The 57671-nt window shown below is 35.6% G+C and carries 51 protein-coding genes and 4 tRNA genes (1 of these 55 running past the window's edge); 33 read left to right on the plus strand and 22 right to left on the minus strand.

Translation table 11 applies throughout. The features are described from left to right. Positions 1–210 precede the first annotated feature (210 nt). Positions 211–954 carry a hypothetical protein gene (locus DRF57_RS19095; protein ID WP_115920281.1) on the minus strand — a complete coding sequence of 248 codons (744 nt, stop codon included), beginning with the start codon at positions 952–954 and terminating at the stop codon, positions 211–213. A gap of 55 nt (positions 955–1009) precedes the next feature. Here DRF57_RS19095 and DRF57_RS19100 point away from each other — a divergent pair, with 55 nt between their 5' ends. Further along, on the plus strand, positions 1010–1447 hold the full coding sequence (locus tag DRF57_RS19100; RefSeq protein ID WP_115920283.1) for an RNA-binding S4 domain-containing protein: 438 nt from the start codon (positions 1010–1012) through the stop codon (positions 1445–1447). A gap of 14 nt (positions 1448–1461) precedes the next feature. Here the strand turns inward: DRF57_RS19100 and DRF57_RS19105 are convergent, their stop codons facing one another. Further along, entirely contained in the window at positions 1462–1977 is a 516-nt protein-coding gene (locus DRF57_RS19105; protein ID WP_047489542.1) for a shikimate kinase, read from the minus strand. 114 nt (positions 1978–2091) lie between these two features. Between DRF57_RS19105 and DRF57_RS19110 the strand changes: the two genes are divergently transcribed. From DRF57_RS19110 to DRF57_RS19125, 4 genes are all read left to right on the plus strand, one after another. Next, positions 2092–2164, plus strand: a tRNA-Lys gene (locus DRF57_RS19110). Positions 2165–2202: 38 nt separating this feature from the next. Continuing rightward, positions 2203–2285: transfer RNA gene (locus tag DRF57_RS19115), tRNA-Leu, on the plus strand. Positions 2286–2338: 53 nt separating this feature from the next. Then, positions 2339–2411: transfer RNA gene (locus tag DRF57_RS19120), tRNA-Lys, on the plus strand. Between the two features lie 115 nt (positions 2412–2526). After that, complete coding sequence (locus tag DRF57_RS19125) at positions 2527–2865, plus strand: hypothetical protein (protein ID WP_047489252.1); 339 nt, start codon at positions 2527–2529, stop codon at positions 2863–2865. A 53-nt stretch (positions 2866–2918) separates the two neighbouring features. Here the strand turns inward: DRF57_RS19125 and panC are convergent, their stop codons facing one another. Beyond that, entirely contained in the window at positions 2919–3767 is an 849-nt protein-coding gene (gene panC / locus DRF57_RS19130; protein WP_047489249.1) for a pantoate--beta-alanine ligase, read from the minus strand. A 172-nt stretch (positions 3768–3939) separates the two neighbouring features. Here panC and DRF57_RS19135 point away from each other — a divergent pair, with 172 nt between their 5' ends. The 9 genes from DRF57_RS19135 (at position 3940) to DRF57_RS19175 (ending at position 14528) form a co-directional block, all read left to right on the plus strand. Next, positions 3940–4710 (plus strand): glycogen/starch synthase, encoded by a 771-nt coding sequence (locus DRF57_RS19135; protein WP_047489246.1) that lies wholly within the window; start codon positions 3940–3942, stop codon positions 4708–4710. Positions 4711–4724: 14 nt separating this feature from the next. Beyond that, positions 4725–6353, plus strand: coding sequence for a DUF4270 family protein (locus tag DRF57_RS19140; protein ID WP_115920285.1), 1629 nt, complete (start codon positions 4725–4727; stop codon positions 6351–6353). Positions 6354–6387: 34 nt separating this feature from the next. Further along, positions 6388–8241 carry a glutamine--fructose-6-phosphate transaminase (isomerizing) gene (gene glmS / locus DRF57_RS19145; protein ID WP_047489243.1) on the plus strand — a complete coding sequence of 618 codons (1854 nt, stop codon included), beginning with the start codon at positions 6388–6390 and terminating at the stop codon, positions 8239–8241. Between the two features lie 108 nt (positions 8242–8349). Then, entirely contained in the window at positions 8350–9771 is a 1422-nt protein-coding gene (porK, locus tag DRF57_RS19150) for a T9SS ring complex lipoprotein PorK/GldK (RefSeq protein ID WP_047489237.1), read from the plus strand. Between the two features lie 54 nt (positions 9772–9825). Next, positions 9826–10524, plus strand: coding sequence for a type IX secretion system motor protein PorL/GldL (porL, locus tag DRF57_RS19155; RefSeq protein WP_047489234.1), 699 nt, complete (start codon positions 9826–9828; stop codon positions 10522–10524). Between the two features lie 50 nt (positions 10525–10574). Continuing rightward, on the plus strand, positions 10575–12164 hold the full coding sequence (gene porM, locus DRF57_RS19160) for a type IX secretion system motor protein PorM/GldM (RefSeq protein ID WP_115920289.1): 1590 nt from the start codon (positions 10575–10577) through the stop codon (positions 12162–12164). A 20-nt stretch (positions 12165–12184) separates the two neighbouring features. Continuing rightward, positions 12185–13123, plus strand: a complete 939-nt coding sequence (gene porN / locus DRF57_RS19165) for a type IX secretion system ring subunit PorN/GldN (protein ID WP_047489230.1) — start codon at positions 12185–12187, stop codon at positions 13121–13123. A 54-nt stretch (positions 13124–13177) separates the two neighbouring features. After that, a complete protein-coding gene (locus DRF57_RS19170) occupies positions 13178–14209 on the plus strand; it encodes an NAD(P)/FAD-dependent oxidoreductase (protein WP_115920291.1) in 1032 nt (343 codons plus the stop codon). Positions 14210–14267: 58 nt separating this feature from the next. Continuing rightward, the gene (locus tag DRF57_RS19175; RefSeq protein ID WP_115920293.1) at positions 14268–14528 is read left to right on the plus strand and encodes a SemiSWEET transporter; all 261 of its coding nucleotides are present in this window, start codon (positions 14268–14270) and stop codon (positions 14526–14528) included. A 56-nt stretch (positions 14529–14584) separates the two neighbouring features. Here DRF57_RS19175 and DRF57_RS19180 read toward each other — a convergent pair whose 3' ends face one another. The 3 genes from DRF57_RS19180 to DRF57_RS19190 form a co-directional block, all read right to left on the minus strand. Beyond that, positions 14585–15013 carry an META domain-containing protein gene (locus tag DRF57_RS19180; RefSeq protein ID WP_047489226.1) on the minus strand — a complete coding sequence of 143 codons (429 nt, stop codon included), beginning with the start codon at positions 15011–15013 and terminating at the stop codon, positions 14585–14587. 34 nt (positions 15014–15047) lie between these two features. Continuing rightward, entirely contained in the window at positions 15048–15437 is a 390-nt protein-coding gene (locus DRF57_RS19185) for a hypothetical protein (protein ID WP_047489223.1), read from the minus strand. A 472-nt stretch (positions 15438–15909) separates the two neighbouring features. Further along, positions 15910–16899 (minus strand): hypothetical protein, encoded by a 990-nt coding sequence (locus DRF57_RS19190; RefSeq protein ID WP_123863355.1) that lies wholly within the window; start codon positions 16897–16899, stop codon positions 15910–15912. Between the two features lie 688 nt (positions 16900–17587). Between DRF57_RS19190 and DRF57_RS19195 the strand changes: the two genes are divergently transcribed. The 4 genes from DRF57_RS19195 (at position 17588) to DRF57_RS19210 (ending at position 23850) form a co-directional block, all read left to right on the plus strand. Continuing rightward, positions 17588–17974 carry a hypothetical protein gene (locus DRF57_RS19195; protein WP_047489220.1) on the plus strand — a complete coding sequence of 129 codons (387 nt, stop codon included), beginning with the start codon at positions 17588–17590 and terminating at the stop codon, positions 17972–17974. Positions 17975–18125: 151 nt separating this feature from the next. Then, positions 18126–19208 carry an efflux RND transporter periplasmic adaptor subunit gene (locus DRF57_RS19200; RefSeq protein ID WP_047489532.1) on the plus strand — a complete coding sequence of 361 codons (1083 nt, stop codon included), beginning with the start codon at positions 18126–18128 and terminating at the stop codon, positions 19206–19208. Positions 19209–19229: 21 nt separating this feature from the next. Beyond that, positions 19230–22421 carry an efflux RND transporter permease subunit gene (locus DRF57_RS19205; protein WP_115920297.1) on the plus strand — a complete coding sequence of 1064 codons (3192 nt, stop codon included), beginning with the start codon at positions 19230–19232 and terminating at the stop codon, positions 22419–22421. Then, complete coding sequence (locus tag DRF57_RS19210) at positions 22393–23850, plus strand: TolC family protein (RefSeq protein WP_047489214.1); 1458 nt, start codon at positions 22393–22395, stop codon at positions 23848–23850. Before DRF57_RS19205 ends, DRF57_RS19210 begins: the two co-directional genes overlap by 29 nt. Before the next feature lie 434 nt (positions 23851–24284). On the opposite strand, the gene DRF57_RS19215 is transcribed toward DRF57_RS19210, so the two are convergent. Next, complete coding sequence (locus DRF57_RS19215) at positions 24285–25961, minus strand: helix-turn-helix domain-containing protein (protein WP_157969921.1); 1677 nt, start codon at positions 25959–25961, stop codon at positions 24285–24287. A gap of 304 nt (positions 25962–26265) precedes the next feature. Between DRF57_RS19215 and DRF57_RS19220 the strand changes: the two genes are divergently transcribed. The 6 genes from DRF57_RS19220 to DRF57_RS19245 all read left to right on the plus strand — a co-directional run bounded on the left by DRF57_RS19220 (position 26266) and on the right by DRF57_RS19245 (position 31834). Continuing rightward, entirely contained in the window at positions 26266–26532 is a 267-nt protein-coding gene (locus DRF57_RS19220) for a hypothetical protein (RefSeq protein ID WP_123863356.1), read from the plus strand. Positions 26533–26923: 391 nt separating this feature from the next. Continuing rightward, entirely contained in the window at positions 26924–27151 is a 228-nt protein-coding gene (locus DRF57_RS19225; RefSeq protein WP_084086722.1) for a hypothetical protein, read from the plus strand. A gap of 64 nt (positions 27152–27215) precedes the next feature. Next, complete coding sequence (locus DRF57_RS19230) at positions 27216–28466, plus strand: radical SAM protein (protein WP_115920300.1); 1251 nt, start codon at positions 27216–27218, stop codon at positions 28464–28466. Beyond that, positions 28460–29275, plus strand: a complete 816-nt coding sequence (locus DRF57_RS19235) for a hypothetical protein (RefSeq protein ID WP_115920302.1) — start codon at positions 28460–28462, stop codon at positions 29273–29275. The genes DRF57_RS19230 and DRF57_RS19235 overlap by 7 nt, the downstream gene beginning before the upstream one ends. Positions 29276–29279: 4 nt before the next feature. Further along, positions 29280–30158, plus strand: coding sequence for a hypothetical protein (locus DRF57_RS19240; RefSeq protein WP_115920304.1), 879 nt, complete (start codon positions 29280–29282; stop codon positions 30156–30158). 143 nt (positions 30159–30301) lie between these two features. After that, positions 30302–31834 carry a M20/M25/M40 family metallo-hydrolase gene (locus tag DRF57_RS19245; protein WP_115920306.1) on the plus strand — a complete coding sequence of 511 codons (1533 nt, stop codon included), beginning with the start codon at positions 30302–30304 and terminating at the stop codon, positions 31832–31834. Positions 31835–31863: 29 nt separating this feature from the next. Here the strand turns inward: DRF57_RS19245 and DRF57_RS19250 are convergent, their stop codons facing one another. Then, on the minus strand, positions 31864–32295 hold the full coding sequence (locus tag DRF57_RS19250) for a MoaF-related domain-containing protein (RefSeq protein WP_123863357.1): 432 nt from the start codon (positions 32293–32295) through the stop codon (positions 31864–31866). 330 nt (positions 32296–32625) lie between these two features. On the opposite strand from DRF57_RS19250, the gene DRF57_RS19255 reads away from it, so the two are divergent. Then, on the plus strand, positions 32626–33846 hold the full coding sequence (locus DRF57_RS19255; protein WP_115920310.1) for a right-handed parallel beta-helix repeat-containing protein: 1221 nt from the start codon (positions 32626–32628) through the stop codon (positions 33844–33846). Positions 33847–34050: 204 nt separating this feature from the next. After that, positions 34051–34746: a hypothetical protein gene (locus tag DRF57_RS19260; protein ID WP_115920312.1), complete on the plus strand. Its 696-nt coding sequence runs from the start codon at positions 34051–34053 to the stop codon at positions 34744–34746. A gap of 103 nt (positions 34747–34849) precedes the next feature. On the opposite strand, the gene DRF57_RS19265 is transcribed toward DRF57_RS19260, so the two are convergent. Further along, a complete protein-coding gene (locus DRF57_RS19265) occupies positions 34850–35653 on the minus strand; it encodes a DUF2490 domain-containing protein (protein WP_115920314.1) in 804 nt (267 codons plus the stop codon). Positions 35654–36073: 420 nt separating this feature from the next. Here DRF57_RS19265 and DRF57_RS19270 point away from each other — a divergent pair, with 420 nt between their 5' ends. Continuing rightward, positions 36074–38458, plus strand: a complete 2385-nt coding sequence (locus DRF57_RS19270) for a TonB-dependent receptor (RefSeq protein ID WP_228450412.1) — start codon at positions 36074–36076, stop codon at positions 38456–38458. Between the two features lie 68 nt (positions 38459–38526). On the opposite strand, the gene DRF57_RS19275 is transcribed toward DRF57_RS19270, so the two are convergent. From DRF57_RS19275 to DRF57_RS19315, 8 genes are all read right to left on the minus strand, one after another. After that, the gene (locus DRF57_RS19275) at positions 38527–39255 is read right to left on the minus strand and encodes a hypothetical protein (protein WP_123863358.1); all 729 of its coding nucleotides are present in this window, start codon (positions 39253–39255) and stop codon (positions 38527–38529) included. A gap of 306 nt (positions 39256–39561) precedes the next feature. Continuing rightward, a complete protein-coding gene (locus tag DRF57_RS19280) occupies positions 39562–39945 on the minus strand; it encodes a hypothetical protein (RefSeq protein ID WP_115920320.1) in 384 nt (127 codons plus the stop codon). 33 nt (positions 39946–39978) lie between these two features. Continuing rightward, positions 39979–41478, minus strand: a complete 1500-nt coding sequence (locus DRF57_RS19285) for a T9SS type A sorting domain-containing protein (protein ID WP_115920322.1) — start codon at positions 41476–41478, stop codon at positions 39979–39981. Positions 41479–41814: 336 nt separating this feature from the next. Continuing rightward, positions 41815–42729 (minus strand): hypothetical protein, encoded by a 915-nt coding sequence (locus tag DRF57_RS19290; RefSeq protein WP_115920324.1) that lies wholly within the window; start codon positions 42727–42729, stop codon positions 41815–41817. Between the two features lie 86 nt (positions 42730–42815). Next, complete coding sequence (locus tag DRF57_RS19295) at positions 42816–43358, minus strand: helix-turn-helix domain-containing protein (protein ID WP_047489172.1); 543 nt, start codon at positions 43356–43358, stop codon at positions 42816–42818. Positions 43359–43694: 336 nt separating this feature from the next. Then, on the minus strand, positions 43695–44108 hold the full coding sequence (locus tag DRF57_RS19305; RefSeq protein WP_047489169.1) for a hypothetical protein: 414 nt from the start codon (positions 44106–44108) through the stop codon (positions 43695–43697). Between the two features lie 215 nt (positions 44109–44323). Further along, a tRNA-Ser gene (locus tag DRF57_RS19310) sits at positions 44324–44410 on the minus strand. A gap of 55 nt (positions 44411–44465) precedes the next feature. Beyond that, a complete protein-coding gene (locus tag DRF57_RS19315; protein WP_047489167.1) occupies positions 44466–45482 on the minus strand; it encodes an asparaginase in 1017 nt (338 codons plus the stop codon). An 81-nt stretch (positions 45483–45563) separates the two neighbouring features. Between DRF57_RS19315 and DRF57_RS19320 the strand changes: the two genes are divergently transcribed. From DRF57_RS19320 to DRF57_RS19330, 3 genes are read left to right on the plus strand one after another with little or no spacing between them, the layout of a single operon-like run. Continuing rightward, entirely contained in the window at positions 45564–46232 is a 669-nt protein-coding gene (locus DRF57_RS19320) for a TrmH family RNA methyltransferase (RefSeq protein WP_084086711.1), read from the plus strand. A gap of 4 nt (positions 46233–46236) precedes the next feature. Continuing rightward, positions 46237–46668 carry a hypothetical protein gene (locus DRF57_RS19325; RefSeq protein WP_123863359.1) on the plus strand — a complete coding sequence of 144 codons (432 nt, stop codon included), beginning with the start codon at positions 46237–46239 and terminating at the stop codon, positions 46666–46668. Beyond that, positions 46668–47522: a hypothetical protein gene (locus DRF57_RS19330; protein ID WP_115920328.1), complete on the plus strand. Its 855-nt coding sequence runs from the start codon at positions 46668–46670 to the stop codon at positions 47520–47522. The genes DRF57_RS19325 and DRF57_RS19330 overlap by 1 nt, the downstream gene beginning before the upstream one ends. Here the strand turns inward: DRF57_RS19330 and DRF57_RS19335 are convergent. The 3 genes from DRF57_RS19335 to tsaD are packed head-to-tail and all read right to left on the minus strand — an operon-like array spanning position 47519 to position 49619. Next, positions 47519–48214, minus strand: a complete 696-nt coding sequence (locus DRF57_RS19335) for an RsmE family RNA methyltransferase (protein ID WP_084086709.1) — start codon at positions 48212–48214, stop codon at positions 47519–47521. The two genes, DRF57_RS19330 and DRF57_RS19335, sit on opposite strands and share 4 nt — an antisense overlap. Next, a complete protein-coding gene (locus DRF57_RS19340) occupies positions 48211–48606 on the minus strand; it encodes a hypothetical protein (RefSeq protein ID WP_047489151.1) in 396 nt (131 codons plus the stop codon). Before DRF57_RS19340 ends, DRF57_RS19335 begins: the two co-directional genes overlap by 4 nt. Next, entirely contained in the window at positions 48603–49619 is a 1017-nt protein-coding gene (tsaD, locus tag DRF57_RS19345) for a tRNA (adenosine(37)-N6)-threonylcarbamoyltransferase complex transferase subunit TsaD (protein ID WP_115920330.1), read from the minus strand. Before tsaD ends, DRF57_RS19340 begins: the two co-directional genes overlap by 4 nt. A gap of 4 nt (positions 49620–49623) precedes the next feature. On the opposite strand from tsaD, the gene DRF57_RS19350 reads away from it, so the two are divergent. The 3 genes from DRF57_RS19350 to DRF57_RS19360 all read left to right on the plus strand — a co-directional run bounded on the left by DRF57_RS19350 (position 49624) and on the right by DRF57_RS19360 (position 55465). Continuing rightward, positions 49624–54414, plus strand: a complete 4791-nt coding sequence (locus DRF57_RS19350; protein WP_115920332.1) for a translocation/assembly module TamB domain-containing protein — start codon at positions 49624–49626, stop codon at positions 54412–54414. Between the two features lie 134 nt (positions 54415–54548). Then, entirely contained in the window at positions 54549–55019 is a 471-nt protein-coding gene (locus tag DRF57_RS19355) for an Lrp/AsnC family transcriptional regulator (RefSeq protein WP_047489141.1), read from the plus strand. A gap of 68 nt (positions 55020–55087) precedes the next feature. Beyond that, positions 55088–55465 (plus strand): hypothetical protein, encoded by a 378-nt coding sequence (locus DRF57_RS19360; RefSeq protein WP_047489138.1) that lies wholly within the window; start codon positions 55088–55090, stop codon positions 55463–55465. 37 nt (positions 55466–55502) lie between these two features. On the opposite strand, the gene gwsS is transcribed toward DRF57_RS19360, so the two are convergent. Both gwsS and DRF57_RS19370 read right to left on the minus strand, forming a co-directional pair. Continuing rightward, positions 55503–56573, minus strand: coding sequence for a grasp-with-spasm system SPASM domain peptide maturase (gene gwsS / locus DRF57_RS19365; protein WP_115920334.1), 1071 nt, complete (start codon positions 56571–56573; stop codon positions 55503–55505). A 200-nt stretch (positions 56574–56773) separates the two neighbouring features. After that, positions 56774–57671: the 3' portion of a hypothetical protein gene (locus DRF57_RS19370; RefSeq protein ID WP_047489132.1), read on the minus strand. 2 nt of this gene lie beyond the right edge of the window; the window shows 898 of its 900 coding nt (coding positions 3–900); only part of the start codon is in view: it crosses the right edge, with 1 base visible at position 57671; the stop codon is at positions 56774–56776.

Consider the following 57671-nt stretch of genomic DNA (forward strand, 5'->3'; position numbering starts at 1 on the left):
AATTCCTGATTTTCCCGCTTCAATTTCTTTTACAATTTGAAGCTTTAAACTCAAATTGTAATCTCGCTGTGTACGCTTGACGTACTGGGTTTCTAAATGCTCTTCCATAACGATGCTTTTTTTGTGTATCGATATTTCAGGACTAGACAAGAGTATAAAATAAAATCCCCACAATGTTTCATTGTGGGGATTTATTATTTTTTATCGAGCTTAATCAGCTGCCCTTGGTGTATTTTTATAGACCTGGAAGTTGAAGACAAAAGTCCTGTTTCTGAAAGAATACCCACTGTAATTGTAATGAGGATCTCTTGCAAAAGCAGCTCTGGACGGTACTATAATAACCCCCTGGAGATTATAAGCTTCTCCATCCGCTTTATCAAAAGCTTTATATTTCTGTAAAGCCTCATTAAAGCCTTCAATCTTATAATAGCTTTTTTGCTTTGCTATATCTGTAGTAGCGTTTTTGATTAATTTATTGTTGTTTTTGATATAGTAGAATTTCGGATCAACTACTGGAATTCCGGTTTCACTGATGGTGTTGTAATTAGTCAAAGGTGTTTTTGCTCCATATACAATACTTCCGTTGTTATCAGTGGCTACAAAAGTCAGCGCGTTCATCATGATACGTAAACTGTCTCCTTCGGTAATTGCTACTCCATTAGTAGGCTGGGCATCAGGTCTTGTAATGAAAACCGTACCTGATGGTAAAGTTTCGTTAGGAAGAGCTGATAATTTCTTTTCATTATCATCACTGGCGTCTGTTGTACTGAAAGTTCTTACATTTCCCTGTGCATCAAGGTAATTTTCATCCATAAACTTTTTAATCGCCTGATCATCATAGCTGTTTTGGACGTTAATGTCTTCAGGTTCATTAATGGTATCTACTACATCATCTTTTTTACACGCCGTAAAACATAAAGATCCTGCAAGGATATATAAAAATATTTTTTTCATTTCAAAAAAGTTTAATTACTTTACAAATAATATAACGGCAAAAGTATAAAAAATTATGAGAATAGATAAATTTTTATGGTGCATTCGTTTTTATAAGACGAGAAGTATTGCAACAGAGGAAATTAAAAAGAACAGGGTTTCAATGGGAACGTCCGCCGTAAAGTCGTCAAAAGAGGTAAAAGAAGGAGATGTTATCAAAATTCGGAAAAATCAGATTGATTATAAAATAAAGGTAGTTCAGATTCCTAAAAGCAGGATAGGAGCAAAGCTTGTCTCCCTTCACATACAGGATGTGACAGATAAGGAACAGTATGAATTGCTGAAACTTCGTAAAATGTCCCAGGATTATTACAGGAACAAAGGGGAAGGCAGACCTACTAAAAAAGACAGAAGAGAAATGGACGAATATGTGGGTAATGATATTGATGCAGACTTTACAGATTGGGATGATTTCTTTGGAGAAACAGGTGACGAAACCGAAAAAGAAGATTAAAAATAAAAAAAGCTCTAGAGATAGAGCTTTTCTATTATTTCCTTGACGATGTCTTCAGGTTCTCTGGAATCCGTACTTAAACTGTATTGTGCCTTACTGTAAAATTGATTTCTTTCAAACAGATGCTTGGCAATGAATTCCGGAAGGTCTTCATCCGTAATATTAGCAATTATTGGTCTTTTTTCTTTCTGTTTTGAAAGTCTTTCTACCAATGTTCCTACCGATGTTCTTAAAAATATACTCTTTGAGTTATGATTGATGATCTCCATATTATTATAATAAACAGGAGTCCCTCCGCCAAGGCTTAAAACCACGTTTTCTTCAGAAGCCAGAATTTCTTCCAATGCCTCTCTTTCTAGCTTTCTAAAATAGATTTCTCCTCTTTTTTCGAATATTTCAGGAATGGTTAATTTATTTCTCCTGACGATCTCTTTATCGAGGTCAATTAATTTAAAATCTATTTTTTCGCTTAATATTTTGGAAATGTGAGATTTGCCACTTCCCATGTATCCAATCAGTGAAATTATCATGAATTTTTTTTGAACAAATTTGCGAAAAAGTTTTGAGATAAAGAAAAAAGTCATATCTTTGCACCACTTAAAACAAGGGACATTACTTAAATGAAACTTGATGCATAAGTGACCGACTCGGTAGCTCAGCTGGTAGAGCAATACACTTTTAATGTATGGGTCCTGGGTTCGAATCCCAGCCGGGTCACTAGCAATAAAAATTACTTAATTTTTTGTAATTTTATTGCCTGCGTGGTGAAATTGGTAGACACGCCATCTTGAGGGGGTGGTTTCCTAAGGATGTGCTGGTTCGAGTCCAGTCGCAGGCACTGCAAAGAAAATTTAATAATTAATAGTGAAGTAATTCACTTTAATTGTGGCCGACTCGGTAGCTCAGCTGGTAGAGCAATACACTTTTAATGTATGGGTCCTGGGTTCGAATCCCAGCCGGGTCACAAGTTTACTGAAAAGTAAATTTTTTTCATATTAATATTTTGTGATTTGGTGTTTCAAAGGTCTCCTCAAGAGGCCTTTGATTTTTTTTTGTTAATAATCAATTATAAAAGAAATATGAGTGATATTAGTATCATTGATGAAGAATTAGCCTGGATGATTCTTGTTGTATTATTGTCTGCAGGAGTTTTCTTTTTAATTTTTTTATATCACGTAGTTTGTGGCTACATAAAATCCAATCGGGAGAAAATAAAATTTAAGGATACCAGATCCTATGGTTATGTTTTAGGAGGAGCTGCTGTAATGGGCTTTGAATTCCTTTGTCTATTATTTCTTGGAATAAAAAATGATAGTATTGAAAATGTAGTAGTAGGAATCTTTTCTGTGGTATTATTTTTCTCTCCCGTGATTATTTGGTTATTCGGTTCTTATTATAATACATCAAAAAAACTCTGACGTTACCATCAGAGTTTGTATTCTATAAAAGCATACATATTATATAGCTTTTTTTAATCTAAATGCATATTGTCAATTAATCTTACACCATCTACCACTACCACGATAAAGGCTCTGAAACTTCTGTCTTTATAGAAAAAATCAGTTTCTTTTAATGTGTTTTCATCGGCAATCAGGAAATATTCCAGATGCATTCCTTGCTGGTTGTCAAAAATATCTGTTACCCTTTCCTTAATTTCTGCAATGGTAACCGTTCGGAACCAGTCGTTTACTTTATTCAGGGTTTCATAAATGATTTTTGAAGCTTCTTTTCGGTCTTCGTGAAGTCTTTGGTTTCTTGAGCTTAGTGCAAGTCCGTTTTCGGCTCTATAGATGGGAACGCCTGTTATTTTAACCGGGAGATGTGTTTTTTCAACCATTTTCTTAATAATGGCTAATTGCTGGAAATCTTTTTCTCCAAAATAGGCACTGTCTGGCTGTACCTGTCTGAAAAGTTCTTCTACGACGGTTCCTACTCCGTCAAAATGTCCTGGTCGTGATTTTCCTTCCATTTCATTCTCAAGTCCATCAAAATCATAGTGCTTGCTTTCTGCTTTTTCAGGATAAATATCTGCTATTTCAGGAATATATACAGCATCTACAAGCCCTGAGTTTTCAAGGATTAAAATATCTCTGTTAATGTCCCTTGGGTACTTTTCAAGGTCTTCAGGATTGTTAAATTGAGTGGGATTTACAAAAATTGATGAAATAACAAGATCATTCTCCTTTTTTGCTTCTTCATATAGAGAAAGATGACCCTTGTGAAGGGCGCCCATAGTAGGAGCAAAGCCTATTCTTTTTCCCATTTCTTTCTGTCTTTCAATGAAATCCTGAAGGACTTTCCTATTTCTTATAACTTCCATAGTTTATTTTAATACTATTTCAAAAATACTAAAAATATCACATAATAAAGTGTGTTTTTAATAATTTGGAAAAGGTAATTTTCGTAAAAAAATGTTAATTAAAATAATGTTGGATGTTTTTTTGTAATTTTGCACATTAAAGCATTTTTACAAAAAATTAGATAGAAAGTTTATGCCGAATCAAAAAATACTGTACATTACTACAGAGATGTATCCATATCAGGAAGATACCAATATGGCTGCAGTGGTAAACAAAATGGCACTTAAGATGCACAATGAAGGCAATGATGTAAGAGTTTTTATGCCAAGATTTGGACAAATAAGTGAGAGGAAATTCCAGCTTCATGAGGTAATCCGTCTTTCAGGAATGAATATTATTATCAATGACCTGGACCAGCCCTTAATTATTAAAGTAGCGTCTCTTCCGGGGGAAAGACTTCAGGTTTACTTTATTGATAATGAAGAATACTTCAAAAGAAAGCAATACTATTTTGACGACGAAGAAAATCCTTTCGAGGATAACGACGAAAGAGCTATTTTCTTTGCAAGAGGAGTTATTGAAACCATCAAAAAGCTGAACTGGGTACCGGATGTTATCCACCTGAACGGATGGATGTCTTCTTTTGTACCTATTTACCTTAAAACGTATTACGAATCAGATACTTATTTCAAAGACGCTAAAATTGTTCTTTCTCTGTATAATGAGAAAGACGCTGCTCTGGATAAAAAGATTGATGAAAAATTGAAGTTTGATAATATTTCAGGATTAAAAGCGTTAGATAATCCAACAATTAAAAGCTTTGTTATCGAAAGTATGAACTACGTGGATGCAGTTGTAAAAGGAGATGAGTTTCTTGATGAAGACCTTGACCAGGCTTTCAATGAAACAGCTACTAAAAAGTCAGAGTATCTTGACGTAGATTCTATAAACCAACTTTATTAAAAAACACATTTTTAATGACTCATAATCTTAAAAAGACATTCGCCGTACTTTTACTGGCGATTTTCGGAAGTACCATTCTTTATAACTGTGAACCGGATGTAGATTCCCTTGGGGAACAGCTGTTTATAAAAGATCAGGTAGATGGTAATGAAACATTATATGATCTTATTGCATATAATATTGATAATCATGATTCCATCAGAAGTGATGCTTCTAAATTGATCAGTGAACAAAATGCTGCAGGAGGATTTACAACCGTTGGTGTTCTGGGAGCTTTTACCGAAAATCAGTTTGGAGGGCAAAAAGCATCTTATATTACACAATTGAGAATGCCTACCGATAACTTCGATTTTACCGGACCTAACGCAAAAGTAGACTCTGTTGTTCTGGTGATGAAAACACCATACTATATCACAGACTCAGTAAAAGCACCTGGTGCTTATGACAGAAGTGATTTCCCGGTAGGAAATGAAACGGTACCGGTTTCTATAGATAAAAAGACATATCCTGTTTTTAAATATGGTAAAATAGGGGGGCAGTATAACTCTATGACCATAAATGTACATGAGGTTACAACTTTCCTGGATGCTAACGCTAAACCTTTCACCCGTTCAAATGTAGATGTGAGCACGGGCGGATTATTAGGTTCAGCAGTATTTGACGGTAGAGTAAGTACGATAGCCGTGACTAAAAAATCTGACAATACAGCTGTATTCAATTCAACTAATGATTTTAGAATGAAATTGGATAAAGACTTCTTCCAAACCAGAATTGTAGATAAAAAAGGAATGCCTGAATTGCAAAATACAGCAAACTTTATCAGATATCTAAGAGGAATCAAGATTTCAGTAAGTGAAACGGATAAATACCTTTTCCAGTTTTCGCCTAATGATATGGAGATTGTGATGTACTATAAATATGATAAAACAGATAATGGTACAACGACTCGACCACAAACTACACTTAAATTTAATTTAGGAGGAGGTAATGTCCACATAGGTCAGTATGCTTACAATAGAACAGGATCGCAAGTTTCATCTGCATTAGCAGCAAGTAATGATACCACTGGTGATCCGAAGCTTTATGCTCAGGGAATGGGAGGGCCTTCTATAGGAGTGAAAATTCCGGAAGAGGCTATTAATAAGCTTAAAAGTTTATATGAAAAAGATAAAGCAGGAATTGTAAGTGCAAAAATCAGAATTTATGTAGATCCATTAACATGGTCTAATAAACATTCGAAATTTGGAGACAGTAGATTTTCACTCCTTCCGGTAAATAAAGATAAAGGAAAAGACGGCGAGTTTGTTTCACCAGGCTTTACTTCAGATTTAATGGCAGGATTCCCTCTTTATCTGATCAATGAAAAACCAGCATATTATGACTTTGTGATAACAAAGACCATTAAAGGTATTGTTGAAGGTCCTGCTGATAATGTAGTAGTTAATGATAAGAATGAGTATCAGTTTAAAAATAATGTATTACTTATCAATCAGGGTGCATTTGCAAGAGTTGTAAGTTCAGGAGCCTATTTTGGACCGACATTTACAACAAGAGCATTTGATATGAACAGAACGATATTGGTCGGAAGTGATAAAAGTGCGAATAGAATTCAGCTAAGAGTTACTTACGGTACAAAAAAATAAACAAAAAAATAACAACACACTAGACAAAATAAATATGTGCGGAATAGTAGGATATACAGGTTTTCAAGACGCTTACGAAATAGTAATCAATGGTCTTAGAAGATTAGAATACAGAGGATATGACAGTGCAGGAATTGTTTTAGAAAATACTGAAAAGAAATTTTCAGTAGAAAAAACAAAAGGTAAGGTTGATGATTTGGTGAATATTTCAGCAGAATTGAAAGGAACAGCCAAAATTGGGATGGGACATACACGTTGGGCGACTCACGGTGTTCCAAGTGACAGAAACTCACACCCGCATTTGTCAAATAATGGAAAAATAGCTATTGTACATAATGGTATCATTGAGAATTATGATACTATTAAAAAAATGCTTACTGAGAAAGGGTATACTTTCCAATCAGAAACAGATACTGAAGTATTGGTGAACCTTATTCAGTATTTCATGGAACTGAATCCTGAGATTGATTTCCCAACAGCGGTGAGATATGCATTGAATGAAGTATATGGAGCCTATGCAATTACTGTACTTCATGAAGATTATCCTGGAGTATTGGTAGTGGGAAGATTAGGTTCGCCTTTAGCAATAGGAATCGGAGAAAATGAATACTTTATTGCTTCAGATGCTTCTCCTTTTGTAGAATTTACAAAAGAAGCAATTTATCTGGAAGAAGGACATATGGCTATCATTTCTCTTGAAAAAGGAGTAGATATTAGAACAATCAATGAAAACTCTAAGATCGAGCCGGAAATCCAAAAGCTTAAACTGAGCCTGGAGCAAATTGAAAAAGGAGGTTACGAGCATTTTATGCTTAAAGAAATCTTTGAACAGCCAAAGTCTATCCATGATACAATGAGAGGGAGACTTCTTGTAGATGAAGGAGTTATTAAAATGGCTGGAATCTGGGATCATGTTGAAAGATTCAAAAATGCCAACAGGATTATTATTATAGCTTGTGGTACATCTTGGCATGCAGGACTTATCGGAGAATATCTTATTGAAGAATATGCAAGAATTCCTGTTGAAGTAGAATATGCTTCAGAATTCAGATATAGAAATCCTATTATCACTGATAAGGATGTGGTTATAGCAATTTCTCAGTCTGGAGAAACAGCAGATACAATGGCTGCTTTAAAGCTGGCAAAAGAAAAAGGTGCATTTATATATGGTATATGTAATGTGGTAGATTCGTCTATTGCTAGAATTACAGATGCAGGTTCTTATACCCATGCAGGTCCTGAGATTGGGGTAGCTTCTACCAAAGCATTTACTGCTCAGCTTACCATTCTTACACTGATTGCATTTAAATTAGGTAAACATAACGGAAACTTGGGGAATGCTGAATTTATGAGCTTAATTGCTGAATTAGATGCTATTCCTAAGAGAATTGAAGAAGTTTTAAATGCTACCCATGAGCAGGTTCAGGAAATTGCAAAAGATTTCGTGGAAACTACTAATTTCCTATACTTAGGAAGAGGGTACAACTATCCTGCGGCCTTAGAAGGAGCCTTAAAATTAAAAGAAATTTCTTATATCCATGCAGAAGGATACCCGGCAGCAGAAATGAAGCATGGCCCTATTGCGTTGATCGATGAAAACATGCCAATTGTTATTATAGCACCTAAAAAAGGTCATTATGATAAAATTGTAAGTAATGTTCAGGAAATTAAGGCAAGAAAAGGAAAAATTATCGCTGTAGTCAACAAAGGAGATCGTCAGGTAAGTGAGATGTCAGATTATGTGATCGAAATTCCTGAAACTTCAGAATGTTTCTCTCCAATCGTTGCATCAGTGCCCCTACAGTTGCTTGCTTATTATATTGCAGTTTATAGAGGTGCAAACGTTGATCAACCGAGAAACTTAGCAAAATCTGTTACTGTTGAATAAAAAGTTGTTGTAAATAAAATAAATTTAGATTTCTTCCGTTATTTCAAAAAAAATCTTAAAAGTTTCTTAAAAAAATTATATATTTACGGCTTAATTATAAAAATTAACATGAAAAGGATATTTCTTTTATTATTGTCTGCATCGGTAGCATCGGTATCTTGTTCAGGTGGTGGCAGCTCTTCTGTAGGGAAGCCTGGAACAAAAGGAGAATTGATACCAAGAGAAAAAACGAAATCATTTGTTGCGGAAAGACCATACGGAATGGTCGCAATTCCTGCAGGTTCATTTGTTGCTGGTCTGGCAGATCAGGATCCAACACATACACCTGAAAAAACAGCATTGAAAACCGTTACTGTTTCATCTTTCTTCATGGATGAAGCAGAAACTACCAACTCAGAATACAGGGTATTTATCAATTATGTAAGAGATTCTATTGCGAGAACTTTACTTGCTGAAGCTGCCGGAGAAGGTGGTGATGAAGGCGGACGTAAAGGGGCAAGCATAGGAGATTACGCATACCTTGCTAAAAAAGAAGAAAATTTAACACCTTATCAGGAATATATGGAAGGCCAGGGAGGCCGTGAAGATGGAACCTATGATGCAAGCAAAAGATTAGATTGGAAAATTCCATTACATTGGAGTACTTCAAAATATCCGGATGTAGAATATGCAGAGGTTTTAGAAGCATTGTACTTGCCTGCATCTTCCAGAATTGGAAACGAAAGAATTTTAGATGTAAGTAAGCTTAAATATACTTACCGTTGGGGAGATATGGACGCTGCAATTGCAGATAACGAAAGAGGAGTTAATTACCTTAAAAGTGAAAGTATCGCGATTTATCCGGATACTACAGTTTGGGTAAAAGATTTCCACTTTGCTTACAATGAGCCATTATTTGAACAATATTTCTGGCACAAAGCTTACAAAAACTACCCGGTAGTTGGAGTAACATGGGATCAGGCAAGAGCTTATTGTAGCTTCAGATCTAAATTGAAAACTGATTACAACGAAAGTTTAAAAAGAAAAAAACAAAGACCATTGCAGTTCCGTCTTCCAACAGAAATTGAATGGGAATATGCTGCAAGAGGTGGTATGCAAAATGCCACTTACCCTTGGGGAGGTCCATATTTAATGGATGACAGAGGTTGCTACTTAGCGAACTTTAAGCCTAAGAGAGGTAATTACATGGAAGACGAGAAAAAAGGGACTTATACATATACAGCTCCAGTTAAGAAATTTAAGAAAAATGGATTTGGGTTGTTTGATATGGCTGGAAACGTTTCTGAATGGACAGTATCTGCATATAACAATTCTTCATATGGATTCTCTTCTACATTAAATCCTTCTACAAAAGATAAAAAGGATACTAAAAAATCTGTAAGAGGTGGATCTTGGAAAGATATAGGATATGCATTGATGACGGGAGCAAGAGATTGGGAAAGAAAGGATTCTGCTAGAAGCTATATCGGATTCAGAACTGTTCAGGATATTCCTGAAGCAGCTGTGAAACCAAGAAGAGTTAACAGATAACAAGACAATTATTTTTCAAAACAATTTTATTTAACATAAAAAAACTAACTCAATATGTTTAAGACTAAAGATGCTTGGATGAATTTCTTTTATTCATTCGGTGCTGCAATTGTAATTCTTGGAGCTTGGCTTAAAATTACTCACATTACCTTGGGACCCATTAATGGTAATATAGCTCTTACAGTAGGGCTTATTACAGAGGCAATTATCTTTATCATTTTTGCATTCGACCCTCCAAAATCTGAAGAGTCTTATGCATGGGAAAATGTTTATCCTGAACTATTAGATAAACATGCTAACCCAAACCCTTTACATTCTAATGTTTCTTCTAGAAATAACAATGCTGCAGCTCAATTTGCTGAATTGGAAAATTCTCTTTCTAAGAAATTAGATAAAATGCTTGAGGATGCTAAATTGGATGTTCAGTTATTTGACAGATTAAGAACAGGAATTGATAAATTTTCAAATTCTGTAGATCAAATTAACCAAACTGTAGATGTATCAGCTTCTACGCATAAATATAATGATCAGTTGAATAAAGCTGCTCAGCATATGGAAAGCATGAATGCTCTTTATACTATGCAACTTGAGAATGGTAAAAAACAATCTGAGTACGCAAACAAATATGTTGCTGATATGCAGAAATCTGCAGAGCAATCTGAAAAATTCAACCAAGAGCTACAAGGTTTAACCTCTAATCTGAATAATTTAAATAGAGTTTATGGTGGTATGTTAACTGCTATGAAGTCTTAATTCCTAAACCATTTCTAAATAACTATTTAATCTAAAAAAAGAAACAGAGAATGGCACAAGGAAAACAGACCCCTCGTCAGAAGATGATCAACCTGATGTATCTGGTGTTCATCGCGATGATGGCCCTAAACATTGATGCAGAAATCATCAGATCATATTACGACTCTACCAGAGCATTAAATGAAACCAGAACTTTAACAGAAAGAAAGAACGAGAAAATCTTTGAAAAGACGCTTGAAGCTAAAGCTCAGCAAGTTCCAGATACTTACGAACAGCCTTGGGCACAGTACAAAGTATTGAAAACTAAGATTGATGCGTTGGTGAAATCTTCTCAGGATATCAAAGATCTTCTGAAAAAGCAATCTGAGTTTCATGATAAAGATAAAGACGGAAAAGATGTTGATGTAAGTGAGAACTTTGCAGCACTTAATAATAACGAAGCAACTACAGAATATTTCTTTAAGGAAGGAGATGAAAATACACCTTCAAAGAATGCATTAGACTTAAAAGCTAAAATTGATGATGTAAGAAACTACATTAATGCTACTTTTGGGAACAATGCTCAGCTTAAAGATTTAGTAGAGAGAGCTAATAAATCTCTTATTGCAGAATATCCTAAAGGAAAATCTCCAAATGATAAGACCTGGTTTCAGAATAAATTCTATCACCAGCCTTTAATTGCAGCTATTTCCAATTTAGAGATTATCCAAAATGATGCCAGAAATGTTCAGTCTGATGCATTGGCGTTATTACTTCAGGAGAAAGTAGATGCAAGCATTAAATTTACAAGTTATGAAGCTATTGTTGCAGGTCCGGTGGATATCCAGGCTGGTAAGCAGGCTGAAGTAAAAGTAATGTTGGGTAACTATTCTAACAGTAATAAAATCAGTATCTCAGGTGTAAGCAAACTGGAGAATGGAAAAGGTATTATTCCTATCTCTGGCGCTGGTATTGGTGAACATAAATTAGGAGGTGTAATTACATTAACGGATGCTACAGGTAAAGCTCAAAACTACCCTTGGACGCATACTTACAACGTAATTGCAGGACCAAGAGAAGTAAAACTTGAAAAAGGATTATTACTTTCTGCTGACAAAATGAATGTAATGTATAGAGGACTTGAGAACCCTGTTTCAGGATCAATCTTAGGGGCAGACAATGCTAAACTTTCATTATCGGCTCCGGGTGCATCTGTGAAAAGTACAGGTCCTGGTAAATGGAATGTAAAACCTGGTGCTGGTACTACAGTTAAGTTGACATTGTCAGGTCTTGACCCTTATGGTAAATCAGTATCTCAGGTATTTGAATATAGAATCAAGAATGTACCGCCACCACAGGGGCAAATGAGAGGACAGAATATATTGTCTATGCCGGCAACTTCTATCCCGAACCAAACTGTACAGGCAACTATTCCTGACTTTGACTTCCCAGTATCATTCACTGTAACTCAGTTTATGGTAAGAGTACCTGGAAAAGCAGCATTGCTGATCCATGGAAATTCTTTAGGTGAAGCAGCTGGATTAGTTAGAAACTTAAGATCAGGAGATGTATTTTCAATATTTGATATTAAAGCAACAGCTCAAGGTTTAGAAGGGCAACAGATTAAAAACATTACTCCTATATTAATTAATGTTCAATAGGACTAAAATTGTAATTTATTATGAAAAAATATATTAGCACCCTTTTAGTATTAGTTTCGGGATTTGCTTTGTCCCAGACTATTCTGAACGCTTCTTCTCCAGAAGAGTTTAGAAAGATGAGAGAGGAGAATAAACAGAAAGTCGGTGATACAATTATTGATAAAACAGTAAAACCTCTTGAATATGGTTTTGTAGAAGATAAAGATATTCTTAAGAGTATGTTTGTTTGGGAAATCATTGATATGAACGATAAGATCAATCAGCCGTTCTATTATGATAATCCGGATGGATTGCTTTCTACACCTACAAGATCTTTATATAAATTGTTGCTTGATGCCGCTTTAAGTGGTAAAATTGAGCAGGTTTACAACGACGAAAATTTTGTAGATAAACTTACTCCGGAAGCCATTAAGAAAAGATTGGTTAATGTGAAAATCAGTGATGCAGCGATCGATATCCTGAACTCTGGAAGACAGTTAACTGAGCAGGAGAAAAAAGAATATACCGATATTATTGAAACGACTACTGATAAAGTAAAAGTTCTTAAAATTATGGGTATGTGGTTCATCGATAAGAGAGACGGACAGATGAAATACAGACCTCTTGGTATTGCAGCTATGGGTCCTGACCCGGCAGTACAGGGAGTAATAGGTCCTGATGGTAAGCCGCTTGCGAGCAATGACGAGCTTATCGATCTATTCTGGATCTTCTATCCTAATGCAAGAGATATCTTAGCAAACAATTATGTTTTCAACAGAAAAAACTCTTCAGCTGATTTATCTTTTGATGATATTATCAATGCGAGAAGGTTCTCTTCTGTAATCTACAAATCTTCAGCTGGTTTAGGAGATGGTACTATTAAGGACTATATCCCTAGAGATGCTGATGATCAGCTAGATGAAAGTGACAGAATCAAGACGCAGATCCTTGAAATGGAAAATGATATGTGGAATTACTAAATTTCACTTGATATTTATAGAAAACCTGAGTACTTTTACTCAGGTTTTTTTATTATGAGAAATGTAGATTATATTATAGTGGGGGATGGATATGCAGGACTTTTCTTCGCTCACCAGCTAATTAAAAATAATAAGTCCTTTGTAATATTCTCGGAAGGAAGGAAAAGTGCTTCTCAAATCTCAGCCGGTATCATTAATCCTGTTGTTCTTAAGAAGTTTACGACCTTCTGGAAAGCTCAGGAACAGATTGATTTCCTTAAAAATACGCTGGAGGAAATAGAATCATATACAGGAGAAAATTATTTGGTAGAAAAATCTATCCATAGAATTTTTCATGATGAAAATGAACAGAAACTATGGCTGAAGAAATCAGAAAATGAAGACTTATCAGGTTTTCTTACTAAAAATTTTGAGTCTTTAAATGGGGTAAAAAACGATTTTCTCAGCGGAAAGGTGTCTCAGTCAGCCAGACTGAATGTTAATGGATTTTTTGCGGGTTTATTTAAATATTTTGAAAAAAATGACCTTTTGGTAAAAGAAAAATTTGAGTATGAGAAACTGAATCCTTCTGAATCTTCTTATCGGGATTTTACTTTTAAAAATATTGTTTTCTGTGAAGGAATGGGGGTGAAGGAAAATCCTTATTTTTCAGAAGTTGCTGTCATTCCAAATAAAGGACATCACATTAAAGTAAAACTTTCCGAAGCTGTGCCGGATATCACCATCAAAAAGAAACATTTTTTATTTCCTGTTGGAAACGGGCTGCATTTCTATGGTGGAACATATGATAGAGAACAGCTGCATCATCATATAGATGAATCTGCGGTAAAACAGTTGGTAAATGGTCTCTCAGAATTTTATTCCCATGATTTCGAAGTGGAAGAAGTTCATTTTGGTTTCCGCCCGACAGTAAAGGACAGAAGACCTATCATTGGCAGACATGAGTCATTAAAAAACTTATATGTCTTTAATGGTATGGGGGCAAGGGGAATTCTGAATGGATGTTATTTTTCAAAAAACCTTTATGATTTTATCGAGAATGATATTCCTCTTCATGAAGAAGTTTCTGCAGATAGGTTCAAATAATCAGAATTTTTCTTGATCCTGACATTCTTTAATTCTTATCAACAGAAAAAACAGAACCATGAATGAAAATATACTAGGAATTATTGCAGGGATTTTAACCTCTGTTTCAATGATTCCTCAGCTTATAAAAGTGATCAAGGAAAAGAATGTGGAAGATATTTCTCTTCTTATGCTTCTTGTTCTTATTTCTGGACTTTCTCTCTGGGTGTGGTATGGTTTTATAAAGGATGAATTGCCCATTATTATTTCCAATTCATTTGCAGTTTTGGTCAATATAAGTCTTTTAATCTGTTATATAATATACAACAAGAAAGGATAAAAAAAGACGCTCTGCAATTGCAAAGCGTCTTTATATTTCTATTGTGATTTCAATACTTACTGAAGTACAAATTTAGCTAAAGGAGCCATTCTTGCTTTGTTTAAAGTCAAAGTATTCCCGTTTACAGAATAATTATCTGCAGAAAGTAAAGCCTTTGTAAATTGATTTTCAATATCAAGATCTTCACATGCCATCATAGTAGACATTCCCTGATTGAATTTAATTCTCATAATATCAGGCTTTATTTCAAAAGTACCTCCAAGACCGTTGCATCCTGCATGTCCTTCATATCTCATACCATTGGTGTCAAGCTTAAAATGAGGATTATTCTTAGGATTTTTTAATTGAATGGGTTGTCCGTTAAGCTCAACAAGTTTCCATGTTTTTCCTGTAATATCTGTAGACTTCTGTACTGCAGGAGTTTTACAGGCAACAAGAAATACAGCAAGAAAAAGAGCTGATAGGTAGTAATACAAGTTTTTCATAAAGTTTAATTTAAATGTATGTTTAACTCTTTAGCTAATATGATGCCATTTTAGCCGGGCCAGATTCTTTTTTATCCTTTTTAAGATGAAAGAGAACCATGTCTACATTTTTCTTCAAAAAAGTAATATTGCCTTTAATTTCAGAATACTGATACTCTTCATTTGAAGCGGTATATTCTGGCAATGCTTCACTTTTTTTAAGGTCATATGTTTTGCCATTCAAATGTACTGTTGCTGTATTTTTAGTACTGTTTATGGTAACTTCTATTTTTTCTCCATAGCTATCTACATAAACATTTTTAGAAATATCATCCTTGTTTTCCGGTGCAGCAGTTAGAATGTCGGCTTCCTTACCGGGGTGTTTACACGCTGTTGAGGAAAGAATTGTCAAACCCAAAAGGATTGATGGTAATAAATTTTTCATAGTGATAAGTGATTTTAAAGTGTTTCATGAATTGTGGTGTTAATACTATATAAATTTACAACTATTTTTATTAAAAATATGTTAGTTTATGTAAAATTAACACTATGTTTTAATCGGATGTGTTTCTATGTTTATTAGAAACAGATCTTTTGAAACAGAATAATAGGGATGAGGGATTTAAGTTTTAGTTTGTAAAAGCAGAGAAGTATATTCTGCTCATTCTAAATGAGATAAAGTATAAATTTTTCATTTTGTATTTGTTGTTTTAATTTTCGGCAAAAATAATTCAAAAAGAAGAGAATAACAATAGGATTTTGTAAATAATTGGAAATCATGATAAAAGTTAGTTTTTTATAATAGATTCTCCTTATCAAAACGTACGTCATCAGGCAATGACAGCTTATTCATCAATAAAAAAGAAGAACTGAATTTTTCAGTCCTTCTTTGGGTGATATGAAGCAGATGAAGTTGATTAAGGAGCTTTAACCTGATCTATAGTGAAAAATGCTTTTGTTGTGTTGCATATGCCGCCAGGACATGTTGTTGCATTTCCTGCACTGGCTGGAGTAGAGGAACCCATCATAAAGTACATTTTGTAGAAAACTTTATCATTACCATCAGTGGTAGTCCATGAATATAGTCTTTGTTCCGGAACGCCACTGGCATATACACCAGGATCTCCCCAGTATGGATTGGTGAGGGCTGTTTGTATTCTTGCTCCGGTTGTTGCATCAATTAGTGCCTGTGAAGTAGTTGCATTATCACCAGCCCATGCTGCAGATGGTAATCTCAGTTGGTTTTGCTGGTATCCTCCCGCCCCGGACCATAAATAATGCCCGTTTGAAATGATATCTACTGTTGGAATATCATTATTTCTGATCTGTAAATTAACATCAGCAAATAGACTTCCTGAAGGAATAAAGCAACGTACAGAAAATCTGCCATCAGGTGTTGTTACAACAATGGCGTAGCCGGCTCTGCCATTATCTGTGGTGGCTGTCAGGGGTCCCATTACAGCTTTAGTTTCTACAGTGGCATTAACACCGCTGTTATCTGTTGTAGAGTCTAATTTTTGCCATTGTATGCCATCCCAAAAGTAATACCCTGTTTTTAAGGGAGTTGAAGAAGTATTGTAAACCAATAGTCCCGTAGCATTAGGATTGGCACTAAGCTGCATATTGGCAGAGGTGAGGACCACTCTGGGCGGTAAAATCCCTTTGTTGGGGGAATTCACTTCCAGCATAGCGGAAGGATCGGGAGTAATGGTTCCGATTCCTGTACTGCCACTGGAAGTTACAATTACGTCATTGGCCTGTTGAGTGGAGGAGGGAGCACCTGTGGCGGGATTGTCTTTTGCTCCGTCTACATGAAATGTGTTTTGGGGGTTGGAGGTGTGTATACCTACCTGTGCGTGAAGGATTGAAACAAAAACTAATCCCAGTAAAGATAAATTCTTTCTCATAAGTAAAATATTTTGGTTGTTGTGTGTAGGTTTGTTAAAATACAAGTCAAAAATTGGGAAGCTTATTTTCGCGGTATTATAAAAACTATTGGCTTTTAAAGGAAAAGCACAGCCAGGTAAATATAAATTTGGAAAAATGATTGTACCTGGTGATGTGAAGACGGAAAAGGAATTTACTAAAGAGCAGAGCACCTTATAACCCTCAGAAAAATTAGGGTGAAAATTCTCTTTTGGATAATTTAAAATATAAACTAAATTTATCATATTTAGTTGTTTATTTTTTATAAATATACAATTTATTATAAATTAATTGATAATATAATTTACTTATTATGTGTAATTTTCTATTTTAAGTTCATGTTTGTATAAATCAAGTATAGGTGAATAAGGTGAACTATAAAAGGGATAAAAAGGCTGTAGATCTATTAAAATTGCATATGGGATTGAAAAAAGGATCTGAAGTGTAGTTTTATACATTAAGAGGAGTGAATACATAAAATGTCCAAAAAAACTATCAGAAATTTATAATTTATAAAATAAAGAATAGCTTGTCATTTTTCTTTCAGACAAGCAGGAAAGTAAAAAAAATACTATGTAATTTCTACATTCAGGTAATTTAAAGAATCGTTAAATTTTGTTAATCTACTATGATTATATCATAATCTAAATGTACATTTGCGACTTCAAAATGAGAAACTTTATAGTATATTTTTTAACAAGCCTTTTTCTGCTCTTTATAGTGGAAAGTAAGCTTAACGTTAAAACACTGCGAAATGACTATTCAGGTCATGTTTCTCATCACATTCCTAAAAGAGCTAACCGTCTGAACCAGACATACGAAAAACTATCAGTTCAGCAGAAGGCAGACAATGTAGACAATTCCACCTTAGAACTTATCGAAAATGATTTTCAGTTGTCTGATGTATTTCAGGCTATTGTTGTTTTTACCGGTATCTTCAGTTTGGTCTATATTTTCGGATTAAAAAGTTATAAACAGTTTAAACCGCACATTCACGGTTTTGTTTTTGGTGTTTCTGCCAAAAAATTTCTTTTCATCCGTTCCATTAGAATTTAGAAATTCCTTTTTCCGTTTATTTTCTGCCTGATGTCAGGTGGAGAGTTTTCTTGCGTTGTGACCTTCCGGTAATCATCACATCGTAGCATTCCCGATTACCATTCTTATTTCTATTAAAACATTAACGATTTATATAAACTCTAGAATTATGATAAAAAGAGTTGCCCCAGGCATTGCTTTAAGCATTCTGCTACTGGCTGTTGGCTGTACCAAGAAAAAAGAGGAAAAAGAAGAAGCCTCTATTTATCCGGTAACGTCCCCGGTAGTCCAGGATACTGTAATTAATAAAGAATATGTTGCTCAGATCCAGTCAGTGAAGAACATTGAAATCCGGGCACAGGAAAAAGGTTTCCTTGAAAAGATTTTCGTAGACGAAGGACAGTATGTACAGGCCGGACAGACTTTATTCCGGATTATGCCTAAACTGTATCAGGCAGAGCTGCTAAAGGCACAGGCAGAAGTAGAACAGGCGTCTATTGAATTGAAAAATGCTAGTACACTGGCCAATAACAATATTGTGTCCAAAAACGAAAAGGCGATGGCAAAAGCTAAATTGGATGCTGCCAATGCAGAAATGAAGTTAGCACAAATCCATCTGTCATTTACAGATATCAAAGCTCCGTTTTCCGGGGTGATCAACAGAATCCCTCTAAAACTTGGAAGTTTGGTAGATGAGGGAGATCTTCTTACTTCATTATCAGATAATACCAATATTTATACTTACTTCAATGTTTCAGAACCTGAATATTTAAGCTACCAGACTCATGTGGCAGATCGTGGCAGCAATGAAGTGGCATTGATTACTGCTAATGGTGAAACCTATACCCATAAAGGAGAAATTCAGACTATCGAAGGAGAGTTTGATAATGAAACCGGAAATATTGCTTTCCGTGCAAAGTTTCCGAATCCGGAAAAACTGCTGAGAAATGGGGAAACCGGTAAAGTTCAAATGGTAATGCCGGTTCACAATGCACTGATCATTCCTCAAAAAGCAACGTACGAGATTCAGGATCAGAAATATGTATTTGTCATTGATAAAAACGGAACCGCAAAATCCCGAAACATTAAAATTGCTTATGAACTTCCGGATCTCTATGTTGTAGCTTCCGGGCTGTCAAAAGGAGATCAGATTCTTCTGGAAGGAGTTCAGAAAGTGAAAGACGACCAAAAGATAAAAACAAAATTCCAGGATCCTAAAAAGGTTCTTCAATCATTGAAATTAAAAGCAGAGTAGTCTACTCTAAAATGAAGAAGTATGTTTAAGAAATTCATTCGCAGACCTGTTCTGTCTATTGTAATCTCATTGATTATAGTATTTTTAGGGATTCTGTCCTTAGTGAAACTTCCTGTGACGCAGTTTCCATCCATTTCTCCACCTAAAGTTAATATTACGGCAGAGTATCCGGGAGCCAACAACGAGCTACTGATCAAATCCGTAGTGATTCCGTTGGAAAGAGGATTGAATGGTGTTCCCGGTATGAAATACATGACCTCGGATGCCGGAAATGATGGGGAAGCCTCTATTCAGATTGTATTTGATCTGGGTACAGACCCCAATGTTGCTGCCGTAAATGTACAAAACAGGGTATCTTCGGTAGTGAACAAATTACCTCCGCTGGTAGTACGTGAAGGGGTGAAAATTACCCGCGAAGAGCCCAATATGTTGATGTATATTAACCTCTACAGTGATGATCCCAAAGCTGACCAGAAATTCCTTTTCAACTATGCAGATATCAATGTAATGTCTGAATTGAGAAGGGTAAGTGGAGTAGGTTTTGCTGATATCCTTGGAACCCGTGAATATGCAATGCGTATCTGGCTTAAACCGGATAGGCTTACAGCATATAATATTTCGGCTGATGAAGTGATGGAATCACTGAATGAGCAGAGTTTGGAGGCTTCTCCCGGAAAAACAGGAGAAAGTTCAGGAAAACGTTCTCAGTCTTTTGAATATGTTTTAAAATATCCGGGACGTTTTAATAATGAAAAAGATTACGGAAATATTATTCTAAAGGCGAAACCTGATGGAGAATCCGTAAGGTTAAAAGATGTCGCGGATATAGAGTTTGGAAGTTCCATGTATGATATTTATTCTACGTTAAATGGAAAACCTTCTGCAGCAATTACGGTAAAGCAGTCCTATGGATCCAATGCTAGTGACGTTATCAAAAATGTAAAAGCATTGATGAAGGATCTTGAAAAAAATAACTTTCCAAAAGGAATGCACTATGATATCAGCTATGATGTTTCCAGATTCCTGGATGCTTCTATGGAAAAAGTGATACATACCCTGTTTGAGGCATTTATATTGGTGGCTATTGTTGTATTTCTTTTCCTTGGAGACTGGCGTTCAACGCTTATTCCTGCACTGGCAGTTCCTGTTTCACTGGTAGGTACATTTGCTGTAATGTCTGCATTTGGAATTACCCTGAATATGATCTCACTCTTTGCCCTGGTAATGGCAATCGGGGTCGTAGTGGATGATGCGATTGTAGTGATTGAAGCCGTCCATGCCAAGATGGAAGAAAAACACCTTTCTCCTTTAAAAGCAACTGAAGAGGCGATGCATGAGATCAGTGGTGCTATTATCGCTATAACATTGGTAATGGCATCCGTATTCATCCCGATTGCATTTATGTCCGGACCTGTTGGGGTATTTTATCGCCAGTTCTCTATTACAATGGCATCGTCTATTATTTTATCCGGAATTGTAGCGCTTACGCTGACTCCTGCATTATGTGCTTTAATTCTGAGAAATAACCACGGAAAAGCTAAAAAGAAAACTCCGATTTCCATATTCCTGGATAAATTCAATAATATTTTTACGAAAGGAGCCGGAAAATATGAGAAAATGCTTAATAAAACGGTTACGAAAAAAACAATTACGTTACCATTATTACTGGCTTTTTGTGCTTGTACTTATTTTCTCAGCAACTCCCTTCCTTCAGGATTTATTCCCGCGGAAGATCAGGGGATGATTTATGCAATTATCCAGACTCCACCAGGATCTACATTGGAAAGAACGAATCAGATTGCAAAGGAACTTTTAAGAGAATCTGAAGATATTGACGGGGTACAGTCTGTTTCTTCACTGGCAGGATATGAAATTCTGACCGAAGGAACGGGATCTAACTCGGGAACTTGTCTGATCAACCTTAAAAGCTGGGAAGAACGTAAAGAATCAGCCTCAGAAATTATTGAAAAACTTGAAGAAAAGGCTAAGAATATTCCTGGAGCCAATATTGAATTCTTCCAGCCACCTTCAGTTCCGGGTTATGGTGCTGCAGGAGGTTTTGAACTCCGTTTGCTGGATAAAGCAGGAAGTGGAGATTATCATAAAATGGAACAGGTAAGTAATGATTTTGTAAAAGAGCTTAAAAAGCGTCCGGAACTCGGTTCGGCATTTACGTTTTATTCTGCAAGTTTCCCTCAATATATGCTTAGAATAGATAATGACCTTGCGGAACAGAAAGGGGTGACCATTGAAAAGGCAATGGACAACTTATCAACCCTTATCGGTTCCAACTATGAGACGAGTTTTATCCGTTTTGACAGACCTTACAAGGTAATTGTACAGGCAGGACCCCAGTATCGTGCGCTGCCAACAGATCTGTTGAAATTATATGTTAAAAATGATAAAGACCAGATGGTGCCATATTCAGATTTTATGAGACTTGAAAAAGTGTATGGATTATCTGAAATTACAAGACATAATATGTATAACTCGGCGGAAGTAAGTGGAACTCCGGCTCCCGGATACAGTAGTGGGCAGGCCATTAAAGCCATTCAGGAAGTTGCGGATAAAACACTTCCAAGAGGTTTTGGTATAGACTGGGCAGGGATTTCTAAAGATGAAGTAAGCCGTGGAAATGAAGCTGTATTTATCTTTCTTGTGTGTTTAGGATTCGTTTACCTGATCCTTTCTGCACAGTATGAAAGTTTCATTCTTCCGTTACCGGTGATTCTATCTCTTCCGGTAGGTATTTTTGGAGCATTCTTATGCTTGAAGCTTTTAGGGCTGGAAAACAATATCTATGCACAGGTTGCCATGGTAATGCTTATTGGGCTTCTGGGTAAAAATGCGGTACTGATTGTAGAATTTGCGGTACAGAAGAAAGCTGAAGAAGGTATTCCTGTAGCAAAAGCAGCGATTGAAGGTGCTGCAATCCGTTTCCGTCCTATCCTGATGACCTCATTTGCATTCGTTGCCGGGTTAATTCCGTTGGTAATTGCAACCGGACCTGGTGCAGTGGGTAACCGAACGATTGGTACTGCGGCCGCAGGAGGAATGTTGATAGGAACCATTTTCGGATTAATGATTATTCCGGGGTTATATTATATTTTCGGAACGATTGCGGATAAATCGAGATTGGCACGATATGAAGAGGAAAATCCTTTAACAGAACAAACTGAACCTTATGAACATGATGGAAAATTTGAAGACTAAAAATATAATCACAACCATTGCTTTATCTCTTGTTCTGGCAAGCTGTAAAGCTCCGATGGCGACAGTCATAAAAGATGAGGTTAAAGAGAATATACCTCAAAATTTTAACCAGGAAGAACAGCAGGATGCTAATAATAACAGCGGAACAACACCGTGGAGACAATTCTTTACTGATCCCAATCTTGTAAATCTTATTGAAATCTCTCTAAAGAACAATCAGGAACTTCTGATCACGCTTCAGGAGATTGAAATTGCCAAGAGTGGTGTGTTAGCTAAAAAAGGAAAACTGAGCCCAACTGTTTCTGCCGGGATAGGTGCCGGGCTGAAAAAAGCCGGGCGCTATACCAGTGAAGGGGCAGGGGATGCCACAACAGAAATAGAACCGGGAAGAGAAATGCCGGATCCACTGGGGAATTTTGAAGGAGGATTAATGGCGAATTGGGAGATTGATATCTGGAAAAAGCTCAGAACCGAGAAAGAATCAGCTGTTGCTCACTACCTTTCTACAGTAGAGGGGAAAAATTTTGTGTTGTCTAATCTGATTGAAGAGGTAGCTGACAGTTATTATGAGTTGCTGGCTCTTGATAATCAGTTGGATATCATACAGCAGTACATTAAGCTTCAGCAAAAAGCTTTGGAAATTTCTAAAATCCAGAAGGAAGCTGCAGCGACAACAGAATTGGCGGTGAAGAAGTTTGAAGCCGAACTGGCCAAGTCAAAAGCTGCAGAATATACGATCCGTCAGCAAATTACTGAAAAGGAAAACGGTATCAATGCTTTGCTAGGAAGATATCCACAGCCGATTGTAAGGACAAAAGAAAGTTTTATGTCTACAATTCCGCAGACGGTTTATACAGGAATTCCATCACAGTTGCTTTCCAACCGTCCGGATATAAAACGTGCAGAACTTGAATTGAAATCTTCAAAATTAGATGTGGAGGCAGCAAGAAAAGAGTTTTATCCTTCATTGGAAATATCTGCAACCCTGGGATTGGAGGCTTTTAAACCATCTTATTTGGTTAAAATGCCGGAATCTATCGCCTATAATCTTGTTGGAGAGATGGCTGGACCACTGATCAACAAAAGTGCTATCAAAGCCAATTTCCAAACAGCTGATGCGAGACAGGTTCAGGCGCTGTATGAGTATGATAAAACGATTTTGAATGCGTATCTGGATGTTGCCAATATGATGTCCAGGATTAAGAATATAGACCAGTATTATCAATTAAAATCCCAGGAAACCAAAGCATTGGATCAATCCATAGATATTGCCAACCAATTGTTCCGAAATTCCAGAGCAGATTATCTTGAAGTTCTGTTGAACCAAAGAGATGCACTGGATGCAAAAATGGAACTTATTGAAGCCAAGCAAAAACAGCTGAGTACAGTAGTAGATATCTATAAAAGTTTAGGTGGAGGCTGGAAATAAAAAACATCATAATTCAGTAAACAGTTAATGTTTGGGGCCAATTCTTTTTGGGATTGGCCCTTTTTGTGTTTTGATGTGATCATTTTATAGGTATTTTAACCATGTATTATCCAGAGTACATTGAAAATTTATGGCCTAAATGATAGATTCCGGTACTTTTATCTCTACTTTCAATCATTAAAATAAATAAGATTCAAAACCTAGTTTATAAAATCTTATTCTCTTGTAAATCAGTAGAAAAGAAGATGCGTTTTTTTAAGTTTTTTAAGTTTTTGGGTCTTCTTTTTTAAGTTTTCAACCCTCCGGAGGCCCCTTGTTTTGATATTATATCAGGATAATAACTAATTTAGCTTCAGCGTTAGAGCAGATGGTAAAACCCATAAGGGAAATAGAGCCATTTTAAAATAAGGGACACAGTTTACATTAACAACATATTAATCATTTTTTAATTCATTATCCGTAGCGATTATATCGCTTTCCAATTCTTTATTGGAATTAAGCTTTTTCAAGAAAAATGAAGGGGAAACCCCGAATTTTTCTTGAAATTTTTTTGAAAAGCTTTGCGAATTACTGAATCCTGCCTTACTTGCAATATCCTGTATAGAGTATCTTCTACTCTTTTTACTTCCCCGCCAAAGATTCATGACATAATTAAGCCTTAAATCATTGAGATAGGTTTTGAAATTTTGCTTTTTATAATGGTTGATAATTTTAGAAAGATAGGCGGTATTGGTTCCACACTGTAGTGAAAGGCTTTCCAGATTTACTTTTTTCTTTAAAAAGTCTTTATTCTTTTCAAACAGATCAAGTTCTTTAAGAACATTTTCTACAAGTTTTGGATTGATATCAATATCATCAATATCATCCAGGATATCCGGTTCTGTATCAGAATCGGAATCAATATCATAAGCGTCTATAAATTCTGCTGTCACAGGATCTTCGTCAAGAAGTTCTTCATCTAAATCTTCACTACTCTTGATACTGATAAATTCTTTGTACAGTTTCTGGTATTTATTCCTTTTCTTAATTCCTTTATAGATAATGGATATAAGGAAAATAATAAGTCCAATTCCGATGGCAATACTGATCTTATATATGATCTTGCCCTTTTTTATCTTGTTTTCTAATATTGTTTTGGTTTCGATTAGTTTTTTATTATCAAACTCTTTGTGCATGGTGGAAAACAGGAGTTTGTAATCCTTTTCGTATTTAGCATCAATTGATAATAGTTTCTTTACGTATTCCAGCTCTTTGTCCTTATCACCGGTTTTCTCATAATACTTGATCAACATTTCAAACGCAGAACGGAATTTCGGGTCTATTTTCCCCGTTTTATCGTAGGCATCATCAATCTGCTGTAAAAAAGTATACGCCTGCTTAGTATTACCCTGTTCCCAATAGCTGAGGGCAAGGTAAAGTTTATCCGTTAAATGCTGAAATTGGTCTGTGTATAGCTTTTCTGCAGAAGTTATTTTTCTGATGGCTTCACTATAATTCTTATTGTAATATTCATCAACTCCTTCTGCTGCCAGAAAATAAGGGTAATATCCTGATTGGTTGGTGTTTTTAATAAAATCCATTCCTTCTTTTACTAAGGCGCTGTTATTGTCTCTTTTCAGATACCAATTGGTTTCAATAAGAGCAAGCTGTCCATATGTAAAATATAAGTGGGATTCTTCAGTATTTATTGATTTGAGATTCTTTAAGGCAGGTTTTAAGAGATTGTAGGCTCCATCATAATCTCCCATATACAATTTAACCCTTGCCAGAAAAGTAATTGATTTGTTGATGGCCAGCTGATTATTGGTTTTTGAAAGCATACTATATGCATTGATATAGTTATCCAGCGCTTCAGGATAATTTTCTATGCTTTCACCATTCATCCCCAACCACATATAAGCTTCTCCAATCAGCTTATCGTCTTTCAGCTCTTTTGCGGTTATTAAAAGACTATCTAAGTAGTTCTTCTGATTTTTCGCCCCCATCAATGCCGCATTTTCATAGGCATCATAAAGTTTCTTAAATTCCTTATTTTTTTTAGAATTCTTTATTTGAAGTGAAATTTTTTTCCATTTTTCTTCGTCACTGAGCGAATCTTTCGCTTTTTCCATTTTTTGTCCTCTTATTAATGAAGAACAAAAAATGCTCAGTATTAAGCATAATTGAAAAAGTGGTAGAAAATATATTTTTTTCATTCTAGAAAATTACAAAAATCACAAAAAAAACTCTAACAAAAATAGTGATTAATCTTTTAAAAATACAAAAAAGTAAAACATTGATATTTAGTTACTTATAATAATTGTGTGGTTGATTTTTTTATGATTTAATATATTTTTTTTAAGAAATGACACTTGTTGATAATTAAATTTGTAGTTTCGGCTACTAGGATTACATAAATTGTATAAAAAAACTGTTATGACAAAAAGGATATTTCTACTAAGCATATTATACGCATGTGCTATTGCATTTTTAACTGTATCGTGCAGACAGGATGATGACCAAGACCTCCCTGCACCAACAGCAAAAATGAAGCCAACAAGTAATTCTGAAGAGTTACAGAGAAGCAGTCCTATGAATGCGTCAGATTCTTTAATTATGAAAAATAGTTGGGAAAATACCGAAGAGTCTGCTTATGACGGAGGACCAAAATCTCCACCAATTCCTCCAGTAAAAGTTCAGTAAGCTTAAAAAATAACTAATAACTATACGATGAATCACTTATTTCTACCCTTTCTTTTATTTGGGGTAATTTCTTCTTGTTTTCATATGCAGAGAATAGCAGAAGTAATTACTTGTACAAATCGTTTATAACAGCCTTTAACATTCTTTTGAAAGACAAGATGGTTTACCCATACCTTGTTTATCTAACGTGAAAATTGCCAATCAGAATATACCCCTTAGACTAAGGGGGAATTGCTGAGCAAACTAACCAACAGATATACAACGTACAGCTGTTACCATCAGCATCAGCATAACCAACACAAACACTATAATAATTGCTCATTTTATAAATGAGGGGCGATTGCCATGTCCTTACTGATGGCATTTATTTTATTAATCTTAAATTTTTTTTATGAAAAAAAGAGTTAAACTAGTTTCAAACTTAGAGCACAAAAGCATTTTAAAAGAAACTATTCAATCTTCAGGTACAGAGAAGATGGATCTGTACAAAGCTGTTTTCGGAGGAAAGGGGATCACCAATCCTGGAACCGGAATTGGACTGGATAATTGCAATGTTGCCGTTGAAGGCGGTGGCGGATCTGCAGCGTACAGTAAGTATGATCCATTTTTAAGAGTATAAGTACTCTTTTTATTCTCCATTAGCTAAAAACCGGCTAATGGAGAGTTTCTCTTAAATAAAATTTATGGAAAATATTGTCTCATTTGTTTTAAAGGTTGCGAGTAGATGCAACCTCAATTGTTCTTACTGTTACATGTATAATCTGGGCGATAAAACCTATCTCTCTCAGCCTAAATTCATGTCTATGGAAACAATTACAGTTTTTGCTCAAAAACTCCATACCTATTGCCAGGAAAAGAAGGCAAGATATGTTCAAATCGTATTTCATGGTGGGGAACCTATGTTGTGGGGTAAAGAAAATTATAAACAGGCCATTGAAATTTTTACAACCATTGTAAAAGACGTGGATTTTGGCTTTGCAATGCAGACAAACGGCGTAAGCCTTACCCATGATTGGTATAAACTGTTTAAAGAACTTAATATCCGGGTGGGAATCAGCATGGACGGTCCCAAAGAACACCATGACAGATACCGCGTATTTCATAATGGAAAAGGATCTTATGAAAAAGTAGTAAAGGCTATAGAGCTTGGAAAACAATATGGCATGAGTAATATCCTGTCTGTTGTTAATCTGAATATTTCTCCTTCAGAATTTTATCAGGAAGTAAAAAATTTAGGAGTACCGAGTTTTAACCTGTTATTACCGGATGGGCACTATGACAATTTACCCGATAGTTTTGAAAAATTAAAAGTAAATACATTACATCATACTCCCTATGCTGATTGGCTTATTGAAATATTCGAGATATGGAAAACAGATAGTGACAGACCTATGATACGTTTTTTCCGGACGTTGATTGAACTGATCATGGGAGAGCAGACAGGGGATCAAATGGTGGGAAGGCTGACCAATGGTGTCGCTGTTTTGGAAACAAACGGAGCGCTGGAAGTGTCGGATTCTATCCGGGCCTGCTATGAAGGAATTACGAGGAATGATCTGAATATTCATACCCATTCTATTGACGATCTGTATAATGATCCATTATTTGAGGTCTTTTTTCACAGTCATAATATGGTGAATGATACATGTCTGACCTGTCCGATATATGATATATGTGGCGGTGGGTTCCTGGGAAACCGTTATTCCAATGAGGAAGGTTTTGATAACCCTACCATTTACTGCCATGATATGATAAAACTGGTTTCTCATATTCAAAATGATATCGTAAACAGCCTTCCGGATGAGGTCTGTGCTTCTTTGGATGCTAGCGAGGCTCATTATGAAGAAATCGTAGAAGAGCTAAAAGAAATATCACTTATAAAAGCTCATGATGAAATAAAAAACAAATTAAAATCATTTAGTTTAGTATGTTAAGAAAAGGACTTCAATTATACAATAGCGGGATTGATAATATCGGACAGCAGATCTTAATCAATACCGGTACTGAATCGGCAGAGCATATTACAACTGTTGAATATTCCGGTAATGCTTTTATTCCCAAAAAAAGCTGGAGACCCCTTACCCCAAAAGAGCACAGCATTATCATGACCAATGATCATTTTAATCCACTGTCAAAATCGGTTTCTGTGGGAAGAATTCCCCAAAAAGTAATTAATCTTATTAAAAAGTTACAATTATCAGAATGTACAAGTCTGTTTGATATTGAACCTAAATTTCAGGAGAACGAAGAACTGGTTATGAAGATCAATAAAGAACTGGATGAGTTTTTGAAAAATAAATCTTCAGTTCAGCAGTATAAGTTCCATCGTATTGCCAAAGCCCAGCCTAACAGAGAAACGACCACTTTTCATTTTATAAATAAAGAATATATCCGATATACAGGTCTGCATATTGATGAGAGCCGGAAATTTACCCCTCATACAGCTTATAAATCGGACAACAGGATATCTATTAATATCAGTAGCGAATCCCGTTATCTGTATTATATCAACCTGAGTTTAAGACAAATTTATAAACTATACCACAGAAGAAAAATAACCACAGAAAATATTGTAGAAAATTTCTTAAATGACTTTCCTGATTATCCTGTAATCAGATTAGAAATAAAACCTTATCAATATTATATTGCTCCCACTGATAATTTTATCCATGACGGAAGCACTTTAGGAAATAAAGAATTTGATATCACCATCGTTTACACTGGAAAATTTGATAATTATTAACACTATGAAATTAAAAAGCGGAATAAAGATTTTTTGTACGGACAGGAAATTTGAGGAAACTGTAACAATTAATACCGGCAGTCATTCCAGTAAATACAGACAGCCTACCAAGGTTTCATTTGGAGAAGTAGATTTCGAGCCACAATATGAAGATGAAGCTTATCTTCCCAAAAGAGATTGGGGAAAAGTGGAGGGGCAGGTTGTATCCAGAATCCAGACGGCCCGCTTTCTAAAAGATTATAATACTGCTGCTATAGGGAGAATTCCTGAAGAACTGCAAAGTTTATGTAAGCAGCTTAATCTTCACGGAGCGACCAGTGAAAAGGAAGTTCTTGAATGCTTTTACAATAATAAAGAAATCGTAGAGCGACTGAATGAGGGATTAAATGATTTTTTACAAGACCTATCTGCAGATTATTCTTTTCACTGTATTGCAGCCGGTTACCCTAACTGTGAAACCACTTCGGTAGACAGAAGGAATCTGCGGGAAGGATATCAGCCGCATGAGATGAGGTTCATTGGGCTTCATAAAGATTCTTCCGACCGGAAAATGACAATCGGATCATCTCATAGACATGGTAATCGTCTAACAATCAATCTTGGTCAGGAATCAAGATATTTTCTATTTATCAATCTGACCATGATCCAGATCTATAATATGCTGAAGAAAAAAACTGATGTAAAAAAAGAAAATATTACCAATAAGAATATCATTGAGTATTTTTTTAAATATTTCCCTGACTATCCGGTACTTAAAATAGAACAAAAACCCTATGATTTTTATATAGCGCCCACGGATAATTGTATTCATGACGGTTCTACATTAGATGCAAAGACTTTAGATATTACCATGGTATTTCTGGGACACTTTACTATGTTATAAAAATTGGGTAGTAGGTTTTTTAGATATGCCACATAATTGGTTTTCATTTCCTCTGATTTTCGATATCTGACTGGAATTATTGCTGCTGCAAAAAGACTTTCTTATATTTATAGAACCAAACCATCATACAAAATCAGTTGATCATGAAAAAAGCTCTTCTAACCGTTTTAGGTATTCTCGTTATCCTCGTTGCTGTCTTACTTATTAAAACGTATACTTATCCGTTTAAGAAAAATACAGCTGAAGCCGGAGAAGGATGGAAGCCTGTGAAAAATGATTCAGCCATAATGAGATTTTCCAACGGCATAAAAATTCCAACGGTATCCACCGGGAGTTTGGGAGAATTCAACTATACACCTTTTGATGAGTTTAAAGAATATCTGAAAAGATCATATCCATTGGTTTATCAGAATACAGAGAATTTCGAAGTAAATAAATATGGATTGGTATTCAGGCTGAAAGGAAGTAATCCTGCTCTTGAGCCTATCCTGTTTCTTTCCCATATGGACGTTGTACCTCCGGGAGATGCTGATATAAAAAACAAAGAAGAAAATATATTCCGTCCCGATGATAAAGTACTGCCTCCTGTTTCAAAAGTTGCTGAAGATTGGGATTATTCCCCTTTTGCAGGAGTGGTTGCCAATGGCAGGATTTATGGAAGAGGAGCAATAGACATGAAAGGTATGCTCTTCTCCCTGATGGAGTCTATGAACAATTTGATTAAAAGTAAACAAATTCCGCAACGTGATATTTACCTTGCTTTCGGTTTTGATGAAGAAGTAGGGGGACAAAAAGGAGCTATTCAGATTGCTGATTATTTTAAGAAAAAAGGATTGAAGTTTGATGCAGTATATGATGAAGGAGGTTTGATTATGCAGAAAGGAAGTGTAGCCGGAATAGATTCTGATGTTGCTGTAGTAGGATGTGCTGAAAAAGGATTTCTTTCTGCAAAAATAAAAGTAAAAGGACTCGGTGGGCATTCATCCATGCCTCCTATGGAAAGTGCTATTGGAAAAGCTGCTGTTATTATGCAGCGTCTGGAAGATGATCAGATGAAACCCGTCATTACCCCACTAATCAAAGAGTTTTTTGATAATATCGGTGGTGCTATGCCATTCTCCAGCAGACTTGCAATTGCCAACCAATGGCTTTTAAAACCTGTGCTGTTATCTCAGCTTACCAAAAATAATACAACCAATGCGTTGGTAAGAACCACTACAGCTTTAACCATGATGAAAGGAAGTGATGGAACGAATGTCCTTTCTCCGGAAGTTGAATTTGTTGTTAATTTCAGGCTCCTTCCGGGAAATACGGTCAAAGATGTCAGAGAACATATTGCAAAACTTACACAGGGGTTCGATGTTGAGGTGGAAGAGATTGATAATACACGGGAAGCTTCAAAAATATCACCTACCAATACCAAAGCATACCAACTGATACAAGCTGGAATCAAGGAAATTCATCCGGGAGCTATTGTTACTCCTTATCTTACAATGGCAGGAACAGATGCAGCAAAATATGAAATTGTGAGCAAGAATGTATACCGGTTCATGCCAATCAAAATAAACAGTTCGGAACAGCAAAGTATTCATAGTACCAACGAATATCTCAGCATAGAAAACTATCTGAAGATGATCCATTACTTTGAATATATGATGAAAAACTATGACAGGTAGCTACCCTGATGCAAATGGGTAACGTATTGCTATTTTATCTTTTTTATTTTACCGGGATTAACATATAAACTACCATTCTGACTTCCATGAGTGTAAAGGTTCATGGTTTCAAAATCGAGTACAGCAGATATGCCCAATCCACTTTTTTCAATCCACGAGATGAAAATCTTAGTCTGATCTAATGGTGAATACACATATGTATCCGTTTCTTCAGTGGCACCGGGATAGTCCCCTTTAATTAATTTCCAGTGGACCATTGAATCTGATAGTAACGTGATATGATAAGTGTATTCTTTGTACTTCCATTCGTAAGTGCTGCCAATTAAATTCCGGATATTTACCATATTGTCGGTCTTGTTCGTTATTTCTTGCTTCTTTTCAGTTTTTGGTTTTTCTGTACAGGCATTTGAAACCAGAGAAGCCATCACTATTAAAAATAGGGTTAATACATTCTTATTCATCAGATTTGTTTTAGTTGTTTTTTATGTTTTTTCTTTTTGTACACCTTACTCAAATATCTGAAAGTTTAATAAAACAAACAAATAAAAACTAATTTGCTTTAATGAGGTAGGAGTTTTCAATGGGTTGATTATTCGTTGATTATGAAAGTTTTTAGAAGGTTTTAAAGGTAAAACAGAGTAAATGATCCGATTTATTAATATGGTAGATAAAAAGGATTGTTTTTTTTAAAACTTTTTTTAGAGAATATGGATTTCGGGCAAGGAACAATATAAAATACGTCAAGTTCTGTCGCATTCACCATATATATTTGTAAGACAAATTACAATATTATGATTTATACAGAAGATTTTTTCGCACAAAACAGTCCATATCCAAATGATGATTTGGTGCAGTTAGTTGATAATTTAACCAAGGAAAATGTTAATTACAAAAAAATTGCCGTTTGGATGGATGGTACTTCCATAAACTCGTCTAACGAAGCAAATTTAATTGATGGGAAAATTTATAGAAAGAAGGGAACTGAGTATTATGTGAATACGCTCATTTTATCAGGTTCAGAATTAAATGCCGGTCTTTTTGGAGTAAGAGCTGATGGGGCTACGGATGATTCTGATGCATTACAAAAAGCTTTTGACTTTTGTGGGAAGAATGGATGGAAGCTGAAGTTGCCTATTGGGGAAATTGTTATATCAAAAAATATAGTGTGTGCTATAACAACTAATACTAATATTAATCGATTTCAATTAATTGGTTCAGGTGTTAATTTAACATTTCTTCGTTCAATTGGAACGACAGGAGGATTGCATTTTGTGTCAGATGGTCCTAACGGTTCTAGTTATTTGACGATTTCCGGATTTACGATTACAAGACCAGATGTAACAAATGCTTCCGGTGGTGCTGGTGTGTATGTAAAGAATATTATGGAGCTTACCATAAAAGATGTCGAGGTATTTAAATTTAATATCGGAATGCAGATAATGGATACCTGTTCTTCTCTTTTTGAAAATGTAAAAACCCATTGGGGTGACAAAGGTTTCTATTGCGAGATGGTGGCTGTTACCCCTCCCAATTTGCTAACATTTATTAATTGTCATTTTAATTCAAATGCTGTTAAAGGAGTAGAATTATATAGAATACATAATGTGAAGTTTGATGGATGTGGATTTGAGGGTAATGGTGGAAATGCCTTAGAGGCTTCATTTGCAACAGCTAATGGAAGGGTGGGATTAAACTTAATCAATAACTATTTTGAAGGAACTTCTAATGGTGTTGATGTTTATTATACTTTAAATAGCGGTGGAACAGCGAATTTCATTGGCAATACATTTAATAGATTAACAGCCAGTATTTATACTTCAGTTTTTGTTCTTTCGAATACTGCTGAAAAAAGTTACTTGAACTTTGTAGGAAATGGGTTTATGAATGGTGGCAAATTTATTCCAAACGGAGATAAGCCTGCTGTTTTAATAACCGGGAATACAGCCAATATTCATTATACAGATACTAATTATTATGAAACACCTTCAGATGAGCTCATCTGCCTTCCATAATATATAATGTAAAAAATATTCAAAATATTTCTCAACTATAAGCCAGATCATTGATCTGGTTTTTTCTGTAAAAAAGATAAAAAGGTTCATTATTATGACATAGCTTTTGGAAAGAACTGGATGTTAGTCAGAGAATAAAAATAAAAACACGTCAAGTTTTGTCGCATTACGACAATAGCTTTGCTTTATCAAAATTACAGAGCTATGGAATTGCCATTTTACTTAAACTTTAAAGACTTTGAAAGTTATTATTACGACAACCTTGAAAAATGGTTTGAAGAATATCATAATACGAGTGAAACAGATTATCTGAAAGCTCTTGCAGCTTTATATAGTCCTTATCTGTATTACAATTTTGCAGAAGATAGAGTACAGGCAGATGCTTCCATTGAGGTTAAAGATTGTTTTTTTCCTTATCATGAAAAAATTGGAATCTCTTTTTGTACAAGCTGTGAAAATGGAAAATCATCTAAAAAAGGACTAAGCCATGTATTTGAATGGAAAACCGTTTCAATGATGGAGTATGCCCAGCATATTCTGGATAAAATCAACCGATATTGTTCAAAAAACAGCAATGCCCTGAATGGTGGTAAAAATATCCTGGATTATATCAATGAGCATGACATTGTAACCTCCAGAGAAGGAGTTGGATATTGTATCAACTACAACAAACATCAAATGGCTGTTCCTTTCCTGAAAGCTTATCTTCCTTACTATGGACAAACGGTCAATATGGCTATATACCGGGATTTTATTTTCTCTCTTGTAGAAATAGCAGAATTTATCGATCAGAAACTGAAAACAGTGCAGGCCTTTGAGCATACCATTTATGTACACTCAAGATCAGAAGCTAAATTTAAAGTACAGATGAGTAGGCAGTTCCTTACCCTATGCAATTAAATGAAACCAAATATTCATACTAATTATATTGTTGAAAAACCCTGGTTTTTCAAACAAAAATCCCAATCAGGAATGATCGGGATTTTTTATGATATCAAATAGATTAGTTCTTATGATAGGGGATATTCCAGATAATATCCGCTGCCAGATAATGAACACCCCCGTGATGAATACTTCTGCTATCTCTGATAAGGTCATTCATGTAGCCTACATCTACAGTAAAAGGAGAGTGGGGAATCGTAAACATATAATAGGCTGCAATACGCATTTCACGATATCCAAAAGAAGTCCACTGTGGATCTGGGTCGTTAAGGTGGCTCATAGAAAACAGGGCTTCGGCACTTAATGCTAATTTCTGGTTATTTGTTGGTGATAGATTGTACGTCAGCTGACTTTTGATACGGGTTCTCAATTGGAAATCCTCTTCCACTTTGCTAAAATCAGCAGCGAAAAATTTTCTGAATTCCTGTCGGACTGTATTTTTTAATTTCCACTTTTTTCCAAGATCAAAAGTATAGGCATATCTTCCGTAGATCCTGAATTCCTGTTCCGTGCTTTCTTTTTCGTAAGGGGCGCTGCTTTCATATTGAGGTTGACGCCGATAGCTAAGAGCATAGCTGTATTGCTGATGTGGGGCAAAAGAATGGTAAACCTCATGGTTTATTACAAGAATAGCCTGTTTGGAAAGGAGGTTATCATTGTCCGGACTGCTTTTACGGCCTATAGCAATATAGCTTAAAGCTTGCTTTTTTCCTAATGAATCCAGCTGACGCTTTACTCCAAAAGCTGTCCATAATGCTGTATTGGCATCACCCAAACCTGGTGGACTGATCTGTGCTTTTAAGGTATTTCCTATAAAACCAATTAAAAATAAGGTTGCTAAAATTTTCTTTATACTACACATCATGGATCACTTCTTCAATATTAATGTTTAATGTCTGCGGGATCGTAAGAATGAATGACTTACAAAAAGAGTATTTCTCATTACAAAGTTATAAGAGGCTACGCACTCATTGTTTACTTAAATTCTTTTAATACTATTTAAAAACACGACAAAACTAGCCGATGATTTAGGAAGAATTTAGGAATGCATAGAATTTGTAATTCTTATGGAATCATAGTTCAGGGATCGTATTGTTTATTTTATTTAGAATAATTCAAATTAATATTGCGGGTGAGGTTTGTATTCTGTTATTTTGCATTTTTATTTATAATTATTTTAAATAAGGCTGGAAAAATGATACGATGTAGTGAAAATATACCTCTGTTAAAGGAAATAATCAATCCTGGAAAAACAAAAAACACCAATAAACTTTTAAAAACTAAAATGCCGCAATGGACCAAGCTCCTCTTCATCTTAGTTTTTTCTCTGATAAATCTGGTAAAAGTGTATGCACAAGATACACAGGGTGGAATTGGTGGAAAAGTGAATATGATTGACGGGCAACCTCTGAGAGCAATATCAGTTTCATTATTGGGTACGGATCATCAGACGCTGACAGATGATGAGGGAGCTTATCGTTTTGTGAATCTGAATACGGGCAGTTATACTGTAAAATTTCAAATTTTAGGAAGCAAAGAGATCCGTCTTCCGGTTGAGGTAAAGGCCGGTGAGACAACAACATTGGATTATCAGCTGACAAAAGAAAATATCCTTGCCATTCAGGAAGTGGTTATTATGAAAAATACCAATAGGTTTTCCAAAAAAGAAAGCGGATTTGTCGCCAGATTGCCCTTGAAAAACTTAGAAAATCCTCAGGTCTATAATACGGTTACTAAAGAATTGTTTCAGGAACAGGTGGCTGTAGATCTGGGAAGTATTTCTAAAAATGTACCTGGTGCAGGAGTACCTATGATTGCTAATCAAGGAAGAGTAACATTCCGTTCAAGGGGATTTGAAACAGAACCTAATGCGCGGAATGGTGTGGCTGGAGCCGCTTTTTCAGTAATTGATCCTGTAAATTTGGAACATATAGAAGCTATTAAAGGTCCTTCAGCAACTTTATTTGGAAAAAGTGTTGCCAGTAGCTATGGTGGGGTATACAATCGCGTTACAAAAAAACCTTATAATGATTTTGGTGGTGAAATAGGGTATGTGGGTGGAAGCTGGAGCTATAACCGACTGACCGTGGACGTTAATACACCGGTCAATAAAGACAGAACCGCTCTTTTTCGTCTGAATGCTGCAGGAACTTTTGAGAAAAGTTTTCAGGATCTGGGATTCACTAATTCTTTGGCTATTGCCCCAAGCTTTTCTTACCAGATCAATGACCGTATGGCACTTCTTTTAGATGTAGAATTCAATCAGGCAAAAGGAACTTCCGTCGTACGTTTTAACCCTTATACTGGAAGTAATAAAACTCAGTCTATTGCAGATATGAAGTTTCCTTATTATAAAAATTTCTTAGGTGATGATCTTGCCTATGAAACACAGATGATGAATATTTTTGCCCAGCTGAATTATAAAGTTTCGGAAAACTGGACTTCACAAACGATATTATCAAGAGCCAGATCAACAATTAATGGATATATCTCTGCGATCAACGGAAAAACAGACTCTACGGCCAGTGCTCAGGTAATGGTAGGAACTACCTCTTTTATTGCAACAAATATTCAACAGAATTTCATCGGAGATTTTCATATAGGACGCTTTAGAAACAGAATGGTAGTAGGGCTGGATTATTATAATAATTCTAATCATTTTGACCGTTATCATACAAACACTAAAGTATTTAATTTTGTTCATCCTTCAGCAGACTTTAGAGTAAATCACAATACAATTGATGCTCTTACTGCAACTTCTGCTATGAGAAAGGAAAATAATGGTGATAATACTTATGCGGCCTATGTTTCGGATGTATTTAATATTACAGATCAGCTTATGGTAATGGCTAGTTTGAGGGTCGATCGGTTCCAGTTCAAAGGAGTATATGATATTACTACAGGGGAAATTAAAGGCGGGTTGAGTAATAGCGGAGCACAGTCAGGACCTTATGGACAGACTGCATTTTCACCAAAATTAGGAGTGGTTTATGAAGTTCTTAAAAATAAACTTTCATTATTTGGAAACTATATGAATGGCTTTAATAATGTCAGTGGAGTAGATATAAGCGGTAATACCTTCAGGCCGGAATATGCTAATCAACTGGAATTTGGGGTGAAAGGAGATGTTTTCAATCATAGATTGGTAGGTACTTTGAGTTATTATAATATCCGTGTGGATAATATTTTAAGAACCAACCCTGATGATATTAATTACTCAATTCAGGATGGTACACAGCTTAGTAAAGGAATAGAAGCGGAGCTAACTGCTAACCCTTTCGATGGATTGAATATTGTTGCCGGTTATGCCTATAATGACAGTAAATATACCAATGCAAACCCTTCCGTTAATGGTTTAAGACCTGCATTATCTGGTCCTGCGAATATGTTCAATTTCTGGATCAGTTATCGTATTTCCCAAGGTAAGCTGAAAGGCTTAGGAATTGGTGGTGGTGGAAATATGGGATCTTCTTCTTTTCAGACCAATACACAAACTGCCAAAGTGATTATTCCTTCTTATAAAATGTTTGATTTAGGGATTTTCTATGATCAACCTAAGTATAGAGTGGGATTGAAATTTGATAATATTACCAATGAAAAAGCATGGTCTGTTCGTTTAACACCACAAGCTCCTGCACGTTTTCTTGGAAGTGTTTCCCTTAAATTCTAAAATGAAAATTATACATAGAAAAGCCCTGATGCATTCATCAGGGCTTTTTATATTTTTATCTAATTATTTTAGTTAATCCAAAGACAGTAGTTATTGCGATATCGTATTTTACCATATGCTTTGCCTTGAAAAGTTCCGGGTGTGTTATCAGACCAATCCTGTCGGATGACATAGAGCCCTGGCATAGTAGGCTTAAAAACCACCTGCTGACTTTCATTAACCAGAATGTTCTTCTCCCAGTTTTCAGGGTTAAATATTCGCAGAAGCGTTCCTTTTTCTGCCGGTTTCAAATTGCGATAAGGAAAAACAGTATAAATACCATTTTTCTCCTGAAGGATAACATCCATAAACTGAACAGGTATCATATTATTGGCAGAATGACTTCCCACATTATAAGCGCCACACATAAAATCAATAGGGCGTATATTTTCATGTGAATTTTTGGAGCGCATAAGAACAGGAAGATGATCATTCATTCCTAATATTCGATAAGTTCCTTCCTTGTCTGGAGTAAAACTCCCTTCCCAATGATCTTCTTTAGGCTGTAATTCAATCTTTAATTTTTCCCCTTTATCATTAAGAACAAAAAAATTAAAATATTGTATTTCCTTAAACTCTGGACCATTGGTACGGTGTCGCTCACTTAAATCATCAATAAAACCGTAGCATACCTGGATTTTGACAACTTCATTCACTTTTCCTGATCCATGTATTTCCATCCAGTAAGCACTTGCTTTTATAAGCTGAGGAAATAGAAAAACCATTGAAAATAATAATAAAGAGATAAGTTTTTTCAAACTGTATATTTTGATTGGTAAATATTTTGTACCCATAAAATCAAAGAAGTTGTTAATAATTGAAGGGCAAATTTAAAGAAAGAATGTAAAAAGGATGGATAAAAAACATCTTTTTATTCAATTCCCAGTCTCTCTTTGGTGCAACGTAGCGAAGTTATTATGGATTGTAATTCCTTTCATAGATACTACTTTTTTGATAATTCTCATGCTGTTTTTTTGCTCAATATTCGGAAATCCAAATATGCTTCTACATAAAAAAAGGCAGATAAGTTGTACGACGGTTTTATTACTTTTTATTATAATAAGCTAATCTTTCACTTTCATGAAGCCGCTTCTATTTTTTGGAATTCCAAGAATGAGAAGTAATATCAAGGGTAGGCACCAATTAGCTGCTCTTTCTACGAATTCTACAAATGAATCTCCGGAAATGGGCCGGCTAAGCGCTGTCATAAATGCCCACAAAGTAGCCCATACAACGACAATCCTGAGAGGGAAAATAAGTATGGTAAAGGCAACAATAACATCCAGAATCCCAATAAAGGGGAAAAGATGTTGTGCTTCCTGTTCTGAAAAACCATAGCAGGTGAGAAGAGGTATCCATTTAGTATTATTGGTAAGTGCTATGATGCCATGTCCCAGAAATGTCCCAAAAATGCCTATTCTGGATATTATTTCAATCGTTTTTTTCATCGTTTTTACGATATGTATAATGTGTCTTTAGAATTATTGTTTTATAAAAATGGTACTGTCCTTATGTTCACCCATAATGAATGAAATATTATACAGACCTTTGGCGTAAGTAGAAACGTCTACCGTAGTTTTAAAATTTTTACTGTTTTTATTTACTTTAAATGACTGTATTTCTCTGGCTGACATGTCATAGATCCTGATAGTAGCTGCCCCCATTTCTTGAGAGTCATACGTAAGGTTTAGCTTGTCTGTTACCGGATTGGGATATATGTTGATAGGGTTTTGCTTATTAGCTCTTATTTCATGAGTAGCCATTGTTGAGTTTTTGTTAATGATTACTGTTTCCAACAGATTTTCTGGGGCTGTGGAAGAAGGTTGGCTTCCCAATGTATATACTTTTGCTGTCAGTACAGCATTATCAATCGTTACATAAACATAATTAAACCCTTCGTAAAAAATACTTGTAAGAGGAACGTCAGCATTGGTAGTTTGTGATGTGAGGTTTGCTCCCAACCCACCACAGATCATCTCACACATTCCTTTTCCTGGAGAAGTTCCGTATTCGGTAGTTGTGCTGACATTGCCGCTGCTGTCAAAATTGATGGGTTTAGTTCTTTGGTAATTATGGTCATGCCCATTAAGGATTAAATCCACATCGTATTCATCAAACCATGCTCCCCAAGAGCTTCGTCTTGGGATTTCCTCACCATAGTGCTTTCCTGCATTTACTAATGGTCTGTGATAAAATATAATTCTCCACGTTATACTGGGATCATTTTTTGCATTTTCGAGAGTTGATTTTAGCCACAAAGATTGAGGGGAGGTTGCAGACTGTACGTCTTCTGAGTTTAGTGAAATAAATAAAGCATTTCCATATTTGAAAGAATAATAAAGATTTGTATTATCCGGATTGTTTTTTGGAAGTGGGAACATCGTCTGATAATAATCTACGGAGCCGGGAACCTCATGATTTCCCTGGGCATGGTAGATAATGTTGTCTGCTAAATAATCTACAGCATTATCAAACCAGGTGTTGTATTCATTCACTTTATTGCCGGACTTGGTAATATCGCCTGTAAAGAGTGTAAAGGCCCTGTTTTTTGCATTCACCTTGTCAGCAATATTCTTCCAGACAGTATTGACATTGTTGCGGCTGTCTCCCTGCACAATAAAATTGAAATTAGTGGTATTGGAAGGAGGTGCCGTTTTAAATGTTTTTTGGTTTATCCAGCTGTTGTTTGAGGAATCATAAAGCTGATAATAAAGTGTAGCGTTCGGAGTCACTATTGGAAAGGCATATCTGAAAAAGGAAGATCCGGGACTAATACCAGGTCTTTGGGTGGTGGTAAAAGTTCCCATTTCATAATTGACTGTATACCCCCAGCGGATTTGATCGGAGGTTCCGGTACTCGTCCAGTCAATGGTAAGTCCATCTAAAGGGCCTGTTGTGCTGCCCCATCTTATTTGAGTGATGGTTGCAGTAATCTTTAAAAAGCCCCAAAATAATAGGCTTAAAATTAATACTTTTTTCATGTTTTCTGTTTTTTAGATTGTGTAATAAAAATAGATATAATTTATTATATTTCAACATTTAGTGATTAATTTTTGAGTGATGTTTAATTTATTTCTTTTATGTTGGTTGTTTTATTTTGGATTATTTTGTTTTTGTTTAATTTTATTTGTGTGATTACTGATTATTCTAGAATTTTATTAAATGATCTTTTTATTAGATGTTTTTCTAAATAAACAATAGTTGTTAAGAATAATACGCTTTTACAGGGAAAAAATTTCCGTACTCTAATTTTTAGACAGAACAGCTACAAGAGGGATTATTTGGTGAAGATTAGGTAAGCGAAAGAAATAATATTTTTATTTGATCCCGATTTTGTTTTGAGAACAGTCTATATACAGACAGTTTTTTAAAAAGATTTTATTACCCAGCATTCCTGTCATACCGGAAAACTTCATCAGCATATATTGGGTCTGGGAAAATCCTTCCACATAAGTGATTTCATGTAAAGGAATGTCTTTGTTTCCCAACCGGATACTATGGTTGCTTTCAGTAGTGTAAGTGGTTAAAATATGAGGTCTGGACTGTGCTTTTTCTATGATCACTTTGGAATGAGGTAATTTTAAATCCTGCCAGTTTTCTTTGTTAGTCAACAGTTCATAAGCACTTGTTCCCGAATCGAACAGGAATTTTTCCTCTTTCCCTTTTAAAGTGCCCAGGATAATAATTTTTCTCTTTTTGAATTTAAAATCGATGAGGTTATTTTTAAATTCAGCCGGTTCATGGGCTATATTGAAAACAATATAGTTCTTTTTAAAATTAATCATTGTTTTCCTGTTTTCAAGAATATCTGCTCCCAGCGTCCCGATTATTTTAATAGAATCTCCGGGGTCTGTTTTTCTTCCCGTATCTGAAATTTTAATTTGATCAGAAGAGATCTTTGATTTTCCAATATAGAACAAAGAGGTAGCTAATTTATTACGAACTGTAATTCCCTTCAAGTTCTTTATTGAATGACTGTAAAATTCTGTATAGGCGGCCCCGGTATCAAACTGCAGATAATAAGTTATGGAGTCTTTCGGAAAATGAATGGGTAAAAGCAAAGCAGATTTGTGTTTGCCTGGCCATACGATCGGAATATTCCCGCTTTCGTTTTCGATGTTCAGGTAGTTCTTTTCCGGACTGAATTTTTGATCAAAATAAATATAACCACCCAATAATAATAGGGTGATCATCCCTAAAATAGACACTGCCGTTTTTTTGATAGTTCTCATGCTGTTTTTTGTGCAAGATTCGGAAATACAAATCTGTTTCTACACAAAAACAGGCCGACACTTGTACGACAGTTGTATGACTTTTATTATAAAAAATTGGTTTTCAGTTTGATATGAATATCATGTTTTTTGTTTAAACTGATGCCATTACTGATGATGATCAATATTTTCACAAAAAGAAACATCATGATGAGAATGATGAAAAGTGGAAACTTCCATGAGAAAAACTTTTGTATAAATGGACTGATGATCAGCGAAGCTGAAAAAACTGTTGCCAGTATAATTTGGATACATACCATACTTTTTCCCAGTTCTTTATTGTTTGAATCTTTTGTTTGGTAGGTTAGGATAAGAGGAAAGATGACACCGCCAAACGGAATGATCATACCTGATAAGATAGAGAGGTTAATTATTTTTGCCCTGTTGATATTCTCCTGTTCTTTAGGCTGATCAATAAGATGTTCGGGATGGGTATCCAATGCCTGAGCAATAGCTTTCAGTGTGAAACCTTTTAGCATACCTCCGGCTTCTACTCTTTGAACCGTTCGCAGAGAAAGACCCGATTGTTCAGCAAGCTCATTTTGGGTCATATTTTTTGCTTCCCTCAAAATCTTGATCTGATTTTTCATGATTAATATAATGGCCGTTTTTTATAATATTTTCAGTTGCTAAAGTAGCGAAAAAGGGATATAGATAAGTAGCGAATGAATTGTAAAATGTTTTTTGTGGAAAACTTGTGGAAAACCTGTTGATTGTTTGTGGGCAACTTTAGCATTTACCTCCTTAATTGTGATGGGGAATGGAATAATATGCTGTATATCAGTTGTTTTTTTTGTGGTGTTTTTGGGCGATAATAAAAGATAAATTGCCCCAGTGTTTTTTTGCAGGTACAAAATGTATGATATAAATCTACACCTTGATGATTACAAAAAATACTGCGGCAATTGGGGAATATAAATAGTTTATTAATTTCCTGTTTTGCACATAGCATCCCAGGTTGTCCAGAAATGCGCATTGATAGCACCAATAAGTGGATGAGTGCTGTCAGCAACAATACCCACCATGGAAGCACAGTTAGAATTGCATCCTATTTCATTGTAGCTTCCTGCCTGAGGAGGAATTTGTCGCCAGGTGCCTGTTGAACCACTTAATAGTTCTACTTTAATATCAAAGATCCCTGAAAGGTTAGGGGTTTGGATTTGTTTGGTAGGATTGTCACTGGAGATAGAATCGCTCCAATTTCCCTGTGAGAATGTTACTCGCCATGTAGTGATCATTACAGAGGTGTCGTTTTGAGGGGAAAGATAAACCCAGAACTGGGCACCGCCCCCAAGCTGAACCTGGCCGGATGAATTTGCGTTTACACTGGTTGTTGTCATGGTAATTTAAGTTTGGTTGGTTATTTCTATTTCAAAGTAACAAAGAAGAGAGCAGATGGTGTAGAGTACAAATAACCAATTATAATTTTGAGTATAAATACCTATGCTTTAAGAATATATAATCCGTTGTTTTTATATATGGAAAGTATTCGGGGTTTGATATATCCCACAAAAAATAAGCCCATGCTGTTTTAGCATGGGCTTATTTTAACTTGCAGAAAGGAAGGGATTCGAACCCTCGATACAGTTACCCGTATACTACCTTTCCAGGGTAGCTCCTTCAACCACTCGGACACCTTTCTTTTTGAGATTGCAAAAATAGAGTATTTTCTTGAATATCCAAATTATTATTGCAATTTAATCTGTAATTTCTCCACAAAGACTCCTTGTAAAGTGATCGGCAAAGCTTCCAGGGTAATTAGGGTTATCAATTAAGTGCATTGCTTTGGTAATGGCTGTTTCAGCTGTCATGTCCCTGCCGCTGATAGCACCTATTCTTGAGAAAATATTACTGTTCTCATACTTTCCAAAGGAGATACCCCCTGAAATACACTGGCTTACCACTACGATTTCTGTTCCATTATTTCTGATTTCCTGAAGGGTTTCCTGGGTTTTTTCACTGCTGAAAATAGTTCCGGAACCAAAAACCTGCAGAATAAGCACTTTCATTTTGGGGATTTCTCTGAAATGGCTCAAGTGCATTCCCGGGAAAATTCTCCAGAATAAAATATCTTCTGAAATATGTTCATCAACATGAAATTCTACTGCCGGATCACATCGGAAAAGATTGTCTTTAATAATATTTAAATGTACTCCAGATTGCCCTAAAATAGGATAATTTGGACTTGCATAGGCATCAAAATACTCTGCAGAATATTTCAGTGTTCTGTTTCCTCTTAACAATTTGTATTCAAAATAGACCGCCACTTCCTGGATAACAGCTTCATCATTTTCATATAGACTGGCGTAATAAAGACTGGTCAAAAGATTTTCCTTAGCATCCGTTCTCAGATCACCAATAGGGAGCTGAGATCCCGTCATGATCACCGGTTTTCTTAATCCCTTTAGCATAAAGCTTAATGCAGATGCCGTATAAGACATGGTATCTGTTCCGTGCAGGATCAGGAAACCGTCAAAGTCATTATAGTTTTTAAGGATGTAATTGGCGATAATTTTCCATTCCTCGGGCCCCATATCTGAAGAGTCCAGCGGTTTGGCGAAAGGATGAACAAAAACCTCACATTCCATGAGCTTCATTTCGGGCATCTTTTCAAATATATTTCCAAAGTCAAAGGCGCGGAGGCTACCAGTTTCATAATCTTTTTCCATACCGATGGTTCCCCCGGTATAGATGAGCAGGACTTTTCGCTTCATGTACTATTTTTAATTAAGAATTTGAGGCAGGTTAAGGTTCATAGCCCAAAATTACGTTAATTTGCAAAGATTTGAAAATGGATGAAAGATTTAGCAGAAACTTTTGAGTATTTAAAACAATTTTTAACAGACGAAAGACTGTCCAAAATTGAACATTTCTCCCAGGAAAGTTCAGATTTTATACTTCCTGTGATGGATGACGTGTATCAGTTCAGAAATGCGGCAGCTATTATAAGGTCCGTAGAAGCCTGTGCTTTTCACAAAGTGATTGCGATGGAGGAGGAGAATGTTTTTAATCCTAACCTTACGGTAACCAAAGGCGCCGAAACCTGGGTAGAGGTTGAAAAAGTCCCAAAGAATATAGCTTCCTTACAAAATATCAAAGACAGAGGGTATAAAATACTGGCAGTATCCCTGGAAAAAAATGCAGTTATGCTTCCTGATTATGAAATTACGGAACCTATAGCACTTGTTTTTGGAACAGAATTGAAAGGTGTTTCTCAGGAAGTAATAGATTTTGCAGATGAAACACTGGCTATTCCTATGTATGGCCTTACCAAAAGTTTCAATGTTTCCGTAGCAGCAGGAATCTGTATGTATGAGCTGAAACAGAAACTGATGAGATCGGGAATTGATTATAAACTGAATGATCAAAAACGTCTGGAAATGAAACTTCGATGGGCTGTGAACTCTATAAAAAGCGGGAAAGAAATTCTGGCAAAGTACCGTAAAGATCATAATATACAATAACCTGATGAAAAAATATACCCAATACTTATTCTTTTTTTCACTTATTATGTCTTTGACCAGTCTTGCTATTAAAGAAAAAGGTTATAATGAAATATATCCTTTTGCAAGCTGGAAACTATTTACTGTACCAAGTGGGGGAGAAGCTTCCGGAGAAAGATATAAACTCTATGGAATCAATCATGGTGATACCATAAGGATTTTAAATACTCCTGTTAAGAGCTATGAAGCCAATGATGAGGAATTTATTGTCAACACCTATGGCGGGAAGATTGACCACAATGAAGATAAAAAGGGAAATATGAAGAAGCTTTTGATTTTTGCCAAAGATACAAGACCTGAATTTCAGGAGTATCTTTTGTATAAAGAAACATACAGCCCCCGTGAGATAGGTGAAAAAAAGATGAAAATTGATAAAAAAATTATTACAAGACTTTAATGAACTACCCTCAGCTTACCGTATTTAATTATAAAACGGTTTATTACGTATTAAGAGTATTCAGTCTATATTGGCTGGGTGTTCAATTTCTGAAGTTTATTGAATTGGAAAACAGGCCAAAAGAAATTTATGATCCTGTTTTTGGGTTCGAAAAAATGATATTTCCTGAGTTTCCCGGGATATTTATGGCTACCGGGCTTATTGTTGCCTGTGGGGCATTTATAATTGCTTCTGTTTTTAAACCTTCTTATGTGTTTAATATCATGATCTTTTTATTAATGGCAGTTATAAACCTTCCATTATCCGCTAACTTTGGAGTTCATCATGACAATCATGTAATCATCCTGGTTTATTTTCTCAGTATTTTTTTACTGCCCAAAAATCTTGAAGATAAAGACTATAAACTGGTACAATATTTCTATCTGGGTGTTTTGATGACTTATACGCTTGCCGGGATGGGTAAGTTTTTAGGGACGGCTAAGAATATCATTAAGCATACCCCCAAACTTACGTGGCTGGATAAAAATGCAGCAAAGCTGAATACTTATGATAATTATTGGGCAGCCGATATGGCAATCCCTGATTGGATGAAAGAAATATATGCCTATGAAAACTTTTGGGTAGTATTGACGGTGGTGGGAATTGGCCTTCAGTTTCTTTGTTTTTTAGGAGCTTTTAACAGGAAGTTGCTGACCTTTTTTATGCTGTTTCTTTATATATTCCATACTTACACAGCAAAGTTTGTACTGGCAGATTTTGAGAATACAAACTATTTACTTCTTGTCATCTTCTTCCCGTATCACATCTTACCTCCTCTTTTCAAAAGGGGTGAAGCTAAAGTACTTAACACTTAAATCATTTTATTATAATTCCAGGCGGCAACAAATACGCCTGCAGTCTCTGTTCTCAGTCTTTGGTTACCCAGAGATACAGCTTTTATATTGTTTTCGGATAAATATCCGATTTCTCTTTCAGAAAAATCACCTTCAGGGCCTATCAGGAAGGTATGATTTTCAGATAACGGAATCTTGTTAAGGTCAACTCTTTCCAGGTTTTCGTGGCAGTGTGCTACAAAAGTATTTTGAGGATCAATGTTTTTCAGAAAATCAGATAGCTTAATAGAATCATTGATAATAGGAAAATGAAATCTTAGACTTTGTTTTGACGCGGCAATACTCTGTTTTCTGATTTTATCAATATTGATATTTTTACGTTCCGTTTTTTCTGTAATGATGATGCTGATCTCAGAAATTCCCATTTCTACAGCTTTTTCTACGAAAAATTCTATCCTGTCAATATTTTTTGTGGGAGCAATAGCAATATGAAGCTTGGGGTTGAAATCAGACAGGTTTTCTTTGATTTCCAATACCTCAATACCTGCTCTTTTACCTTCTATGATAAGTTTCCCAGAAGCTAAACGCCCTTTTCCATCAGTCACATGAATATCTTCACCCGCTCTCATGCGGAGAACTTTTACAATATGCTGTTGTTCCTCGTCGTTGATGATGACCTTCTGACCTTCTATTTCTCCGTAAAATAGTTTCATATATCCTGCGTTAAGAATGCAACTCCTGTTTTTATTGTAGTGTAAATGTCTGTATCACAGTCACGGTAAGTACAGATGAAAATCTCTTCTTTCCAACTGTTATTGATGAAAATTAAATTCAGGTATTCCTGTTTTCTTAAATTATTTTTAATAGATAAATAATCCCCTTCTTTTGGAGCGTAAGGAAAACTGAAAAGATTCTCTGCATTTATTTTTTCTATGATTTCCTCTTTTACATCCTGAATATATCCTTTTTCAGAACTCGATGGAAGGTAATCTAAAGAATTTCCCGGATCATCATTTTTCCCCGTAATAGTTTCTAATACCCAATAATATTTTGAGTTCTTTTTAGAATGGGTTCCGAGTACTTTTTCTTCTAAGAGTATTTTCATAAATCATATTTTGCTGTTGCTGAAGTTCTCAGGTCTGTAAATTCACCTTTGTCGAACTTCAATTTTGCTACCATAGCAATCATGGCTGCATTATCTGTTGTATATTCAAATTTTGGAATGTAAATATTCCATCCCAATCTATCCTTATTGTCTTCCATTGCTTTTCGTAATGCAGAATTGGCAGAAACACCGCCTGCAATAGCAACTTCTTTGATGTTGAGGTCTTTAGCAGCTTTCTCAAGCTTATTCATTAAGATCTCAATGATAGATCTTTGTACCGAAGCACAAAGGTCGTTAAGATTTTCTTTAATGAAATCCGGGTTTTTTCGGACTTCTTTCTGGATAAAATATAATACTGATGTTTTAATACCGCTGAAAGAATAATTGTATTCTTCTAGTTTGGGTTTATTAAATGTAAAAGCATGAGGATCTCCTTCTTTGGCAAGTCGGTCAATAATAGGACCGGCAGGATAATCCAGATCAAAAATCTTTCCTATTTTATCAAATGCTTCTCCTGCAGCATCATCAATTGTTTTTCCAATGATTTCCATTTCAAAATAATCTTTTACCAGTACAATCATGGTATGACCACCACTTACGGTAAGACATAGAAAAGGAAAGGCTGGCGGCATAGGATTTGCATCTTCAATAAAATGGGCTAAAATGTGGGCTTGGAGGTGATTTACTTCTATTAAAGGGACATTGAGGCTCATTGCCAAAGATTTAGCAAATGATGTTCCTACAAGAAGTGATCCTAAAAGTCCGGGACCGCGTGTAAATCCTATAGCTGAGATTGCATTTTGTTGTATATTTGCTTTAGTAAAAGATTTTTCAACAACGGGGATAATATTTTGCTGATGAGCTCGTGAAGCTAATTCAGGAACTACACCACCATATTCTTTATGGATGGCCTGGCTTGCGGCAATGTTTGAAAGAATAGAATTCCCCTTGATGATAGCTGCTGAGGTGTCGTCGCAAGACGATTCAATACCTAAAATTATAGAGTCGCTCATAATAATGGCAAAGTTAGAGAATAATAACGAGAATGAGAATAAAAAATCTGTAGCTGAAAACCTAGGGGATCAGGTACAGAAAACTGTTGATAATGTTGAGGAAAAGGTTAGGGAAACAGTAAAAGAAGCCTCTGAACTTGCTTCAGACGCTATTCATCATCCTGTAGAAACAGCTGAAGAATTCGGTAAGCAGGCAATGAAAGACGTCACCAGCTATTCCTGGTGGGCAAAGCTTCTTTTGATTCTTTTCTGGCTGGGAATTGTTGTTGTGGGGGGAATCCTGATAACGATCAATCTTCCGGTCACCAAACAATGGGCGGCCAATCAGGCATTGAAGCTTGTTAACAATGACTTTAAATCCGGTTTTTCTACAGAAAGTGTAGATGTCAATTATTTCGGAAATGTAACCATCAAAGGATTAAAAGTAAAGGATTATAAGGGCCTGAATTTTATTACGGCACGTGAATTTCGAGCCGATTCAGACTGGATATCTCTTGCGGTAAATGCCATTTCAGGGAAAAGCAATTCTTTAAGCTTTAATTCTCTGACCCTCGTGAATGCCGATGTAAAAGTAATTACCTATAAAGGAGACAGTATTTCCAATTTTGTACGGTTTACAGAACTTTTTGATGATGGTAAGAAAAGAGATCCTAAAAAGAAACCCTTTGAGCTGAATTCCAGGATACAGATTATTGATTCTAAAGTTTCCATTGTGAATCAGAATTCTCCAGGAGAACAGGGGAAGTGGCTTACTGCTACAAAATTTAATTTAAAAGCACCAAATCTCAAAGTTAATGGTCCTAATGTCTCTGCGTTGATCAACAATATGTCATTTGTTACCTCAAGATGGGGGAAATCACATATTGTAGATACTTTTTCAACGGAACTTTCTTTAACCCACCAGTTTTTATCATTAAAAGATTTAACATTAAATACCGATCATACCTTACTTCAGGGGGATATCAAATTTAACCTTCATGATGGTTCATGGTCTGATTTTGCTGATAGAGTTCGATGGGATATGAATATTCAGCAGGGAAGTCAGGTAAGTGGATATGACATCAGCTATTTTGTAACCAACTGGGATAATAGTAAGCCATTCAATATTGCCGGAAAAATGACAGGCCCTTTGAATAAGTTTCATCTTGAAAACTTCCTGATCAGAAACCCTGATGTCAATATTGCAACTCAAACTATGAAAGTTGATAATCTGCTGAAAGGAAATTTTGCTATTGAAACCAAAAACCTTTCTGCTGATTTTACCTATAAGGATTTAAAAGCAATGATGCCTTCATTTATTTCTAAAAAAATGAAAAATTTTGCTGATGATTTTGGAAAACTGAAGTACAATGGAACAGCAAAAGTAACCCCGGAACAGGTTTATGTGGAAAACGGGAATTTACTGACAGGAATTGGGCAGGCTAAAATATCCAAATTATCACTTACAGCGTATAGCAGTACGATGCCAAAATATTCAGGGTATCTTGAGGTAAAAGACCTTAATACCTCTGTTATTACTAAGAATAAAACAGTGGGGCTGATTTCGGGTAAATTTGATCTTAACGGACAAAGCTTCGATGTCAATACCATGCGTCTGACTACTAAATCTCAGATTGCCAGTATTGAAATTATGGATAAGGTGATCAGTAACCTGTATCTTGACGGTTTATTGGATCATAAAAAATACAACGGACTTATTACGGTAAATGATGATCAGGCGAAGGCAACAATCAAGGGGCTTATCGATTTCAGCACGTCTAAAGTTGCGATGGATGTCAATGCAGATGTAGGTTATCTGAATATGAATTATTTTACCAACAAACCGGGAAGCCAGATTGTAAGCGGGAAGGTAGATGGTAAAATGTCTATGTCTTCTATTAATGACCTTACCTTAGATGTAAACGCTAATGACCTTCAATTTGCTACTGCAACTCAAAAATATACAATCCCCAATGCCAAAATAAAAACATTTGTTGATGGAGGAGGGCGTGTCATTGATGTAGATGCTCCCGGAGCAGCCACAGGGAAAATCTCTGGAAGATACAGTCTTGCAGATCTTGCTGGAATGGTAGAAAACGGAGTAGGAAAAATATTGGTAGGTCCACCGCCAAGAAAGTTGTACCGTGGGCAGAATTTTGCCTTGAACTTTGATATACAGCAGGGATTGGTTAATTATTTTCTGCCGGATCTGAAACTTCCTAATGGCGCTAAAGTAGAAGGAGAATATGATGGCAATTCCAATAATTTAATTTTAAATCTGGATGCTTCTTCTTTGAAATACATTATGACAAAAGAAGATGAAATTACAGATGCAGATAAGGCTTTAGCGGCCTCAAACCCGGATTATAAGATTAATGACCGTAAAAATATCAGCAAAGACAGTGCTGTGGTGGATAGTGTTAAAGTTCGAATTAATACGGCAGACCTTAATCAGCAATTGTATGCCAAAATAAACAGAGTTATATATAATAAGAATGTCATTAAAGACTTTGAACTTAAAGGTAATAATGAAAACAGCAATACCCTGCATTTATCAACAGTATTTAAGCACGGCAGTCCGGAAGATGAGATTGAAGATAAACTCAAGGAATATGCTATCAACGTTGATCAGTCTACAGATGCTGCAGGAGACTATGTTTTCAGGTTTGAGCCTACTGAAGTTAAATTCAATGAAGTTACCTGGGCAATAGATACCAGTCCTGAGCTTAATCATTCCATTACCTATAGAAAGAAAACCGGCGACTTTGATATCAGAAACCTGAGGGTATATTCTGATAAAAGTGCTTTGTTTATTAAGGAAGCCCAGTTTAAATCGGCTAAAGATTTCTATGTAGATGCTGACATTAATGATTTTGCCATAGAGAAACTTCTGGAGATGCAGTCCGGAGGGAATGGTATGGATATAAAAGGTCTTGCTAATGGAAGTGTAAAGATCAAAATGGATAAGAGCACACTCCAGCCTTTGGTAGATCTTAATATTGATGCTATTAAAATGAATGGTAATGATATGGGGGATATCTCCATTTCTGCCACCAACGGTTTCTCACTGAATGTTTATGATATTGATGTAAAAGTAAATTCAGCAGGTGTACTTGGAAACAATAGTCTGAATCTGACGGGTACCGTTAATAATAATACTGCTTCGCCGATTATTGACCTGACAGCGGAAATGCGGGATTTTGATCTTTCATTTACCCAACAGTTTGTCCATACGGTTTTTGGAAATTTAAGAGGAAAAGCAACGGGAGATCTTAAAATTAATGGTAAACTCAATAATCTTGATTATAGTGGGGATATTGCCTTAAAAGATTTTGGATTGAAATTATTGTTCACGGGAGTAGACTACTCATTTGATGATACTGTCATTCAGCTGACCCGGGGACTTGCGATCCTTAACAATATAGAGGTACATGATGGCAGATCGAATTCTAAAGGAAATATTTCCGGAGCGATTCAGTTTGAAACTCTTTCTTCAATGGGGGTCAACCTGGTAATGAGAGCAGACAATCTATTGGTACTGAACAGTACTCAGAAGGATTCTGACTTATTCTGGGGAAGAGTATATGGTCAGGGAGATCTCTATGTGGACGGACCTGTTTCTGGATTGAGTATTACAACCCCTAATATGAAGGCTCTTAACGGAAGTACCTTTACCTTTAATTCCGGCTCTACATCCAATGTGGAAGAGTTTAAAATGCTGAGGTTCCTGAAAGAAGGAAAAGATGGACTGATTACTTTGGAAGAAAAGAAAAAGACCGGGGCTAATATGAATATTGATTTTAACCTGGCTATAGATAAAGGAACCACCGTGAATGTACTTATTGGTGATGATGTAGGAAATATTACCGTAAAAGGAGCGGCTGACCCATTGAAGTTCCAGATGAACAGACAGGGGAATATAGCGATGAACGGGACATATAAAGTAGATAACGGAACTTTTGTTTCGAAAGCTATTCTTAATAAAACGTTCCAGATCGAAAAGAACAGCAGTATCAGATGGGATGGTGATGCTATGAAGCCTACCCTTGATATTACAGCCAATTACATGAGGATGGTTTCCAATGCCGGAGAGTATCTCAGTCTTGGAAAACTTCAGCCTATCAGTATTTTATTACAGGCTAACATCAGCAGGTCTCTGATAGATCCTAAAGTAGATCTTGATGTGACCGCCATGGATGTTTCCAGCCAGGTAAGGGAAACATTAGCCGCGAAAATGAGCCAGGAAGGGGAGAAGGTTCTTCAGTTTGGTTCAGTATTGCTATTGAGTACCTTTAATGTATCCAATACCGGTGGTGTAGAAGTTAATGTTGGAAACGTAGCGGAATCATCCGGATATAATATGCTTCTTAAACAGCTGGGATCTGTTCTGAATACCATGAGTAACGAATTCCAGATTGACCTGAATTACGTAAAAGGGGATCAGAATGCCAATATCGGAGATAGAGCCAATGCAGGAGTAAGTGTAGCTCTCTCACCAAGGGTAAATGTGAAAACAGGATTGGGTATTCCGTTAACCAAAACTGAGGGAACGCAGACGAATTATCTCTCCGGAGAGGGATCTATAGAGTACGATCTTTCTAAAAAGAATGACGGTACGCTGGTCCTGAGAGGGTATTCAAAACCTACCAATATTGGTATGGTAAGTACCAACGGTTCTGCTAATCAAGCCTATGGAATGGGAGTTGTATGGAGTAAAAGCTTTAATTCTTTGTTTAAAAAGAAGAAAAAAGATAAAAAACCTTCTGAGGCTAAAAGTGAAATAAAAACAGATTCTATAAAATCAGCAGGGAAATAATCTGAATATTTTAATGATTTTTATCATCCGTGTTAATTATTGTTAATGTTTGATATAATTTTTTTAGTTAAATTATTTTTTATAAATTTGCAAAAAATACATAGATTTTTTAAAGAAATTGTAATTTAACTAATATGAACTATCAACTGGACGAAATAGACAAGAAGATTCTTGATTTCTTAGTAGAAAACACAAGAATGCCTTTTACAGAAATTGCAAAGCAGATGGATGTTTCTGCTGGAACAATTCACGTAAGAGTGAAAAAGATGGAAGATGCAGGTATTATTTTGGGATCATCTCTTAATATTGATTATGGTAAACTAGATTATCATTTCACTGCTTTCATCGGGATACTTTTGACAAAATCAAACCGTACTCAGGAAGTACTGAAAGAATTGTCAATTATTCCTAACGTAATTGAAGCTAGCGTTATTTCAGGAAAATATAATATTTTCTGTAAAGTAAGAGCTAAGAACACCGAAGATGCAAAAAGAATTATCTACCAGATAGATGATATTCAGGATGTAATGAGAACAGAAAGTATGATCTCTATGGAAGAGTTCTTGAGTGACAAAAACAGACTGATCAACGCGATCTCAATCTAATTCAAATTTTAAACGAATTATTATAAAAGAACTTATGAAATCTCTCATAAGTTCTTTATTTTTGTACTATGGAAGAATACAGCTATTTTGATGAAGATCCGAAGAAAGGATGGGGATTTGTACTGGCATTTGCTGCCCTGATGTTATTTACGATTATGGGACTTGGAATTGATGTGGATGAATACTTACAGCATGAATACCTTGAAATTCCAAGATGGTACTTTTACGTTATCTTTTCCATTGATCTGTTTATGATGATCGGATTGGTATTGATGTTCTTCTACAGAAAAGTGGGGATTTTTATGTTCCCGGCATTGCTGGTACTGCATTTCTTTATGCACAATTATTACCTGTCTACTTTCTTATATACCGATGTTACCAATCTTTTCCTTTTTACAGGATTTGGAATGCTGGCTATTATTCCGAAATGGAAATTTTTCAGATAACAGATACTTTGTATTGGGTGAGAGTGGAAGAGGTTTTTTACAGCGCTCTATACTGTTGAATGGCCTTAGATTTTAATGGGTTTTGGGTCCATTCTTCCCATTCTCCGGAATAAGGGTTATACCCACACTTCAAAGGTTTTGATATATCCAGTCCCTCTTTGTTTATATGAGTCAGCTCTGTATACGCTCTGCAGTCTGTACAGATATTCCTGAACTCACAATCTTTGCAGGTTTCTATATGATCTTTGGTGAGATTCCAGTATTTTTTAAATCCTGGCTGCTTTAAAACTTCTTCAAGGCTGTTGTGGTTAATATTACCATAGATTTCCGGCATTAAAGGACAGTTTTTAATATTACCGTTGATATCAATTCCGATTTTTTTGTGTAAACATGAATTATGATTGATAGCTTCAAGAACTTTCGGAAGATTGGTATTGAAATATTTTAGATCTACTTTTCCGCAGGAAGATATCTTTACATCCTGTTGTATGAAATTGACCGTAAATCTAAACCTATTGTTTACTTTAAAAGATGAAGAGGCGGAATTGTAGAATACAAGGCTGTGAATTCTGGAAACCTTTTCACTCAGATCTTCAAGATAATGATGATCGAGCTGGTGATGATGTGGTGAGAAAATCTCAATATTTTCTAAAGAGGTGTTTGTAAACAACTGGTCAATCTTCAGAAGCTCATCAAAAGAAAATTGACTTGTAGAGAAAATAACAAGATGTCTGACTCCCAGATTTTCGATCGAATGTTTTACTTGATGCAGAATATCTACATTCCCGAGCTCTATAAAAACATTAGAAATTGTACTGTACTCATTGTATTCATAAGATAATGGAGAGAAATTATGATCCCAGTCATTTTCGGTGATGAAGCCATATTCTTTTTCAAGCAGTAGATCTACATACTCCTGTACAATCTCTCTGGACTCCTGATCGTAATTCCTGAGGATATGGTCAATAGGATGGGCTTTAAGTTCTTGTATAAGCTCATACAGCTCCAGCGGATACAGTTCTGACGTGTTTCTTTGTAAATCCGACATCAGGATTCTTTTTGCCCCTTTTGTGATAAAAATAGTGCTGAATAGATTGAAGTATTTCATGTTCGTCGTATGAGGAATTTATTGGATTTCAGTTTTACATCGTAGTATATGACTTTTCTCTCTTTTTATTTTTTACAACTTTTGTTTTAATTCGAAGCACTTCTGCTTCTTCGTGAATACTATGAAGCTTTTATCCATCCTGAACCACCACTTTATGACCTCGGTTGTGGTAATCTCTTTATTTTGAGAAATAATCAGAATCATTTTTCCGTTTTATTATAATCTTTAATAATAGCATTTCCGTGTTTCATACTTGGCAATCCTATGCTTTTTCGGTTACGATTGATAGCTGCAGAATCTTTTACAGGATTTTGTCCTACATATATGTAATAAGGAGTATCTTTTTTAAGGACATACAGATAATATCGGTCTATCATCGCAGCATAGTCCCGCGGAGGACATTCACCTGATTTTACATATTCTAATATTTTGGTTTTGAAATATTGGTGATATTCGCCATAATTAGCTATATGAAGCAACAACGAACCTGAAGGCATTAAAAAATCACCATTCCATAAACCTATTTTCTGTAGACTGGGAAATCCCTCATTCTCAAACATCCACTTCAGCATTTCAGCATTTTTTTTGTCATTTTTGAACAAATCTTCATAGTTTGAATCTTTACGACTACCCTGATCACGCTTAAATGCAACGGTGAATGAATCTATCATTTTTTTATTAAGGCCTTTCTCCCATTGTGAAATTTCTTTTTCCATTTCCCGCCTGTCTATGCCATAGTTTTGATAGAGTTGAATAAAGCTGGAATCTTTATTTTTATATTTCCAATTAGGAGCAACCAAAGGGATTAGTTTATAGAGGCTTTTTTTTCCACCAAAGTTTTTATGTTGCTGATCGGCAAGCCTGATGTAGGTTTCATATTCCTGAATACGGTCCTGGTTTTTTGGGGAATATTTTTTGAATAGCTTTTTATATTGTCTGATAACTGTTAAAGTATCCTTCTGGAAACGGTAAATGCTGTCTATGTCATTCACCTTGTTATAATAGGTGATATAATTTAAATTTCTGTTCTTGCATGCAGAAAGAATTAAAAAAATAATAATTAAGATACATGAAGAATAGCTCTTAATATATTTTACC

Source organism: Chryseobacterium rhizosphaerae, from assembly GCF_003385455.1.
Classification (GTDB): domain Bacteria; phylum Bacteroidota; class Bacteroidia; order Flavobacteriales; family Weeksellaceae; genus Chryseobacterium; species Chryseobacterium rhizosphaerae.

What these genes read in the sequence shown, in the direction of transcription:
- DRF57_RS19095 (WP_115920281.1), bottom strand. Translation starts at nt 954, where the DNA reads ATGAAAAAAATATTTTTATATATCCTTGCAGGATCTTTATGTTTTACG.
- DRF57_RS19100 (WP_115920283.1), top strand. Translation starts at nt 1,010, where the DNA reads ATGAGAATAGATAAATTTTTATGGTGCATTCGTTTTTATAAGACGAGA.
- DRF57_RS19105 (WP_047489542.1), bottom strand. Translation starts at nt 1,977, where the DNA reads ATGATAATTTCACTGATTGGATACATGGGAAGTGGCAAATCTCACATT.
- DRF57_RS19125 (WP_047489252.1), top strand. Translation starts at nt 2,527, where the DNA reads ATGAGTGATATTAGTATCATTGATGAAGAATTAGCCTGGATGATTCTT.
- panC (WP_047489249.1), bottom strand. Translation starts at nt 3,767, where the DNA reads ATGGAAGTTATAAGAAATAGGAAAGTCCTTCAGGATTTCATTGAAAGA.
- DRF57_RS19135 (WP_047489246.1), top strand. Translation starts at nt 3,940, where the DNA reads ATGCCGAATCAAAAAATACTGTACATTACTACAGAGATGTATCCATAT.
- DRF57_RS19140 (WP_115920285.1), top strand. Translation starts at nt 4,725, where the DNA reads ATGACTCATAATCTTAAAAAGACATTCGCCGTACTTTTACTGGCGATT.
- glmS (WP_047489243.1), top strand. Translation starts at nt 6,388, where the DNA reads ATGTGCGGAATAGTAGGATATACAGGTTTTCAAGACGCTTACGAAATA.
- porK (WP_047489237.1), top strand. Translation starts at nt 8,350, where the DNA reads ATGAAAAGGATATTTCTTTTATTATTGTCTGCATCGGTAGCATCGGTA.
- porL (WP_047489234.1), top strand. Translation starts at nt 9,826, where the DNA reads ATGTTTAAGACTAAAGATGCTTGGATGAATTTCTTTTATTCATTCGGT.
- porM (WP_115920289.1), top strand. Translation starts at nt 10,575, where the DNA reads ATGGCACAAGGAAAACAGACCCCTCGTCAGAAGATGATCAACCTGATG.
- porN (WP_047489230.1), top strand. Translation starts at nt 12,185, where the DNA reads ATGAAAAAATATATTAGCACCCTTTTAGTATTAGTTTCGGGATTTGCT.
- DRF57_RS19170 (WP_115920291.1), top strand. Translation starts at nt 13,178, where the DNA reads ATGAGAAATGTAGATTATATTATAGTGGGGGATGGATATGCAGGACTT.
- DRF57_RS19175 (WP_115920293.1), top strand. Translation starts at nt 14,268, where the DNA reads ATGAATGAAAATATACTAGGAATTATTGCAGGGATTTTAACCTCTGTT.
- DRF57_RS19180 (WP_047489226.1), bottom strand. Translation starts at nt 15,013, where the DNA reads ATGAAAAACTTGTATTACTACCTATCAGCTCTTTTTCTTGCTGTATTT.
- DRF57_RS19185 (WP_047489223.1), bottom strand. Translation starts at nt 15,437, where the DNA reads ATGAAAAATTTATTACCATCAATCCTTTTGGGTTTGACAATTCTTTCC.
- DRF57_RS19190 (WP_123863355.1), bottom strand. Translation starts at nt 16,899, where the DNA reads ATGAGAAAGAATTTATCTTTACTGGGATTAGTTTTTGTTTCAATCCTT.
- DRF57_RS19195 (WP_047489220.1), top strand. Translation starts at nt 17,588, where the DNA reads ATGAGAAACTTTATAGTATATTTTTTAACAAGCCTTTTTCTGCTCTTT.
- DRF57_RS19205 (WP_115920297.1), top strand. Translation starts at nt 19,230, where the DNA reads ATGTTTAAGAAATTCATTCGCAGACCTGTTCTGTCTATTGTAATCTCA.
- DRF57_RS19210 (WP_047489214.1), top strand. Translation starts at nt 22,393, where the DNA reads ATGAACATGATGGAAAATTTGAAGACTAAAAATATAATCACAACCATT.
- DRF57_RS19215 (WP_157969921.1), bottom strand. Translation starts at nt 25,961, where the DNA reads ATGGAAAAAGCGAAAGATTCGCTCAGTGACGAAGAAAAATGGAAAAAA.
- DRF57_RS19220 (WP_123863356.1), top strand. Translation starts at nt 26,266, where the DNA reads ATGACAAAAAGGATATTTCTACTAAGCATATTATACGCATGTGCTATT.
- DRF57_RS19225 (WP_084086722.1), top strand. Translation starts at nt 26,924, where the DNA reads ATGAAAAAAAGAGTTAAACTAGTTTCAAACTTAGAGCACAAAAGCATT.
- DRF57_RS19230 (WP_115920300.1), top strand. Translation starts at nt 27,216, where the DNA reads ATGGAAAATATTGTCTCATTTGTTTTAAAGGTTGCGAGTAGATGCAAC.
- DRF57_RS19235 (WP_115920302.1), top strand. Translation starts at nt 28,460, where the DNA reads ATGTTAAGAAAAGGACTTCAATTATACAATAGCGGGATTGATAATATC.
- DRF57_RS19240 (WP_115920304.1), top strand. Translation starts at nt 29,280, where the DNA reads ATGAAATTAAAAAGCGGAATAAAGATTTTTTGTACGGACAGGAAATTT.
- DRF57_RS19245 (WP_115920306.1), top strand. Translation starts at nt 30,302, where the DNA reads ATGAAAAAAGCTCTTCTAACCGTTTTAGGTATTCTCGTTATCCTCGTT.
- DRF57_RS19250 (WP_123863357.1), bottom strand. Translation starts at nt 32,295, where the DNA reads ATGAATAAGAATGTATTAACCCTATTTTTAATAGTGATGGCTTCTCTG.
- DRF57_RS19255 (WP_115920310.1), top strand. Translation starts at nt 32,626, where the DNA reads ATGATTTATACAGAAGATTTTTTCGCACAAAACAGTCCATATCCAAAT.
- DRF57_RS19260 (WP_115920312.1), top strand. Translation starts at nt 34,051, where the DNA reads ATGGAATTGCCATTTTACTTAAACTTTAAAGACTTTGAAAGTTATTAT.
- DRF57_RS19265 (WP_115920314.1), bottom strand. Translation starts at nt 35,653, where the DNA reads ATGATGTGTAGTATAAAGAAAATTTTAGCAACCTTATTTTTAATTGGT.
- DRF57_RS19270 (WP_228450412.1), top strand. Translation starts at nt 36,074, where the DNA reads ATGCCGCAATGGACCAAGCTCCTCTTCATCTTAGTTTTTTCTCTGATA.
- DRF57_RS19280 (WP_115920320.1), bottom strand. Translation starts at nt 39,945, where the DNA reads ATGAAAAAAACGATTGAAATAATATCCAGAATAGGCATTTTTGGGACA.
- DRF57_RS19285 (WP_115920322.1), bottom strand. Translation starts at nt 41,478, where the DNA reads ATGAAAAAAGTATTAATTTTAAGCCTATTATTTTGGGGCTTTTTAAAG.
- DRF57_RS19290 (WP_115920324.1), bottom strand. Translation starts at nt 42,729, where the DNA reads ATGAGAACTATCAAAAAAACGGCAGTGTCTATTTTAGGGATGATCACC.
- DRF57_RS19295 (WP_047489172.1), bottom strand. Translation starts at nt 43,358, where the DNA reads ATGAAAAATCAGATCAAGATTTTGAGGGAAGCAAAAAATATGACCCAA.
- DRF57_RS19305 (WP_047489169.1), bottom strand. Translation starts at nt 44,108, where the DNA reads ATGACAACAACCAGTGTAAACGCAAATTCATCCGGCCAGGTTCAGCTT.
- DRF57_RS19315 (WP_047489167.1), bottom strand. Translation starts at nt 45,482, where the DNA reads ATGAAGCGAAAAGTCCTGCTCATCTATACCGGGGGAACCATCGGTATG.
- DRF57_RS19320 (WP_084086711.1), top strand. Translation starts at nt 45,564, where the DNA reads ATGAAAGATTTAGCAGAAACTTTTGAGTATTTAAAACAATTTTTAACA.
- DRF57_RS19325 (WP_123863359.1), top strand. Translation starts at nt 46,237, where the DNA reads ATGAAAAAATATACCCAATACTTATTCTTTTTTTCACTTATTATGTCT.
- DRF57_RS19330 (WP_115920328.1), top strand. Translation starts at nt 46,668, where the DNA reads ATGAACTACCCTCAGCTTACCGTATTTAATTATAAAACGGTTTATTAC.
- DRF57_RS19335 (WP_084086709.1), bottom strand. Translation starts at nt 48,214, where the DNA reads ATGAAACTATTTTACGGAGAAATAGAAGGTCAGAAGGTCATCATCAAC.
- DRF57_RS19340 (WP_047489151.1), bottom strand. Translation starts at nt 48,606, where the DNA reads ATGAAAATACTCTTAGAAGAAAAAGTACTCGGAACCCATTCTAAAAAG.
- tsaD (WP_115920330.1), bottom strand. Translation starts at nt 49,619, where the DNA reads ATGAGCGACTCTATAATTTTAGGTATTGAATCGTCTTGCGACGACACC.
- DRF57_RS19350 (WP_115920332.1), top strand. Translation starts at nt 49,624, where the DNA reads ATGGCAAAGTTAGAGAATAATAACGAGAATGAGAATAAAAAATCTGTA.
- DRF57_RS19355 (WP_047489141.1), top strand. Translation starts at nt 54,549, where the DNA reads ATGAACTATCAACTGGACGAAATAGACAAGAAGATTCTTGATTTCTTA.
- DRF57_RS19360 (WP_047489138.1), top strand. Translation starts at nt 55,088, where the DNA reads ATGGAAGAATACAGCTATTTTGATGAAGATCCGAAGAAAGGATGGGGA.
- gwsS (WP_115920334.1), bottom strand. Translation starts at nt 56,573, where the DNA reads ATGAAATACTTCAATCTATTCAGCACTATTTTTATCACAAAAGGGGCA.